The following is a 56,661-nucleotide window of genomic DNA, read 5'->3' as shown; positions in this document are numbered from 1 at the left end:
AACGACGATAGGCCTGCACACCGTCACCTTGCTTGCCTTGGCGTCCGAAGCGGCCAAAAGAGGGATTTTGGGAGAACGGACGCGTTCCGCTTATGCCAGGCTCAGAGAGAAAGTTGCGGCTTGGGCAAACAGCGACGCGGCGGCGTTGGAGGAAGTCCATATCCCCGACTTGCTAAGGAGCCGGATCATCGACACGATTGAGGTGCAGCCGAAAGATGATCGCCTGGCGATCAGGAACATGGCGAGCGCCTTGGCGCAGTCGCTCCGTGACGACGTGCTTCGCGGTTCGCTGGGAATTAGCCTTCGCAGATTGGAAGAGATAGACGGTCAACTCAAGACGTTCACTTGAAGGGGGCCGAGGGTTTGGGCCAATTAACAAGCCGATCCGCAAACCAGGCTCAGCTATCGCAGCACCAAGACTGAACAGGTTGCATGGCGAACGATGGCGCTCGCGTTGGAACCGATGAGGAAGCGCTCCATTCCTGGACGATGGGAGCACAAGACGATCGCGTCACTCCCCCAACTTTCTGCCTCGTTGAGGATCGTCTGATAGATCGGGCCGAAGCGAAGAACTGTCGATATGCGCTCTGGAGGCCGGTCGATATCAGCCGCGATGGCGGCCAGTTCATTCTCGAGAGCCCGGCGCGTCGCCTCGTCGAAATCTCGGGGGATGTAATCCAGAAACGTCACAGGCACCAGCGACTGAACATTCACGAGCCTTAAATCGGAATCAAAAGCTTTGCCGAGAGCCTCCGCGTAGCGGACGGCGTGGTTGCTCATCTGAGGTTCGGAGAGATCGAGAGGAACAAGTATTTTCGTGAACATTTCGCGCGTCCGGTTTGAGCATTGCCGAAGCCTGGTCGTCTCATCAACTCCTTTTAACACGGAGCCGAAGCCTGATGTTCCGACAGAACGCCCGCGTCGATATGCCTCCGCCTCAGCATCGCCACCCGAGGCGAGACCGTCTCACTTGACCTCCAGGACCACCATGGCCAAGTCGTCACTCAGTTGCGCACGACCGCAAAAGCTGCTGACGTCGCTCAGCAGCGCCTCGATAATTGCCTGAGGTTCGAGTAATCTGCTTGTTTCAAAGCTTTCGCAGAGGCGCTCCAGACCAAAAAACGCGCCGGATGCGTCTTGCGCCTCCGTCAAGCCATCCGTGTAAAAAAGAAGCTTGTCGCCCGGCGCAAGCATGAGGGTCTTCTCTTCAAAAGAAACAGTGCGCCGCGCTCCGAGAACAAGGCCGTCGGCATCCAGCGTTCGACACGCACGCTCTCCCTCGCGCAGCCACAGAGCGGGATTATGGCCTGCATCGGCGAATTTAAGCGTGCGCGTTTCTGGATCGAACCGACAGAAAAACATGGTTATGAATAGCTCAGAGCGCGTGAGGTCTTCATGCAGAAGACCGTTGAGGTCCTGCATGATCTCACTTGGACCAGCGTATGCGCTTTGCCGGCAACGCGCGCGCACCATGCTGCGGACCTCTGTCATGATCAACGCGGCTCCGACGCTATGTCCAGAGACATCGGCGATAACGAGGTCGATTCCGCCCGCATTCTCAAAATAGTCGAAATAATCCCCGCCAACGTGCGTGGCCGGCAGACAGACCCCGATCACTTCGGCGCGGGCTGCATGCAAGGGACCGCTTGGCAAGAGCGATAATTGGATCTGCTTGGCGATTTCGAGGTCGCGCCGATTTTGTTCGGCGCGCCGCCGCTCCGTTACGTCGGTCTGCACGCCAATATAGTGCGTAACTTCACCTTTTTCGTCGGGCACGGGAGAAAGGAGAAGTTCATTCCAGAAAGCCTCTCCATTCTTGCGGTAGTTTTGGAGCGTGACTTCACAACTCTGACCGGTCGCCAGGGCGTCTCTGATTTTGACGAGAGCGGCAGGATCGGTGCCGGGCCCCTGCAGCATATGCATGCCGCCTTTCAGCAGCTCTTCCTGGCTATATCCTGTAATGTTGGAAAGCGCCGGGTTCACGTAAATATTCGGGTTCCCGGGCGCTCGAGCGTCGGATATTACAATGCCGACATGCACGGACTCCATGGCGCGGTTTCGAACACGGAGTTCATCCTCGGCCTTTTTTCGCGCCGTTACGTCCCGATCCACCCCGCGCCATTTCACGAGGCGCCCTCTCCTATCAAAAATTGGCGCTCCGCTGGACTCCGTAAAGACGCGCCGCCCGGCCTGATTACGATAGCAGTTGACGACGCGATAGAAAGGTTGCGGCAAAGCCTTGGAAAGAAAACTCGCGCTGGCTTCGTCGGCGAACAAGTCCAGGTAGCGCTTTCCGATGATCTGCTGCGGCTCCAGACCAAGTATGTCTCGCACCGCGTCACTGCTATAAATATAGCGTCCGTCCGGGTCCTGCTCCCAGAGCCATTCCCCAACCATCTCCGCGACTTTACGAAAGCGCTCCTCGCTCAAAAGAAGCGCCTCCTTGTCCCGTCGCTGTTCAGTGACGTCCTGCTGAAGCGCCAGGTAGTGTATGATGTCTCCCCGGGGGTTGCGAATGGGCGTGATTATTTCAAACGCCCAATAGGTTTCTCCCCCCTTTTTCCGATCCTGGATCTCCCCTCGCCACTCTCCACCGCTTCTTATTGTCTCCCAGAGACGCTCATACTGCCGCTTTGGCGTATCGGGACTCTGCAGCATCCTGGGATTTTTGCCGATCACCTCCTCCTCGGCGTAGCCGGTCAACTGCACAAACCGGCTATTCACGTATTGAATCTTCCCCTCCGGGCTCGCGATCATGACAGCGACCGGGCTTTGCTCGACCGCGGCCGACAGCATCCATAGGCGTCCCTCGACCATCTTTGCGCGCGTGAGGTCATGCGTAACGCCGACAAAGAAGCGACGGCCCTCGAGCCAGACTTCGCCAACGGAGAGGTACATTGGAAAAACGGACCCATCCTTTCGCCGTCCTGAGACCTCACGACCCACGCCGATGATTTTCCGCTTCCCGGTCTGTCGATAGGCTGAGAGGTAACCATCGTGCTCCTCCCGGTATGGAGAAGGCATCAGAACGTTCACATTTGCCCCGAGCACCTCCGCGGCTTCAAAGCCAAACAACGCCTCTGCGCCTGCGCTGAAAAACAGAACCTTTCCACTTTCATCAATGAGAACCAAACCGTCGGCCATCGAATCGAATATGGCGCCGAGCTTTGTCTTCATATCGTCTAAAGCGGCCTTCTCCGTCGCCGAAACGTCTTCCGGTCGCAACTTCAATAGCATTCCCGCCTCGCCATTCGGGCCGAGGCGATAGATGGCGCATAAGGCGTCCACCTGCGTTTCATCCTTGCGCGTAATGCGAATGCCGATCCACTGGCGACTTGGCGCCAGTCGCCAGGCGAGCGAGCCATTCCCTTGGCTCGCGCGTGTTTTCGGCTTACCGGGAAAGGGACGCCCCAACAGCTCATCCCGGCGATAGCCAGTCATTCGTTCTGCTTGCTCGTTCACGGCTTGAACGCACCCGGCCGCGTCCATTAAGCAAGCCCCCTCGGTGCTGACGCCAAGGAGAAGATGAACAAGCGAGTGATCATCCACGAGCGAGCCTCCATCCGATCTACGCGTAAGCTCTCGTCTTCAGCCTATCGAAGGCCTCGGCAAAGGACTCGAGTTCAACAAGGAATAGGGCAAAAGGCGCGATCGTCGTCGGGGCCGCGCTGAGGACTTCCTCGCGCAGCCGAACATGCCGCAGGAAGCTCGAACGCAGGTCGGGAATTTCCAGAAGCGTCTCCAATTCATTTGCGCCAAAATGCAACACAATCGCAGCAATTCGAGCTGGGACCGCGCGGAGGCGTTCTTCGAGGGTCTGCTGCAGCTGTCCTTCCCACGCATCCCGCGCCGTGAGCTTTGCGAGAAGAACAGCGATCTGCGCGAGCCCCAGGCGCTCGACGATACGGTCGAAAACCTGCGTCGCCACGGCAATGTCTTTGCCTGCTCGTCGCGCAAGATCCACCATGAAGGGAAATTCGCGCATTCGGGCGCCAAAGATTTCGGTTTCGACGTCGCCGCTCTCATCCTTGCAAACCGCGGCTTCGACGACGCTTTGAAAGCCGACAAAGAATTCTTTCAAATAGTCTCGCCATTCCGCAACGACCTGCTCCTGCGGCCGAAGGATGTAACCGCGCTGAAGCGCCCAACGACACATATAGATCAATGTGTCTTCTAATTGTTGAAGACAAACATATTGACGCTCAGAGGTCATCCGATCGCTCAAGTCGCGTATCGCTCTGCGCCACCGCGCTCCCTCGAGGATCTCGTCAAACGTCAGGTAGATGCCCACTGCGTCCACAAGCACCCCAGGAGCGGCCGTTTCATCGAACAATAGGAAGCGCGCGCCCGACTGGTCGATAACCTTGTTACAAATCACCGTAACGGCAATCTCTCGTCCGAGTGGATGCGAGTGAATTTCCTTCTCCCACATCCGCCGCATCGACAGGGGAAAGTAGGCTAACAGGAAGGCGCTTGCCCAATTCTCATCGAGAAAATCGGGCGCCTCCAGAAGAGCGCGCTTCAGCGACAGTTTCGCATGCGCCATCAACAAAGCCAGTTCCGGCCTGGTAAGCCCCTTCTCCGCCCTCGCCTGAATCTCCTTGAGGCGTGGGATTCTCCCGTCCTGACGATCGAGTCGGCCCGCAGCTTCGAGCCTGTCGGCAAGATCCATATAGGAGGAGACATCTGCCGCAGAGCGTCGGCGCTCCAGCGACAGGCAAAGGCTTTGATGATCGCTGTCGTCGAGTACGTCGGAACAGACCTCGTCCGTTGTGTCCGCGAGGCGGCGATGCGCTTGGTTCGGCTCGGCGTCCGACGAGGCGCCTCCCGACGCCAAGACGATCTTGAGATTCACCTCGTGATCCGAGAGATCCACTCCCGCGGAATTGTCGATCGCGTCGCTGTTGATTTGGCCGCCCTTCAACGCAAATTCTACCCGCGCCTGCGGCGTGAACGCGAGATTTGCGCCTTCGCCCGCCACTTTCGCGCGTAGCTGATTAGCATCCACTCGAGCGCCGTCATTCGCCTTGTCGCCGACGCTCTCATCCGTCTCAAAACTTGCCTTCACATAGGTGCCAATCCCGCCCATCCACAAAAGGTCGACCGGGGCCGTCAGCAGGAGTCTGATCAAGGCCTCGCCATCGACAAGGCGATTTCTGGCCTGCAGGAGGGCTCGCGCTTCCGGACTGAGTTCGATGTCCTTGGCGTCGCGCCGATACACGCCGCCGCCCATGGAAATTTTGGTTCTGTCGTAATCATTCCAGCTGGAGCGCGGCGTTTCGTAGAGCCGGCGTCGCTCGGCGTATGAAATCAAAGGGTCCGGGTTGGGATCGATGAAGACATGCTCGCCGCTGAAGGCGCCCAGCAGCCGGATGTTGGTTGTTTCGAGCATTCCATTTCCGAAGACGTCTCCATCCATCGAACCTACGCCGACCACGGTGAAGGGCTGGTCGTCGATATTGCGGTTGAGTTCTCGAAAGTGGCGACGCACGCAGACCCAGGCCCCACGGGCGGTAATTCCGAGCCGCTTGTGGTGAAAACCGTTCGAGCCCCCCGTCGCAAAAGCGTCGCCGAGCCAGAATCCGCGCGCTAAGGAGATTTCGTTTGCAATATCGGACCAGGTCGCCGTCCCCTTGTCAGCTGCGACGACGAGATAGGGGTCCCAGTCGTCATAGACGACCATTCCAGCCGCTTGCCGATCGTTCCGATAATCCGTGTTGTCGGTCAAATCCAGGAGGGCGCTGATAAACTCTCGATAGGCGGCCTTTCCCGAAACCTCCCGTTCCGGACCATCGCCCACCGTGCGCTTCAAGACGAAGCCGCCCTTCGCGCCCTGCGGGACGATCAACGCGTTCTTGACCATCTGCGTTTGCATGAGATCGAGGATTTCCGTGCGGAAATCATGCGTCCGGTCCGACCAGCGAATCCCGCCGCGCGCGACTTTCGCCCCCCGCAAATGTATCCCCTCGAATGACGTCGAGTGGACGTAAATTTCCAGCGCAGGCTTTGGATGGGGCGCGCTGATCACGCCCAAACTGTCTATCTTCAACGCTATTGTTTTTTCCGTAATATAAAAGTTCGTCCGCAGCGTCGAGTCGATCAGATTGAAGACATCGCGCAGGATCCGGTCGTCCGTAACATTGACCACTTGATCGAAGGCGTCGACGAGGCTCTGCCGGATGTCAGCCAAAGCGTCCAGCGATCCTCTCATGGGCCCATCCGGCCGAAAACGCGCCTCGAAATAGGAAAGCAACAGCCTGGTGATGGCGCTTTGGCCAATCAGCGCTTCATAGAAGCGGGATCGGCCAATTCTGCCCTCGAGCTGAAGGTAATAGTTACAATAGGCGCGGAGAAGATCGACTTCCCGCCAGCCTGCTCCTGCACGCACGACGAGTTGATTTAAGGAGTCGTCCTCGGCGTCTCCGCGCAGAAGGGCGCCGAAGGCGGCGAGAATTGCTTTCTTGTATTCCCGCACTTTCTCATCGCCGGTCGGCTGGATGCGGAAACTTCGAATGTATCGGCGGCTTGCCCCGACCATGACGGTAAACTGGTTTTGATCCAGAACGGGAAGACCGAGGTTGCGCAGCAGCGGCATGAGTGCGTCAAGGGCGCGGGGCTTTGCGCTGAAGATTCGCAGATCAAACGATCGGCCCCCGTCTTCCTGCGGGGAAGCGGGAGTCAAGTCGCAGAGATCAGGCCGCGCCGATCCGTCGACAAGGCCCAACAAGACCAGATCCCTGGCGGCGCGCCGGGGAGGCGTAATGGCGGCGTAGCTGCTTGGGAAGCAAACATCCGACGGAACAAGGCGAGCGGTGAGACCGACTCTTTCAGCGGCTCTGGCGATGAATTTCTGCAGATAGATTTCCCGATTCATCGAGAGCGCTTTCCGCGGTCCGTTCAACGGGACGTTTCACTTCAGCGTCTTGTGCATTTCGAGAACGTTGCCGTCTTCGCTTGGGTGATACACCACCGAATCCATGATATTTTTTATAAAAAATATGCCTCTGCCGCGCTCGTTGAGCTGGTCGATCGCGGGCGTCGGCAGACTCGAGATGTCGAAACCCTGCCCATGATCGTAGACCCGTATCCGCAACTCCTTGTCTTCGATCGATAGACAGACCTTCACGGTTTTGTCCGGTCCCTCATCGCCTCCATATTCGATGGCGTTCGCGACGGCCTCCGTCAGGACGAGGTTGAGGTGATAGGCGAGCATATCGGGATCGTGGTCGTTCGTGTCCAACTCTTTGGCGATTTGCTCGGCGATATTTCCAATCAATCGCAGATAGCGCGTTTGATTTGGAACAACGATGTCGACGTTCATGTTGGTCTCGGACATGGCCGCATCGCTAAGTCACGCTGTGGCTGCTGATCGCCTCCTGGAGGCGCGGATAGATTTCGAAGACGCGGTTAAGTCTCGTCAGCTCGAACATCGAGCGCACACGAGGTTGCAGGCCCGAAAGAATGAACGATCCCGAACGCTGACTGGCGTTTTTATAGCCGGAGAGCAGCGCGCCGAGTCCAGAGCTGTCGATGAATTTGACGTCCGCCAGATCGACAACGAGACGACGACCGCCTTCTTCGAGCACTCGCAGGATGCGGTCCTTCAGCTCGCTCGAGTTATGAGCGTCGAGGCGCTCCTCCTTGACAGCGATGACGACTTGGCCACTGTGCGTCTGGGTTTCAAGTTTCATGGTTTCAGCCGAGGGAGCGGTTTTCCGAACGGTATTTGCTTAGCTAGTTCGGCCTTCGAAGAGGTCAATGCCGAACCCTTGCGGGCGCCGCCTGCGCTGATCCGCGCCAAAGACGCGCATTAGCGCGTCCCTGGGCCCTTGGTTGGCAAAAAATCTCGCATCGGGAATCGATCAGGGGTCAACTTTGCCGTATGATGGCCCGAATGGATGATCCCTCCCCGCCTCGCAGCATGAACTCGCCCGTTTTTCTCGATTGTGACGAAGTCAAACGAAGATTGGACGCTCGGCTCGGGCCCGTGCACGCCAGGCAGCGGCTCGGCATCGAAAGAGACCATGAGGCGCAAGCGTTCGGACAGGGTCTGACGCTGCTTCACATGGAGAACCTGCCGTTCTCGCATGCCGTAATCGAGGGCGTGCTCCGCCTTACGGGCATGTTTTGGGTGGGGCGTCACAATGCCGCCAGGGTTCGCGTCCTGACGCACGAAGTCGTCTCGGATCGTCTCCCTGCGTCGTTCGACGGGTACACGATTCTTCACCTGACGGATCTTCACTGCGACATGAACCCGCGCGCCATGGCCAATATCGCGCGGTTGATCGACGGTCTCGATTACGATCTCTGTGTCTGGACAGGCGACTACCGTGGTCAGACGTACGGCGATTATAAGCCCTGCCTTCAGGGTTTGCTTCGCCTCCGGGAGGCGATCACGACGGATGTCTATGCGGTGCTCGGGAACCATGACACAATATGCATGGCGCCCGACATGGAGCGGATGGGCGTGAGGGTGCTGCTCAACGAAAATGTGAGCATCGAACGTCGTGGCGCACGCGTTTATCTGGCGGGCGTCGACGACGCGCACTTCTACCGGGTGGACAACATCGAGAAGGCCGCCGCCGACCTTCCCGACGAAGATTTCTCGATCCTGTTGTCACACACGCCGGAGATCTACAGGCAGGCGGCGCATGCCGGATTCAGGCTGATGCTGTGCGGCCACACCCACGGTGGACAAATATGTCTGCCGGGTGGCATACCGCTGACGCTTGACGCAGCTATCCCCAGACGCCTCGGTCGCGGCGCATGGAAATTTGGCGCGATGACGGGCTACACGAGCGTCGGGGCGGGCTCCTCGATCGTGCCAGTGCGCTTCAACTGTCCGCCGGAAATTACCTTGCACCGTCTCCTGCGACGGAACGTTTCGCCATCTCAATAGGGGCGGTCCTTGATGTTGAGGGCGTAGAGCAGGCGTGAACCAGCGAGTTCCGCAACGAAAAACAGACCGACCACCGCCACAACGTCCGCGAAGGACAGGGTGATCGCCGGCGGGGCGAAAAGAGCAGGCAGCAGGGCTTCCGGAATCTGGTCCAGGCCCAGCATCTGGTCGCTCGGCGCCGCGCCTCGACGCCGCTTGATGAAGCTCGAGAGAAGATCTCCCAACATGGCGAGCGTGGCGATGAGCGCGCCATCGCCTCCGCTCAGACCAATCAATTCAGCGGCCGCTACCGTCGCCAGAAGACTCGTGGCCAAGCCGCGAAAGGTCTTCGAGGAGCCGAAGATCGAGCGGCCGTCGGAAAAACGCGAGTGGCCGTCGACGGGCCAGGCGAAACGCTCTCCGATCAACCGTTTCGCCAGAACTGGCGCGCCATTGGCGACGGCCAGCAGGAACAGCATTTGAGCGATGGCGGCGAAGTTCATGCGATCTTCCCGGACTGCTTGCTTCCGGCGCCCGACTGCTCTCGGCTCATGGCTTTCTGGGTCGGGCGATCCAGCTAGCCTGCGTCGGCTTCGTAAAGTCGAGCGCCCAGTTGAACCTGCTCAATATATTGACCCCTAGCACGAACGCCGTCTGCGGGCCGAGCGCCTCGCGCAGCGCGCCAAAATCATAAACAAGGGCGTGGACGTTGCGCAAAACGCGCCCGTCGCCGAGATCGAGCGTCTTGATTTTGTAAATTCGAGATACGGCTCCGCCGCCACTCGCCTCGCTCGCTTTGAACTTGCTCTCCACCGGCGCGAAAAGGCCCCTGTGCCGTTCGACGAATTGCTGGTCGACGGCTGAAATTTCCGCGCCTGTATCAAAGAGGCCGAGCGATTTGGCGGTCCCTGCGCGTATCGAAATTCCGACGAGCCGCTGGTCGGGGCCGAGCGGCTGAAAGAGAACCGGTCGTCCATCCATTTGAGGACCGAAGAAGACCATTTCGCGACGCTCGAAATCCAGCGTAAAGCGGGCGCCTTTGAAGAAGTCGAGCCCCAGCAGATCGTCGCCGTCGCTGGCGGCGCAGCGCGTGACATCGTATTTGGCTCTCGCGATGTTGTTTCCCTGCTCGGCCTTGAGCGCTACATTGGTCGCTTGCACATCCTCGCAACGCGTCACTTTTCCCAAGGCGCCAGTCGAGTCGCTTTGACCCAGGATCGGCAGGTCCTTATTCCACGGCGCAAGCTTGATGCGGCTCGTCGACGCGCCGGTGTCTAGCCGCATTGCGCCCATGACGTTGCCGAAGCGGACGGGGACATAGACGCGGCCGCCGCCATGGGCAGCCTGCGTGAGCGTGATTGTGACAGTCGATGAGCCTTCGCCGGCGCGCGCCGGCGGCGCGGCGGCGACAAGCAGAAGAAGGGCAAGACGTTTGAGGGCTGTCATCTTTGCTTGCAAGCTCCTGGTAGGCGCGCCGAGTGAGTCTGGCGGCCGAGGCGCCGCGTCGCAAGCTCGAAAGTCGCTGGAGTTACGCAAATATGGGGGCAGCCGTGATGAATGTCCAAGAGGGCCAACGCCGGCCGATGTGGCGGCCAATGTCGCCATCCGACCTTCCCGCCGTCTTTCGTATCGCCGATGCGTTGCATCCCGACGCGCGTGAGCGGCAGGCGGTCTTCGAGGAAAAGCTGCGCCTTTTCCCCGGCGGCTGCTTCGCTTTGGAGGACGACGGCGCCGTGCTCGGATACGCCATCTCTCACCCATGGCTGCGCGATGAGGTCCCGCCGTTGGACGCCTTTCTGGGCAAGCTCCCCGACGCGTCGGATTGTCTCTTTTTGCATGATGTCGCGATTGTCGCCCGCGCGAGGGGCTATGGCTCCGCAGCCGACTTAATCGAGCGTTTGACCGCGATCGCGCAACGCGCGCAACTGGGCGCCCTCGCTCTCGTGGCTTTATATGGGTCGGATAAATTATGGGGACGGCTAGGCTTTTGCGCGCGTCGGCCCGCTGGGCTTTGTCGCACATTGGCGAGCTATGGGGTCGCTGCGGTCTACATGATGAAACGGCTTTGATCGACCACGCGTCTAATGTTCAGTGCGACGCGGTTGTATCCGAACGCGTTGCAGCGCCGCTGATGAACAGGCAACCGAACAGCGCCAGGGCGCCCCACGCCGCCAAAAACGGGTGTCCCATCTCGAAAAGCGCCAAAAAGCCCATCGCCGCCGCCACAAGAATTGCAATGGCGTAGATTTGCTTCGTGCGCCGGGAAATGAAGCTTGGGGTAAATTCGTTTTGAGAACTGTTTACAATATAAGCCATCTCGCTCCCCTACGCGCCGCCAAGCTCGAGCGTGCTTTAGCAGGCTCCTGTTAACGCCTTACTTTCAAAATCGTTCCGCCGACGCGAAGAGCCGTCTCGGCGCAGTCAAGCGTCGTCGGTCGGGTTCCCCGTCGAGACGGCGGCTTTGAGATATTTTGAAGCCCTGAAACTCACGACCTTGCGTGGCTTCACAAGCGCAAAGTCGCCGGTCCGGGGATTGCGGCCTTTCCGCTCCTTTTTCTCGACAATCACGAATTTGCCGAAGTTGCACAGAGTGACGCTCTCGCCCTTGATTAAGGTCTCCGCGATTTCATCGAGGACCTGGTCTACGAGCGCGGCGGCCTGACGATGGGCCAGCCTGTCGCACGCCAGGAAAAGCGACCGCGCCAGTTCACGCCTTGTCACCGTATGGCGATCATCGCCTGGCTGCTCGGGATCGTCCGGGGCGGCCGGCAGGCGATCATACATCCGCTGCACATCATTCAGCATCCACGTCAACCCTATCTGAGCCCCATCCTTTTGAATGGCGCATACCAACGATTCTGCCTGCCCTGATGATAGGATAGCTCATAAAATTCAGGGTCGTCCTTATCCATTTTGCGTAAAGTATAGCTTACGCTGATAAGCCGCCCGATAGTTTGATATGCAACCATCCTTACGGATGGGCATGTTGCGCCTTTCTTAGGCGGAGCCGGGGGAAAGTTCGACAGACGGCAACACCCCGAACATGTCCCGGTAATGACCGGCAAATCGTCCGAGGTGATTGAATTCGTAGGCTTTAGCGACACGCCCGACGCCGCGGCCGGCGGGCCGCCGCCGCAGAATGGCGTGAACCTGCTGCAGACGGATCAGCCGCTTCAGCGCCGTGAAGCCGAGACCGAATTCGTCCTGCAAGGCGAGCTGAATGCTGCGACGCGAACATCGCAGCCGGACGGCCGCGTCATCCAGCGAAAGCCGGCGAAGACCGTCGTCGAAGGGCGTCTCCCAAAGCAGATTTTCGACCATGAGCGCAAGCTCGCGCCGGCGTTTTACGCTGGTTTGCGCCGCCGAGCGGTCGTCGCCGAGGATGTCGCGGATCAGGGCGGCGCTCGTCTCGACAACCGCCTCCGCCTCCAGCGCAGGCGGCCAGGCGCGCGTCCACGCCCCCTTTTCTCTGGCCCGCTCGAGCAGACCCCGCGCGCTGCGTGCGAGCGCGCGCCCCCTTTGCGTAACCGGAGAAAGCAGCGTCTCGAGGCCGAGCGGGCCCTCCATGCGCCGCCGCAGCGCTGGCAGCGCCTCTTCCGTGACGACGCATCGCGCGACCGCGGGACTGAAATACAGCGCAACGGCCGAGCCAGGCCGATTCGCCGCCACATCGAGTCGGCTGCCGCCATAAGCAATCGCCATGGCCTCGCCACTGACGCGGTTGCCCAGGACCCTGATCTCTTCGGCCCTCAGGAAGACGATCTTCAGCGCGCCGGGGCTGATGCGCCCGTCAATCCGGACCCCTCCGGCGCGCAGGCGTATTTCCTGAACCGAGACGCCGCGCGAGAGCGCCAGATAGGCGCGCGTCAGATCCAACGCGCCGGCGTGGAGGCGATAAATTCGCGGACGCCCCTCTTTCACGAGAGGCGCCGCCGCCGTCTCCCGATGCGCCACGGAGGTCGGCTCGACCGCTCTGTTCACTGCCCGAAATCCGCCTGAAGCTATATCTTGGCCATGGTAGTCGGGAACAAGCGTTAGCGCAACAATAAGCGCCGCGCCGCAACGCTGGGTTTTGGCGTCCGGGCGCGCCAGATGGCTTCTGAGCCCCTCGAACCGGGAGGATGGCCATGCCTCGGCCTCGGGTTTGGCGGAACGCCTTTCTGACGCTCATCGGGATCGCACTCGCCTTCGCCGCCTGGACCAACCGCTACGAGCCGGCGGCGTCGCCCTATCTCCACCGCAACCGCTTCACGGGGGCGGAGTGCCACCGCGGACTGGAGTGCTGGACGCCGCGTCCCGCGCGCATTTGGGTCGAGCCCGGCAAATAGCCGAAGCCTGCGCGCTCAAGAGGAGGAGAGAAGGCGCGCCAGGCCCTCCAGAACGCCTCGCTGGCCCTTGACGACCTTTTCCAAGGCCTCCGCGAGACCGAACCACGCCGCCCGGTCGACCTCGGGGATGTCGATCAGCCGCCCGCTCTTTAGCGGCCATTCGATCTGGCACGCGTTGCTGCGCAGTTGCGACGGATCGACGTCGCCCTCCAGGGCGAAGGCCAGCACGCGCTTGCCGCTCGGCTGTTTGAACTCCCCCAGCGCCGTCAATTCGCCGGCGACGGAAAAGCCCGTCTCCTCGACGAATTCGCGCCTTGCCGCCGCCTCCGCGGCCTCCCCCTCGCCGATCTCCCCTTTCGGGATGGACCAGGCGCCCGAGTCCTTGCGCGCCCAGAAGGGTCCGCCGGGATGCACGAGCAGAACTTCGGGTCCGCCGGCGGCGCGGCGATAGAGCAGGACGCCGGCGCTTCGTTTCGCCATCGCTGGAGCTTCCTTGTTTCTGATGCGTCCCCGTCGGACTGCGGCCGCAATTCTTTCCGCAAAGTGACATCGGGGGGTAGCGGCGCATTGAAAGGCGAACGAATGGCGCAAGCGCGCGTGATTTTCCTGCTCGGTTCTCTCGTATTCTCGGCGGGCGTGCCGGCGACGGCCCTCTGCGGTCCACTGGATCGCGGACCCATCGCCGATTTCCTCACGATTTTTCGCCAGCAGTCGATCCCCAAGCAACTCGTCGTCTGGCGCCATCCAGACTTTAAGGCGGGCACGGTCGTGGTCTCGACCAAAGAGCGGCGGCTTTACTACGTGCTCGGCGGCGGGCGGGCGATCGAATATGGCGTCGGCGTCGGCCGCGAGGGCTTCACCTGGTCGGGCGTAAAGACGGTCTCGCGCAAGCGCGAATGGCCCGATTGGCGGCCGCCGGCGCCCATGCTGAAGCGGCGCCCCGATCTGCCCCGCCACATGGCCGGCGGCATTGAGAATCCGCTCGGCGCCCGGGCGCTTTATCTCGGCTCCAGCGATTATCGCATCCATGGCTCAAACGAGCCGGACACCATCGGCGCCGCCGTCTCGTCCGGCTGCATCCGTATGACCAACAATGACGTCATCGACCTTTATTCGAGGGTCAAGGTCGGAACAAAGGTCGTCGTGCTCAAATAAGGCTCGAACTCTTAGCGGGTTCGCGTGACGTCCGTTTCCGCCGCTTTCTGGCGCGCCGCCTCGATCCGCAGTCGCGCCTGCATCGCCGCGTCGCGGCGGCGGAAGCGGACGTCGATTTCCGTCCCAGCCGGCGTGACGGCGAGCAGCGTGCGCAACTGTGCGGGCGACGCGATCGTCCGGCCGTCGACGGCGCCGATGACGTCGCCTTTGGCGAGCCCCGCGATGGCCGCGGGCGACGCGGGTTCGACGGCGACGATCTCGGCGCCGGGACGGCCGCCCGCCGGCGCGCGGATCGACACGCCGATCTGGCCGCGGCGCACTTCGCCGGTCTCGACAAGCTGGGTCATGATCCGGCGCGCCATCTCGATGGGAATGGCGAAGCCGATGCCGTGGCTCGCGCCGGACTTGGACAGGATCGCCGTATTGAGTCCGACGAGCCGCCCGTCGAGCGTCACCAGCGCGCCGCCGGAATTGCCCGGATTGATGGAGGCGTCCGTCTGGATGAAATCCTCATAGCCTTCGATGCCGAGGCCGGTGCGGCCCATCGCGGAAACAATGCCGGAGGTGACGGTCTGGCCAAGGCCGAAGGGGTTGCCGACCGCGAGAACGAAATCCCCGACCTCCAGGGCGCGGCTGTCTCCGATCGGCACGGCGGTGAGATTGTCCGCCTTGATCCGCAACACCGCAACGTCTGTCGCTTTGTCGCGCCCGACGAGCTGCGCGCGGAAGCGGCGGTCGTCTTTCGTCGTGACCTCGATCACTGAGGCGCCCCGAACCACGTGTTCGTTGGTGAGAATGAGGCCGCGGTCCGCGTCGACGATAACGCCAGAGCCGGCCGAAGTGGTCTCCCGTTTCAGACGCGTGTTGGGGATGTCGAAAAACTCCTCCAGCACCGGATCGACGACGGTCGGAACCTCGACGGATTCGATCCGCTTCGTAGCGATATTGACCACCCCAGGGGTCACCGCGCGCACGACGGCGGCGACGGAGGCCTTCTGGCTCGGCGGCAGGGCCCCGGCGGAGACGGGCGCGGAACAGATCAGCAGGAACAAGGAAAAGAGGCGCAGAATCATGGGCGTCAGGCTTTCGGGGCGCCTTGGCCAAAAGATGGCGCCCGTCGACGCGGGGCGTCTGAGTTTGCGCATGGTTAGAAATCCGTTCCGGCTCCAGAGAAGCAAAGCGAAAGAGTGTGCAAAAACCGTCACCAGGCGCCCCCTGTTCGCAACTCGCGGCGGGAAGGAAAGCTTTGGGACGCGCGATCGAGGTAGGCGGGCGCGCATGCGGGTTCAAGGACCAAGGCTGGCGGGAAAAATCATCACTCACCCGTCTGTGCTGCTAACAGTTTGTATTATTACGGATTTCTTGGCGCGGGAGTTGCTTCTCCAACGCAACGGCCACAAAATTTGCCGAGGCGTTCGAAGAGAAAGGAGACCGGCACATGGCGTCCCGCGCGTTCCGTTTGCAGATGCAGGGCTACGGGCTCACCACAGCCAATATTTTCTATCGCTTGCCCGATCATCCAAACATCATTCAGTCCTACATCTGGCAGGAGTACGATCTCCATCCGCTTTTTCCGGAGCTGAAGAAGTTCCTCGATTTCTGGGCGCGCAGCCTCGACGGGCCGCTGCACGGCGTGACAGTGGCGCACGCGCAATTAATCCGGCCCGCGGAGATGCGGCTGATCAACGGCGAGTTTAGCCTGCATTGATTCGCAGATAGGGTTGAGCAGCGGTTAAATGCGGCGTTCCACGGCCTGTCCCGCAGCGGGACCGGCGGGACGGGACCAAGACAAATGCGGCACGAATCAGGGACGGACAAAATGCCGCGTCGATTCGTTAAGAAAAGCCTAGCTTCCCGCGCTGGCGGAAGCGACGCCTCTGCGCCAGAATGCCTCGCCATTTTTGGCCCAGGGAAGGACAAGAATGAAAAAGGAAACGATCAACGGGGCGACCCTCGCCGTCGCCGCGGTCTCCATCGCGCTCGCCGGCGCGGCGCCGGCGGCGAAAGCCGAGACGACAGCCGCGCGCGTGCACTGCCTCGGCGCCAATGGCTGTCAGGGCAAGAGCGACTGTCACACGCCGAAAAACGCCTGCAAGGGCAAGAACGCCTGCAAGGGACAGGGCTGGCTCTACAAGGAATCGGCGCAGGCCTGCGCCGACGCCGGCGGCAAGGTCATGGATTAGCGATTTTGCAGAAATACGGAGCGGCCGTGAAAGGGCCGCTCCGTAGCTTTCCTATCCCGCCGCCGCTCCGCACGCGGGTCCTTAAAAATCGTGCGGTGCGCCGGACCCGACGCCGCCCCCGCCAACGGCGATCGTCTCGCGCGTGCGTTCACCCTCCGCGCGAAAAACGCTTTACCGGCAGAGCGCGCGATAGCGTTGGCAATTGCCGCGGCCGACTTCGCCGAGCTCGTCTTTATACAGGCAGGCGCGCCTGAGCTCTCGACAGTCCGGTCCGTAGCCCCAGCGGCCCCTGCCATAATCGCCGCCACGCGCCTGGAAGACGGTCGCGCCAATCCCTGTGTCGATCGGAGTCGTCGCGGCGGCAGGCAACGTGAAAACGGCGGCGAGACACGCCGCAAGGATGTAAGCACGCATCGGTTCCTCCATGTTCCCCCGCCCCGAAGGCTTCGGGCGAGGCAAGGACCGCTTGCCTGCGCCAAAGATGTTAGGTCTTCGCCCAAGTGGTCGAATTCAGCGACGCGCCCTGAACTGGCGCTGACAAGCTTTGGAGAGCGCGCCCATGTGCTGCTTCAGGCACTTCTCGACCGCGATGGCGTCGGGCTCGGCGGCGGCGCAGAGCCTGTGGGAGTCACGTTCGCAGGCCGCCCTCTGCTTGGCCGTGCCTTGCGCGATCGCCGGCGTGATCGCCGCAAGGCCGACCACGGTCGAAACGACGAGGAAGAGCTTACCCATGACGACTCTCCAAGAGACGGGCGCGGCCGCGTCGGGGCCGCGCGACGAATCGCAACTGGATCGGCGTGGGAGGAGATCAAGCGCAGCGGCGAGCCCCTGAAAAGGTTCAGGCCGGCGCGAGCAACAGGCTCGTCTCGCTCCGCTCGATGCCCTCGATCTGACGCACCTTGGACAGAACGCTGTCGAACTCTGTCAGGCTCGCCGTCTCGATTTCGGCAATGAGGTCGAAGGCGCCGTTGGTGCTGTGCAGGGCGTGAATCTGCGGCAGGCCGCGAAGCGCCTGAACCACGCGGCGCGTGTTCTTGCCGGAGACCTCGATCATCATGATGGCGCGAATCCGGTCGCTTTCAGCGCCGGTCTTCACGCGCACCGTGAAGCCGAGGATCACTTGCGACTCGATCAACCGGTTGAGCCTGTTCTGCACCGTGCCGCGCGAGACGCCGAGCCGCTTCGCCAGGTCGGAAAGCGACGCCCGCGCGTCGGTTCTGAGGGCGGAGATCAGCTGATGGTCGAGATCGTCCATGGCGCCGGCTCTGTCATATCGGCAGAAAAATAGCGCAATTCGTCCAAAAAACTACCGTTTTTCCGACAGCTTTGCGATTTCAGTCAGCGGCGCGCAGCCCTAGATTGCTGAGAGGTCAACAAGCTGGGAAGCGGGAAATGGTTGCCTTTCTGAGCGCGCGAGACGTCGCCCAAGCCGTCAATCGACTGGGGGCGAAGGCGTTTTGGCCGCGCCTCGTCGATTATCTGCGCGAGGATTTCAAAGCCTGGAGCGCCTTCGACAAGTCGCCGCGCTTCGCCAGCCATTCGCCGGGCGGCGTCATTGAACTCATGCCCGCCGGCGACAGCCGGACCTTCGCCTTCAAATATGTCAACGGCCATCCGGGGAATACGCAGCTCTGCCTGCAAACCGTCGTCGCCTTCGGCGCGCTCGCCGACGTCGCGACGGGTTATCCGATCTTCCTGTCCGACATGACCCTGGCGACCGCGCTGCGCACGGCTGCGACGTCCGCGCTCGCCGCCAGCCATCTGGCGCGCCCCGAGAGCCGCACGATGGCGCTCATCGGTCTGGGCGCGCAATCCGAGTTTCAGGCTCATGCGTTTCACGCCATTCTCGGCGTCGATCGCCTGCGCATATTCGACATCGACCCGGAAGCCTTCGAAAAATTCGAGCGCAACATGGCGGGCTCCGGCGTCGCCCTTACGCGTTGCGACAGCGCGCGTGACGCCGCGCGCGGCGCTGACATCGTGACGACCGTCACCGCCGACAAAAGGCGCGCGACGATCCTGACCGCGGACATGGTCGCGCCGGGCGCGCACGTCAATGGGGTCGGCGGCGACTGTCCCGGCAAGACGGAACTCGCGCGCGACCTGCTGCTGCGCAGCGAGATCTTCGTCGAATATGCGCCGCAGACCCGCATCGAGGGCGACATACAGCAGCTGCCCCCCGATCATCCGGTGACGGAGCTTCATGACGTCCTCGCCGGGCGCAGGAGCGGCCGCACCTCGCCGGACGCGATCACGATCTTCGACAGCGTCGGCTTTGCGATCGAGGATTTCTCCGTGCTGCGCCTCCTGCGCGACCTCGCGCGCGAAACCGGCGTCGGAAGCGAAATCGAGCTGATCGCCGCGCCGGTCAACCCGAAAGATCTCTTCTCACTTCTGCGGCCGGAATCGGCGCCGGCCGTTCGCCGCGAAGCCGCACGGCAGGGACACTGAGCTTAGAGGGGCAGTAAACAAAATGAACCTCCACATCAAAACGCTCGAAAATGACGCGCGGCGGCGGCGCGCGGCCCATGCGTCGATCTTGATGTGCGCGCCGCATCACTTCGGCGTCGATTACATTATCAATCCGTGGATGGAGAACCAGATCGGCCGCACGGACGTCTCGCGCGCGCGCGACCAGTGGGACAATCTGCGCCGCCATCTCTCCGGTTGCGCCAATCTCGCCTTCGTGACCGCGGAATCTGGTCTGCCGGACATGGTCTTCACGGCCAACGCCGGACTCGTGCTGGACGGCGTCGCGGTCGTATCGCGTTTCCACGCCAAGGAGCGTCGGCCGGAGGAAGGCCTGTTCCGTCAATGGTTCGACCGCCAGGGCTTCGAGATTGCGGCCTGGCCCGAGGATGTGGCTTTCGAAGGCGCCGGCGATGCGCTGCCGGACCGCGCCCGGCGGCTGATCTGGTGCGGCCATGGGTGGCGCTCAAGCGATCTGGCGCCGCGCCTGATCGAGACGATCTTCGACTGGCGCACAGTCGGCCTTAAGCTCGTCGACCCGCGCTTCTACCATCTCGACACCTGCTTCTGCCCGTTGCCGGACGGATCGCTGATGTATTATCCCGCGGCCTTCGACGAGGCGTCGCTCGCCGCCATCCGCGCCGTCGCGCCAGCTGAAAAGCGCATCGAAGTAAGCGAGACGGACGCGCTTGGCTTCGCCTGCAACGCGGTCGAGGTCAGTGGGCGGATCTTCTTGAACGCCTGCTCGGACGCGCTCAAGACGCGCCTAGCGGCGGCGGGATTTGCTCCGATCGTGACGCCGCTTTCGGAGTTTCTGAAAGCCGGCGGCGCAGCCAAATGCCTCACGCTCGAGCTGAACGGCGGCGCACTGTCCTGAGCATAGCCTCCCGAGCGCCGAACCGCCCGCCGCCCCGCGTCTTGCGGCGGCGGGCGTATCCTTGCTCATATGCCGACGTGAGATTGACGCGCCGCTTTCCAGAAACCGTCCAGACACGACGGGGAAAAGATCGGGCGGTTTAGTGGCGGTTTCCCACGGAAGCCATCTGGCTTGCGTCGACACGACCTTACCGAGAGAGCGCCTTGCCGACCGAATCGCGCATCGAGGCGGCGAACGAAGAGATGGCCGCCATTGCCGACGTCGACGCCCCGCCCAGCGATCGACGTGAGCGGCTGCGTGCGATATGGCAGCCAATCATCCAGGGCCTTGTCGATCTTTCCGAGCCGCCGTCGGCCCGGGACGGAGCAGACCCCACTTACGTCGGCTTCACATCGGATACGCATCGGCAGGTGTTCTTGGAAAAGGCGACGTCGTCGAACGGACTGGTCTATCGCAAGTTCGTCGTGCGCCGATCCGAGCCTCGCGGACCGCTCGCCCAGCGCGCGCCTTTGGACCATAAGAAAATTTAAATCCACTCGGTGTTACCGTACGGATGGTTTGATGCGGCCGGCGCGATGAGCCGGGGCATGAGGCATGACGCCGCCAGACCAAATGCCGACATGACGTCGCTTCCTCCCAAGAAAGGAACCGCCACGCCGTTCGTTCGGATGCGGGCGCTACGCCTTTTTCAACATTTCGCCGTTGCCACGGAAGCCGCCATGCGACTCGTCCTCGATGATATGAAACTCGGCGCCAAGACGTTGATCCCTCTTGCCGTCGTCACAGCCTTGTTTACGATCGTTCTCGGCCTCGGCGTCTACCGCGGCCATCAAACGAACGGCGACTACGGCGCTCTGGTCGAGCAGTCGAACGTCGCTTTGCTCAAGGTCATGCGCGCCAATCGCCTTGCGGTCGGCATTGCCTATGCGGCGCATGTCATGCTCGATTTTCATGCGAATGACCCCGCTTCGCTCGCCGCACAGGACTCCTTCCGCACTTCCCCTGCAGTGGCGCAATCGCTCCTCAAGGAAGCGGCCGGCCTCCTGCCGCACTATTCGAAGGAGCTTCAGGCTTTCGCCGAGAAGATCCGAACGATCGCAGAAGACGCGAAGCGCGCCAATGCGCTTGGCCTCGACGCTTCCGGCGTCGATACGGGCGCGGGCCCGAAGCCCGCGGAGCTCGAGCAAAAGGCCAAGTCGGCGAAGGCCCTGGAACCCATCGACGCCAAGGTGCAAAAACTCTCCGCCGACATGGCGGCCTTCGCCGATCTTCGCTTTGCGGAGATGGCGCAGACGAGCATGGATCTGCGCACGAGCGCCGACAACACCATCCTGCTCACCGTCACCGCCTTTGTCGTCGCGGTTGGCGCAGGCCTCGTCGTTTCGCGGTGGCTGACCAGAACGGCGATCGTCCTGCCGATTCTCGAGCTTTCCGCGCAGATGAAACAGATCGCCGACAATAATCTCGCGGTTTCGGTCGCCGGGCTGGAGCGCGCCGACGAAGTCGGCGACATGGCGCGCGCGCTGCAAGACTTCAAGAAAAAAGGCCTCGAACAGAAGGCGGCGGAAGATCGTGCGGCGGAGGAGCGCAAGCACATCGAAGCGGAATACCGCGGGAAGGAGGAAAGCAGCTTGCGCAAGGAGCGTGACGCCGTCGCGCACTCGATCGGCCACGGCCTCGAGCGCCTGTCGGCGAAGGATCTGACCCATCGCATCAACGACAATCTGCCCGACGCTTATCACCGGCTTCAGAAGGATTTCAACGCCGCGCTGACCCAGCTTGAAGGCGCGATCGGGCATGTCGCCGGCGGCGCCAATCTCATCGGCACCGCGACGATGGAAATCGCCAGCGCCGCCGACGATCTCTCGCGCCGAACGGAACAGCAGGCCGCGAGCCTCGAAGAAACAGTGGCGGCGATCTCTGAAATCGCCACGACGGTCGCGAAGACGGCGAGCGGCGCAAAACACGCGAGCGAAGTCGTCTCCGCGACGAAGTCGGACGCCCAGAAGAGCGGCGTCGTCGTGCAGCAGGCCGTGGAGGCGATCAACCGCATCGAGAAGTCCTCGAACAATATCGCCCAAATCATCGGCGTTATCGACGAGATCGCCTTCCAGACCAATCTGCTCGCACTCAACGCCGGGGTCGAGGCGGCGCGCGCCGGCGAGGCCGGCAAGGGCTTCGCGGTCGTCGCCTCCGAAGTGCGCGCCCTGGCGCAGCGCAGCGCCGAGGCGGCGAAGGAGATCAAGGGTCTGATTTCCGCCTCGACTGACGAGGTCGGCGAAGGCGTGACGCTGGTCGTCGAAGCCGGCAAGGCGCTCGCCCGCATCGTCGAGGCGGTCGCGGAAATCGACGGCATCGTTGCGGGAATCGCCGTCGGCGCGAGCGAACAATCGACCTCGCTGCAGCAGATCAACGCCGCGATTTCCCAGATGGATCAGGACGTCCAGAAAAACGCCGCGATGGTCGAGGAGACGACGGCCGCGACGCATAACCTCAAGCGCGAAACCGAGGCGCTGATCGCCTCCATCTCCAGCTTCCAACTCTCTGACGCGACCACAGCGGCCGGGCCGCGGCAACGACAGGCGCCCCGCCCCCGTCGCCCGCTGAAAGCGTTGGCCGGCGGCGAGGCGACGGCGCGAAAATTGGAGGTCGAAGGCGACTGGATGGAATTTTGAGCCCAAGGGTTGCGTGAGCCGCTGTTTGATCAGCCAAGCTCACGCGCCAGAAGCTTGGCGGGCAGGAAGATCGCCGCCGCCCATTTTCTTCGAGGGCGCCTTCCGCTATTGGTCGGCCTCAGGGCAGACAAAGCGCGACGCCCCGGCGGTCCCTGCCGGGGCGGTCGTCATTCCAAAGGGCGGTCAAAAGTGCAGTCCTCCGAAGAGAAGCACATCGAGGGGGGCCCGCGCTGGCTCGTCTCATGGCGCGCGACGCCGCTTTACGCGCGCATCCTCGCTGGCGTTGTTCTCGGCGTTGTGGCGGGCGTCGCGCTCGGAGACAACGCGGCGGCGCTCGCCATACCGGCGAAACTCGTTCTGCGCATTCTGGGCGCCCTCGCGCCGCCCCTCATCCTCTTCGCCATTGTGCAGGCGCTGATGAGCGCCCCGCTCGGGGGCCGGCAATCCCTTCGGCTGGTCGCACTGCTACTGACGAACACGCTCGTCGCCATCTGCATCGGCCTTGGCGTGGCCAATCTCCTTCGACCCGGCGAGTGGGTGAAGGTCGGGCCGCCGCCGGAACTGTCGAAGGCCGCCGCCGCCACGACGGACCCGCTCGCGCAGTTCCTCGACAGCGTGCCGCGCAGCGTCGCCGGCCCTTTCGCGGATGACGGCAAGGTCCTCGGCGTCATTCTGCTGGCGGTCGCCTTTGGCGTCGCCCTGAGGCGGGTGCGGCGCCATCCGATTCGCACGGTCGAGGATCTGGTCCATGTCGGGCTGACGAGCTTCGTCGTCATTTTGGAGGCGATTGTGGAGGTCGTGCCGATCGCGGTGTTCGGCGTCGTCGCCAGCATTGTCGGCGTGAAAGGCTTCGGCGACTTCGCGGCGCTGGGCGGCTTCGTCATCGCCGTCATCCTCGCGCTGCTGCTGCAGTCTAGCTATTACATGCTGCGCGTGCGATTCGAGTCCTGGGTGCGTCCAGGGGAGCTGCTGCGCGGCGTTCGCGACGCCCTGGTGATGGCCTTTTCGACCGCAAGCTCCACCGCCACGATGCCCGTCACCTATCGCTGCCTGCGCAATAATGTGAAATTGCGGGAGCAATCAGCCAGTCTCGGCGCGCTGGTCGGAGCCAATTTCAACAATGACGGCACCGCCCTTTACGAGGCCATGTCCGCGCTCTTCGTCGCGCAGCTTCTCGGCTTGCAACTGACGCTCGGCCAACAATTCGCCGTCGTCCTGACCTCCATCGTCGCCTCGGTCGGCGCGGCGGGCATTCCGGAGGCGGGCCTCGTCACCATGACTTTGGTCTTCAAATCAGTTGGCCTGCCGACCGAATATATCGCCATGCTGCTGACCGTGGACTGGTTCCTCGATCGCTGTCGAACCGCAATCAATGTCATGGGCGACGTCACCGTGAGCTGTCTGCTGGACGGCCGGACCCGCGAGCGCGAGGAAAATCCCAAGGAACTCGCCGGCGTTTGACGCCTTTGGGCGCTCAGGGCTTGCCGCCGTCGGCGGGGCGGGTTCAGCGCTGAAGCCCGGCGACCTCGCGATTGGCGAAATCGAGCCGCGAGGCGAGCGTTCGCACCACGAATCGATGGAAGGCGTGGGCGAGCGCCGGCTCCTCGCGCTCCATGCGCGCAATCGCCTCTTGCGAGAAACGATAGACGACGGTCGGCTCGTCGACGAGGACCGAGGCGCCGCGCGGCATGTCCCGATAAAGCCCCATCTCGCCGAGCATGGTGTGGCCAACCATGCTGCGCAGGCGCACGTCCTGTCCGTCGGGCGCGGTGAAGAGGATGGTGACGCGGCCCGAGGACAGCAGGAAGAGACTCTCCCCCGACTCGCCCTGCCTGAACACGAAGTCGCCGGGCTGCAGCTCGAGCACGGCGAAATACGACTTTAATTGCTCGAACAGGGCGTCAGAGCCGAGCTCCGCCTTCAGCCATTCCTGCGTCGAGCGCCGGCCTTCTTCGATCGCCGCCGAATTGGCGAGCAGCCGGTCCTCGCACCATTCCAGCGCCGCGTCGAGGTTGGGAAAGACGTGGCAGATGGCGTCGCCTTCCGCGGCGATCAAGCCGCCCTTCGAAAGCGAGCGCGCGACATTTTGCGGCAGATCGGCGAAGACGAGGTCGAAGCCCTCCCGCTCGGCGAAATGACGCAGCTTATGAAGCGTCATGACCGCCGAATAATCGATCCCCAGCACCTGCCGGAAATCGAGGATGAGGCTGCGGCACGCCGCTTCTTCGCGCCGCAGCGCCTCCTTGATATGCATGAGAAGGTTATGCGCGCTGCCGAAGAAGATGAAGCCATGCAGCCACATGATCTGAATGCCCGCGCCCTGACGGCGCAGCGCCTCGGCGTGATAATTGGGTCGGTCGACGCGGCTCGCGAAATTGCTGCGATCCATGCCGTGCTTGACGAGGCGGATGCGGCTCGTATTGACGGCGAACGTGATGCAGGCGGCGACGACGCCGACGCCGACGCCGGCCACGAAATCGAACCAGGCGATGGTGAGGAAGATCGCGACGAGTTGCACATAATCCGCGCGCTGCATGGCGCGCCAACCGCGGATCAGCCATTCATCGAGCATGCTGACGCCGAGCTGCAGCAGAAGCCCCGCCAGGATCGGCACGGGCACGAAGCCGAGTGGGCCCGGGCCGAGCGCGAGAGGGAAAAGGCAGAGCAGCCCGGCGAGCGCGCCGCCGCCACGGGAGCGGGCGCCCGTCTTGAAGCCGAAAAGCGTGCGGCTGACCGAAAGGGTCGTCGCCGCGCCGCCGCTCACGGCCGCAACCATATTGGCGGCCCCGTTGACCTTGAGTTCGTAGTCGAGATCGACCTCGGCTTGGCTCTCGACCTCGAGCGCCATGATGCTGAGCAGCAACGTCGCCACGACCACGGTGATCAGCGCGACATAGTCGCCCGAATAGCGCAGGATTTCCCGCCACTCGACCTGCCCGATCGCGGTGGCGAGCCATGACGCGGGCAGCGACACGGAAGACGACGCCGGCAAGTCCAGCAGCCAGCCTGCCGCGCGCGCCTCGCCCGCGGGGACGCCGGCGAGGAAAAGCCCGAGCGGGAGGACCATTGTCCCGAGAACCAGAAAGGCCGGAAAGGCGAGCGGATTCCGGGAGCGTTGCGCCTTGGCCAGCGCGGCCGCAAAAAGGACGCCGCAGGCGAGTTGCGCGACATGCCGCCCGGCGGCGACGTCGGAAAGAAGTTTGAGCGAAAGCGGCTCGTGCGCCAGGATGCGAATCGCGCCGCTCGTCAGAAACCAGCCGGAAGCGGCCATGAAGCCGCCGATCACCGGATAGGGAAGGAAGCGGATCCATCGCCCGAGTTTCAGCACGCCGAAAAGAAAAGACGTGACGCCGACGATCGCCGAGCCGAGGACGACCGCGGCAAGCGCGGTCGGACCGGCCTGGTCGGCGTGGCCCTGCCGAAAAAGATTATTTGCGATGAGCCCGGCCATGGAGGCCAGCACGGCGATCGCCTTCGAGTCCGGCGCGGCGACGGCGAAGGGCAGCCCGCTCAAGGCCGCAAAGACGATCGCGCCCAGCCCTGCGCCAATGAGGCCGGAGCCGATGCCAATCGGCAGATAATCGGCGAGCGGCCCGGAAAAGATCAGCGCCGAGTAACTCAAGGACGTGGCGATGATCACCACCGGCGCCACCAGGCCGGAGACGAGGTCGTTCGGCGTCATGCGCACAAAGCCCGCGAAGGGGCGCAGGCGGCTCGATGCGGGAGGCGGGCGGACAGGCCGGTTCATTCCCCCTGTCTAGTCGATTCACGCACAGGCGTCGCTGATGGATTCGCGGAGCCCGGCTCAACGCCGGCATGACCCATGGAGAGAGGGGCGGCCGCCGCCAACGCGTCATGGCCGGGCTTGTCCCGGCCATCCACATCCCGCGCGCGCCCGGCGATGGACCAATGCGCCGCCGTCAGGCCTCCTCCATCGCCTCCAGTTCGCTGATCAGCCCGTCGATCATGTCCAAACCGATGTTCCAGAAGGCCGGATCGCGGGCGTCGAGGCCGAAGGGCTGGAGCAACTCATTGTAGGGTTTCGCCCCGCCAGCTTCGAGCAGCGCGAAATAGCGCTCGGCGAAGCCTTCATGCGCCTGGCTGTAGACCCCATAGAGCGAATTCACCAGGCAGTCGCCGAAGGCGTAGGCGTAGACATAGAACGGCGAATGAATGAAGTGGGGGATATACGCCCAGAACGTTTCATACCCCTGCCCGAGCCGGATCGACGGGCCAAGGCTGTCGCCCTGCACGCTCATCCAGATGTCGCAGATCTGGTCGGCGGTGAGCTCGCCGTTGCGGCGCTCGGCGTGGACCTTGCGCTCGAAGGCGTAGAAAGCCATCTGGCGCACGACCGTATTGATCATGTCCTCGACCTTCGAGGCGAGCAACGCCCGGCGCTGGACCTTATCCGGCGCCTGCGCAAGCAGCGCGCGGAAGGTCAGCATCTCCCCGAAAACCGACGCGGTTTCGGCGAGCGTCAGCGGCGTCGGCGCCATCAGCGCGCCCTGCCGCGCGGCGAGCACCTGATGGACGCCATGTCCCAGCTCATGCGCGAGGGTCATCACGTCGCGCGTCTTGCCCTGATAATTGAGCAGCACGTACGGGTGGGCGGAGGGCACGGTCGGATGCGAGAAGGCGCCCGGCGCCTTGCCGGGACGAACCGGCGCGTCGATCCAGCGCTTGTCGAAGAAATCGCCCGCGATCTCCGCCATGCGCGGCGCGAAGCCCTGATAGGCGGACAGCACAATGCCCCGCGCCTCCTCCCAGGAATAGCGCTTGGACGGCGTTTCGGGCAGCGGCGCGCTGCGGTCCCAGTAATCGAGCGCGTCCTTGCCGAACCATTTGGCTTTCAATTTGTAATAGCGGTGCGAGAGGCGCGGATGGGCGTCGGCGACGGCCTTGGCCAGCGCCTCGACCACCTCGCGTTCGACGCGGTTCGAGAGATGCCGCGAATCGGCGACGTCCTGAAATCCGCGCCAGCGGTCGGAGATTTCCTTGTCCTTGGCGAGCGTGTTGGTGATGAGCGAAAAAGTCCGAAGATTGGCCTTGAGCGTGACGCCGATCGCCTGCGCCGCCTCGCGGCGCTTCTCTTCCTTCGAATCCTGCATCAGATTGAGGACCGGCTCGATCGCAAGGTCCTGCCCGCCGACCTTGAAGCGCAGCGAAGCGATCGTCTCGTCGAAGAGACGGTTCCACGCGGCGGCGCCGGAAATATATTTCTCGTGGAACAGCTCCTCGAGCTTGTCGTCGAGTTCGTAGGGCTTTTCCTTGCGGATATCTTCGAGCCAGGGCTTCCAGCGCGAGAGCGGCGCGGTCGACGCCGCCGCCATCAGCGCCGCGTCGTCGAGCCGATTGAGCTCGAGCTGGAAGAAGAGCAGTTGCGCCGAGGCGTTGGTGACCTTCTCCTGCACGTCGCCGTAGAATTTCGCCCGCGCCGGATCGGTGGTGTCGCCGCTGTAGAGCAGCCCGGCGTAGGACATCAGCCGGCCGAGAAGATCCTGCAAGGCCTCATAGCGCGCGACGGCCTCGCCGATTTTTGCGCTGGCGTCCGGCATGCCGGCGAGCCCCGCGAGCTTGCCGCGATAATCGGCGCCAAAGCGCGCAACGTCCTCCGCCATGCGGGCGAGATCCGCCTTCAGCCGGTCGGAAGCAGTCCCTTCGTAAAGGTCGGCGAGATTCCATTCGGGGAGGGTTTCGGCGTGGCCCGCCGCAGCTTCGGCCGGCGAATGGGCAATGAGAAATAAGCGCATGGCGAAGACCATTCGAGTTGCGGACGCCGCTTGCGGCGGTCGCCTTTCATATGGGCAAAGCCCAAGGGCGATCAACCCGACGAGCGGTGCGCCAAGGCGGCCGCCGGTAAAGCTAAAGCTTAAAATTTTACAGGCGCCGAAAAGGCTTGCGTTTCATATTGAGGCAAAATTTCCGCTCCGATTAACGCGGCTTTTACCCTGCCTGGGGAACCATGAGGGCCTCACATCCAACCCGGGCGGCTTCGCCGGACCGGGCCCCGGGAGCGCCATGACCCCCACGATACTGATTGCCGACGACGATCCGGTGCAACGCCGCCTGCTCGAAACCATGGTGAGGCGATTCGGCTACCACGCCGAAACCGTGGACGGCGGCGAAGAGGCGCTGGCGCGGCTGACGCGGCCGGGCGTCGCGCCGATTGCGCTGCTCATTCTCGATCTCGTGATGCCGGACCTCGACGGCATGGGCGTCTTGACCCGCATGCGCGACCGAAAGATCGGGACGCCCGTCATCGTGCAGACCGCGCATGGCTCGATCGAGGCGGTCATCTCCGCCATGCGCGCCGGCGCCCATGATTTCGTGGTGAAGCCGGTCGGCGCCGAACGGCTGCAAATTTCAATCAAAAACGCTCTGTCCGCCGACGCCCTCGCGGGCGAAGTGCGCCGGATCAACCGCCGCGCCCAGGGCCATCTCACCTTCAAGGATCTGGTCTCCCGCAGCCCCGACATGGCGCGCGTCATTCGGCTCGGCGAGCGTGCGGCGCATTCCAGCATTCCGGTTCTGATCGAGGGCGAGTCGGGCGTCGGCAAGGAACTCGTCGCGCGCGCCATACAGGGAGGCTCCGACCGCAAGGGCAAATCCTTCGTCACGGTGAATTGCGGCGCGCTGCCCGCCAATCTCGTCGAATCGATTCTCTTCGGCCACGAGAAAGGCGCCTTCACCGGCGCCACTGAAAAACACACGGGCAAATTTCTCGAGGCCAACGGCGGCACGCTGTTTCTCGACGAAATCGGCGAACTGCCGCTCGACATTCAGGTGAAGCTCCTGCGCGCCCTGCAGGAAGGCGAAATCGACCCCGTGGGCGCGCGCCGCCCGGTGCGGGTCGACATCCGCCTGATCTCGGCGACAAATCAAAATCTCATCGAGCTCGTGAAGCGCGGCCAGTTCCGCGAGGACCTTTTCTACCGGCTCAACGTCTTCCCGATCAGCATTCCGCCGCTGCGCAACCGCCGCGAGGACATCCCCGATCTCGCGCGCCGCTTCGCTGCGCGCTTCGCCGCCGAGGAGGGCCGCAATATCCGCGGCCTGACCGCGGAGGCGCTGTCGCTTCTGACGAGCTACCCCTGGCCCGGCAATGTGCGTCAGCTCGAAAACGCCGTGTTCCGCGCCGTCGTTCTGGCCGACGGGGACGAACTCACCGTCGCCGAATTTCCGCAGATCGCCGCCCATGTCGACGGCTTCGACGTGCGCGTGCCGGCCGCGCCGGCGTTCGCCGCCGTCGCCGAGCCGCCGCGCGAACGCGAGATCGTTCGCGTCGAGACGCGCGACCCGCATGTTCTGCCGCTGCTCTCCAGCAATGGCGAAATGCGCAAGCTCGACGAATTGGAGAAGGAGACAATCCGCTTCGCCCTCACCCATTATCGCGGGCAAATGTCGGAGATCGCGCGCCGCCTCGGCATCGGCCGCTCGACGCTTTATCGCAAGATGAAGGAGTATGGGCTCGACGAGGGGCCGCTCGAGGCCGAGGCGTCGGATACGATGGTGGCGTAGCGGGCCAATTTATGCGAGCCTTTCCGCGCGAGGGAGAGGCGCATGACGCTCTACGACATCGAAGTCCGGACCATCGACGGCGAAAGGCAATCCCTGAAGGATTTCGAAGGGAAGGCCCTGCTCGTCGTGAATGTGGCGAGCAAATGCGGCTTCACGCCGCAATATAAGGGGCTCGAGGCGCTTTATCGGAAATTCGCTGACCGGGGATTCGCCGTTCTGGGTTTTCCCTGCAACCAGTTCGGCGCGCAGGAGCCGGGCCCGGAGAGCGAGATCGCGGCCTTCTGCACGACGGCCTATGACGTGAGCTTTCCCATGTTCGCCAAGATCGAGGTCAACGGCGATGGGACGCATCCGCTCTACAAGCTTCTCAAGCATGAAGCCCCCGGCCTCCTCGGCTCGGAGGCGATCAAATGGAACTTCACCAAATTTCTGGTCGATCGCAGCGGCAAGGTCGTGAAGCGCTATGCGCCCACCGACACGCCGCAATCGATCGAGAAGGACATAGAGGCCGCGCTGTGACGGCGACGATCAGCGTAACAGCGACGCGCGACGGCGATCCGCTCGCCTTCGACGTCACGGTGTCCGAGGGCGGGAGCGAGACCCGCCACGACGTGACGCTGTCTCAGGCGGATTATGTGCGGCTTGCCTGCGGCGCCACGCCGGAGCGGGTGATCGAGGCGGCTTTCCGTTTCCTGCTCGATCGCGAGCCCAAGGAGTCGATCCTGCGGCGTTTCGATCTGAGCGTAATCTCGCGCTATTTTCCTGAATTCGTGGAGAAGCTGCCTTATTACCTCAGCTGATCAGAAGGCGGCGCGCAGCCTCAGGCCGAAGACGTTGACAGGTCCGCGCGCGCTGTTGTGGCCGGGATTTATCAAAAGCTGATAGTCGAAAGTCGCGTCGAGATTCTTGCCGAATCCGAGCTTGTAATAGGTCTCGAGATTCTTTTCGCCGCCGTAGGTCAAAGCGCCGTCGCCGATATAAACGCTCAAGCCCCCGAGTCCGAAATAGCGCACGCGGTCGCCATGCAGGCCGCTGAACGCGACCGCCGCCCCGATCTCGTCGTCGTCGCGGCCCCACAGCGCGCCCGCGCCGACGAGGCCGAAGGCGACGCTGCGGTCGATGTCGGTGTAATCGACAGTCTCATAGCGTCCGTCCGCCATGCTGGCGCGCAGGAAGAAGCCGAGATGCGGCATGAGCTGCTGCTTGACGTTGACGCCGCCGCCCGTCTTCACCCCGCGGCGCCGCACCGACTCGACGCTGGGCGGAAATTCGCCGGTGGCGTAGGCGAAGCGAATGGCCTCGTCGACCCTGTTCAGGTAGCCGTTGTCGCCATAGACCAGGAATTTGATTGCGCCCGGCTGTCCGAGAAGCTCGTATCGCGCCTCGAATTCGGCGACGCCCATGAATTGCCGAAACAGAACCGGCTCGATGTCGAAACCGTTAGGGACCGTCGAGAGCTGAAAGACGCCGCCTCGGGCGGTCCACCAGTTCTGCTTCCATTCGACCGCGAGACCATTCGTGTAGCCCCACGCGTCGGCCGCGTAATCGAAGGCGCCCATGGTGTTGAAGGCGAAATTCAAAAAGCCCGTCGTCGGATCGTGCGCATAGACATTGTCGTCGAAGACGTCGCCGACCGCGAATTTGCCGAGCGTGACGATGATCCGATCCTTATCGACCCGCCCAGAGATCTGATTTTGCGTCGACTCCAGCACCTCGCTCCGCGAGCCTTCGTCAGAAGCCCGCTCGGTCTCCGAGCCGTCGAGGCCGAAGATCTGTCGCAGGAAGTACCGCTGGAAGCGCATATAGGGAGCCGCCCGGCCGACCTTGGCCACGGCGCCATTCACATAGGAGGCGGCGCCGACGGAATTCGCCAGCCCATAGCCCGCGTCGACCTCGGGATTGAGATAGACCGCGCCTCCGGGCCAAAGCCTGAGACCCATGAACAGATTGGACGTTGAACCGACATTCGCCTCGCCACGCGAGGGGAAGCTGTTCGGGCCGTCATAGGCGGCGGGAAACTTCGGATAGGCCTGCCCGACATTGGTCGTCTGTCCGTGGACGCTGTAAAGCTCTTCCTTCACGTCTTCGTCGGAATGGCCTTTGCCGTGATCGGCTCCGTTGTGATTGCCATCGCGCTGGCCATAGACGATCGCGCCGGGGATTCTGTCCTCCTCTCCAAAATGATAATTCAAGCCGAAGCGCAGAATCTGGTTTTCATTATTGACCCGCGATGCGTAAACGAAACCGCCGCCGCCGTCGAAAACCTGCGTATTCAGCGCCTGGCTCAGAAAGAGATATTCAGCCCGCGCGGACCACTCTCCGGAAAGGGCGTATTCGAGACCGGCGCCAATGGCGTATTTCATCCGCGACGACTGCGACCAGCCCGCAGCAAGGTCGGACCCCCCGATCGAAAGCGTCGTCGGCCCGCGCGCGCCGCCCGACGCGACGCCTGCAGTGAGATAGAGGAGCGTTCGCTCGAAGGCGACGCCCGCGCGGCCACGAATGCTCGCAAAGAAATTGGCGCTTGGACCGGCGTTGAGCGAGAAGAACGGCGGATAAGGAGAGGCCGAGGAGGTTGGATAAGTTCCGATGGGGGCGCGGCGGCCCTCGAGCAGGCTGAAATCCGTCTCGAAACCCCAGACCCAGGGACCGCTCCGCCAATTATAGCCCGCCTGCGCCCCGACGGTGACGCCGGGCCGGGCGAAGGACGGCGGATAGAGATCGTAGCCGGGCCCAGCGATCCCGCTTACCGCCTGCAGACGCTCGCCGCCGTGGAGCGGCAGGCCGGCGCCGAGACTGGCTCCAATGTAAAGCCCGGCCCAGTTGAAAGACGGCGATGGATCGGCGGCGCAGGCTGGAGCCGACACGCCGAGCGCGCCGGAGAAAATCGCGACGCACGGCCAGGCGGACAACGGAGAAGCGGCAAACCGTCGCACGATCTTCATACTCGGTGGTCTAACGCAGAAACCAGCGCGCTGAAACCATTTCCTGGCAAATCCGGCTCCTCGGCGAGCTTAAAGAGCGTCACTGTGTAATGCATGTGACAGACGCCCATCCGCCCTGATCCCGCAATTGGCATGCTTCTTGTGTGGAGCCTAGGCAGCGTGTCGCCGCAGCGCCCGGAAAGAGAGGCGCGCGGCAAAGAGAGGAGCGTTGATCCGTGGACCTTCGCGTGGCGCAATTCGATGAAATGGGCGGCTCGAACGGCGCGATCCGCACCCCCTATCTCAAGCTCGCGCAGTGGCTCTCCGGCACGCCCGCGGAGCTTCTGGCCTCGCGCCGCGAACAAGCCGAACTGCTCTTTCGCCGCATCGGCATTACCTTCGCCGTTTACGGCGCGCAGGAGGCGACCGAACGCCTCATCCCCTTCGATATTCTGCCGCGCATCATCGCGCGCAGCGAATGGTCGGCGCTGGAGCGTGGGCTCAAGCAGCGCGTCACCGCTCTCAACATGTTCCTCAAAGACATTTACGGCGCGGGCGAGATCCTCAAGGCCGGCAAGGTCCCGAGCGAACTCGTCTACCGCAATCCCGGTTACTGCCCCGAGATGGCCGGCCGGCGCGCGCCGCATGACGTCTTTGTCCATATCGCCGGCGTCGACATCGTGCGCACCGACGATCACGGCTTCTATGTGCTCGAAGACAACGCCCGCACCCCTTCCGGCGTCTCCTACATGCTGGAGAACCGCGAGGTGATGATGCGGCTCTTCCCCGATCTCTTCGCGATGCATCGCGTGGCGCCGATCGAGGACTACCCCGACGAATTGCTGGCCACCTTGCGCTCCGTCGCGCCGCCGCGCGCCACGAGCGAGCCGACCATCGCATTGATGACGCCGGGCCAGTATAATTCCGCCTATTACGAGCATTCCTTCCTGGCCGACAAACTGGGCGTCGAGCTCGTCGAGGGCCGCGACCTCTTCGTCAAGGATGACGTCGTCTATATGCGCACGACCGAAGGTCCGCGTCGCGTCGACGTGATCTATCGCCGCATCGACGACGACTTCCTCGACCCTCTGACCTTCCGCCCGGATTCGGCGCTCGGGGTCGCGGGGCTCATCGGCGCCTATCACGCAGGCAATGTGACGCTCGCCAATGCAGTCGGGACCGGGGTCGCCGACGACAAGGCGATGTATACGTATATGCCCGACGTCATCCGCTTCTATCTGGGCGAAGAGCCGCTGCTTCAGAACGTCCCCACCTGGCGCTGCCGCGAGCGCGAGGCGCTCTCTTATGTGCTCGACCATCTGGACGAATTGGTCGTGAAGGAGGTAAACGGCTCGGGCGGCTACGGCATGCTGGTCGGTCCGCACGCGTCGCGCGCCCAGATCGAGGAGTTCCGCGACAAGCTGAAAGCGCATCCGGATAATTTCATCGCGCAACCGACGCTCGCGCTCTCCACCTGCCCCATTTCCGTCGCGCAGGGGATCGCGCCGCGACACGTCGATCTGCGGCCCTTCGTGCTCTCCGGCGCGAATGGCGTGCGCGTCGTGCCGGGCGGCCTCACCCGGGTCGCCATGACCGAGAAATCTCTTGTCGTGAATTCGAGCCAGGGCGGCGGCACCAAGGACACATGGGTGATCGACGATGCGATCTTGGGGGCCGCGTGATGCTGGACGGGCTGCACGCATTCGAGGATTTTGACCGGCGCAGCCACGGCGAGGCGAGCGACGCCGCGCGCCGGCTCCCCGCGCCGCTGGCGACGATCAGAAATGACATCAGGCGCGAGCGCGCCCAGACGGAACGCCCCATGCTTTCAAGCACAGCCGATAATCTCTACTGGCTCGCGCGCTACATGGAGCGCGCCGATTTCCTCGCCCGCGCCATCGAAGCCTCTCGCCGCCTCGCCGCTCTGCCGAAGACCTATGGCGGCGCCGACACCGAATGGGAAAGCGTGCTGATCTCTGCGGGCGCGGCGGACGCTTTCGAAGCGGCCGGCAAGCCAGCCAACGAGGCCAATGTCATCGAATTCCTCACTTTCTCCCGCGATAATCCCGGCTCGATCCGCAATTGCATCGAATTCGCGCGCACCAACGCCCGCGCCGTGCGAACCGCGCTGACCGTTGAAATGTGGGAGGCGATCAACGGCGCCTATCTCGAAATGAAGGCGATGGAGGCGCGCCGCGGCGCCTATTCCTCCGATGAACTCGGCCGCTTCCTGGAGTTCGTCAAGCAGACGTCGCTCACCTATGACGGCGGCGCCTATCGCACCATGCTGCGCAACGACGCCTATTGGTTCTCGCGCGTCGGCCTCTTCATCGAACGCGCCGACAACACCGGCCGCCTCCTCGACGTCAAATATCACGTGCTCTTGCCGGAGAAGGAAGTCGTCGGCGGCTCGCTCGATTACTTCCAGTGGTCTGCGATCCTGCGCGCCGTCTCCGCGCATACCGCCTACCACTGGGTCTATCGCACCAGCATGAAGCCCTGGCTCGTCGCTGATCTACTGATCCTTCGCCCGGAGATGCCGCGCTCGCTCATCTCCTGCTACGAGAGCATCGTGCGCAATCTCGACAGTCTCGCACGCGCGCATGGGCGCCAGGGCGCTGCGCAGCGTCAGGCGCGCGGCATGTATGGCAAGCTCGAGACGCTCACAATGGAAAGCGTCTTCCAGGGCGGGTTGCATGAATTCGTGCAGGGCTTCATCGGCGAGAACAACCGTCTCGGCGCGTTGATTACCGAGCAGTATCTCTTTTAAGTTGCGTCGGCGGCCGGCGCCGCCGCAGCCGACATATCCAGCGACAACGGAGTTCCATTGCGTATCCGCATCCGGCACGAGACGACCTACCGCTATCTCGAGCCCGCAAAATCGGCGATCCAACACTTGCGGCTGACGCCTCGCAATTTCGACAGTCAGCACATCAAGGAATGGCGTATCGACGTCGACCGGGATTGCCGGCTCATTTGCGGAGAGGACGCCTTCGGCAATGTCGTGCATCGTTTCACCGCCGAGGGACCGCTCGACTCGATCACCACCATGGTCGAAGGAGACATCACCACTTTCGACACGGCGGGCGTCTCCTCGGGTGGGCTGGAGCGGTTTCCGCCAGCGCTCTATCTGCGCGAGACGCCGCTGACCGCGGCCAGTCCCGAGATCGCGAACTTCGCCCGGGAGACGACCGTGGGCGAAAGCGGCCGATTGTCGCAGCTCCATGCGCTGCTTTCGGCGATCCACGAAAAAATGACCTTCGACGCCGACGCGACCCACGCCGCCACCACCGCGGCGGAAGCCTTCGCCGCGGGGAAGGGCGTCTGCCAGGATTTCGCGCATCTGTTCATCGCCTGCGCGCGCGCGATCGGCGCGCCGGCGCGTTATGTCAGCGGCTATTATCTCCGGACGGACAGCGACGAGCAGGTCGCGGGCCACGCCTGGGCGGAATCCTTCGTGGACGATCTCGGCTGGGTCGGCTTCGACCCCGCTCACAGCGTTTCCCCCAGCGAACGGCATGTGCGTCTGGCGGTTGCGCTCGACTATCTGAGCGCCGAGCCGATCCGCGGCGCCCGCGCCGGCGGCGCGGGCGAGACGATCGAGGTAAAGGTCCGCGTGGCCCCGACCTGGACCCAGAGCCAAAGCCAGTCTCAGTAGGGCCCCGCCTCAGGCGGCCGCCCGATCGGCCTCGGCGTCGACTCGGACGACCGGAGTCGGCGCCGCCTCGGCCCAGCGCAGGCCAGCCTCATCGTAGCGCAACCCTGCGGCGCCCTGCCGCTGCAGCGCCTCGACGACGCGCGGCCAGACGCCCCGTTTTTCCCAGCGATGATATCGCGTATAGGTTGTGTACCATTTCCCGAACTCGACTGGCAGGTCGCGCCAGGGCGACCCTGTGCGCGCGATCCAGAACACGCCTTCCAGAAACAGTCGGTTATCGCGCCCGTGACAGCCAGGATCCCCCTCTTTTCCCGGGAGAATGGGCGCGACCGCGCTCCAAAGTTCGTCCGTTAGAATCCTGTCGATCACCCCAGCCTCCGTCAATGTCAGACCAGCCCCCTGGTCCGGAAAACCATGCGTCCTGCGGGACGCCAGCGTCCTCGCGGACCTCTGCGGCGCCCGCACCGCAAATCACAGCGAAACTTATGCTACCGTAGGTTGTATTCTTGTCAACATAAGCTTTGCCGTAAATTTTTGGTTAACGCAAAGGCGGCCGCGTCGCAAAGCGCCCGATGAAGATCGGGTCCAGCGCGTCCTCAGCCCGCTTGCGACTCGCGCCGGGCTGTGGCACAAGGCCGGTGTCCGCGCGCCCCTGGCCGCAGGCCCCAAAGACCCAGCGCTGCAGTAGCTCAGTGGTAGAGCACTCCCTTGGTAAGGGAGAGGTCGAGAGTTCAATCCTCTCTTGCAGCACCATTCTCTTAGAAGGCCTGGATTAGCGCCCTCGGCTCGCCGGGTGGCGGGGCTCGCGATTTGCTGCGCCATCCACGACGCCGACGCGCAGACGCCCCCTCGCCGCTGGACGACAGGCGCGCGCCGGTGGCGAGCTTCGCGTGCGAGCCTCTTCATGACGGCGACTTCTCCCTCTCGTCCGCCGCCCCGACGCGTCGGGCTCGGGAGCGCAAAGAGCCGCTGCTCATCCCCATTTCTTGAGGTATATCGTCGGTTCCCGGAGAGGTCTTTAAACCATGAGCCCGTTGGTCGTCAGCCTGATCGCCCTGTTCTGCATTTTCGCCTCCGCCGTCGGCGGAATGATTGCAAAGGAATTCTTGCCTGAGCACTTCCTCAGCGAAGAATCGAAAACGATCATCAAGGCGGCGCGAAGCGTCGTCATCGGCCTCGCCGCATTGACCCTTGGCCTCCTCATCGCCACGGCGAAAGGCTCGTTCGACGGCAAAGAGCTGCAACTCAAGGAGGGCACGGCGAAAATGATCGTCCTGAACCGCTTGCTCCTCAAATATGGAAACAAATCCGACGCCGCCCGCAATGCGCTCCGACAGGTTGCGATCGCCGGCATAAGCATCATTGAAGAGACGTCCAAAGGACGTCCGGTCAAAGAAGCGAAAGGCGAGGGCATCGATGACCTCACCGTCAAACTGATGGAGCTGCCTGAGCAGAACGCGGCTCAGACATGGTTGAAGAACGCCGCGCTGTCTCTTGGCAACGAAGTAGCGATCTCGCGCTGGAAAATCTACCAGAGCACCTCCAGCACAATTTCCCCTCTTTTTTTGGCGGTCTTGGTCTTCTGGCTGATGACCATCTTTTTCAGCCTCGGTCTGATCGCCCCGGCGAACGCCGCGGTGCTGTCCGCGCTGTTCATGGCGGCGCTCTCAATGACCGGCGCGATCCTTCTCACACTCGAGTTGGATCAGCCCTACGACGGCATGATTCAAATGTCCGTCGAGCCGCTGAAGATGGCTCTCCAGCAGTTTCGCTGAAACCATTCCGTCGATTGCGACTGAAAAAGCCGGCCCGGACAGCCGGCGGCGTCCCTGACGCTCGGCCGCCGACGCCGCTCTGTCCGCCGGATCAGCCTGAAGCTGCGGGATCGCCGGCGCACGAACCAGTCAGTCGCAGGGGCGGCGCCAGCAGTGGCCCGCACATAGCAAAGGGGGACGCGAGCGGCCCCAGCTTGGCGAGCGGCGTCCCGCATGAGTTTCGCATGGTCCCTCTCGAAACAATAATAAGTAGCAGCAGACCCTTATTATAAAGCGCAACCGCGGTTTGGTTGCATGGCGCCGCCGGGTCGGCGCTCGTGGGATTCTCCTTGCTGCCGGGCGTAGCCTGCGCGGAGTTTCAGAGCGGCGCCTCGTCGGACCGTCGTCCGCCGGTGCGCAAATCCCGTGCAGGCGTCTGAATTTGCATCTTATCGTGACTGCAAAAACGCCAAGTCGTTCGTCGCTCTTGCAGGCAGGCGCCGCGAAACGCCGTGAAACCGCAGGGTCGCCAGCGTCGGCGAGATTGGCGCGATCTTTGCACGATTGTTGACCACGCCACGACGCGCGTCGACGACCCAAGGGCGGGTCACAATCAGCAACGCCGCTGTTCCGAAAAGCTTGCGCAGAAATGCGCCGCTTTCGGACAGCGGCTTTTTTTTGTGCTCTCGGCCCGGCAGCCCGGCGCCGCAAGCAGGATTGGCAGGCTGACGATGAAACTGAAACGAAAGCTCATGGCGTCGTTCCCGCACGCCTATTATTGGAAGACGGGAGTCGCCGCCCTCGCTTTCACGCTGGCTTCTTATGGCGCAAACGCGGGAGAAGCTGCAAAGAAGCCGGCTGCGGCAAAGCTCGCTCCCGCGCCCGCCGCCGCCCCGCCGGCGCCGCCGCCCGCGCCGATGGGCGTTTTCGGCGCCGATATGCCGGCGCCAGGTCGATTCACACTTGCGGCCTCAGCCGGCTTCGCGAATTTCTCCGGCCAGCGGATCGGCTCGCAGGGCGTGTCCTCCGCCTTCGTCGCCGCAACCACGCCTTATCTCTTCAACCCGACGCAGACGCTTCGGCTCGTGCCGCAGAACATCGCGGTCGCCGTCCAGCAGCTCGGAATGGCTTACGGCGTCGCCAAGGACTTCGCCATCGTGATCACCGCCAATATGGTCGAGCGCAATCTCGACATGCTCACCTTCAAAGGGCTTACCCGCAGCATCAATCCTCTCGGCATGAGCTACACGGGAACGGCAGGCTTCGGCGATCTGATGGCGGCGGGCATATATCGCCTGTATCAAGACGACGTCCATCGCATCCAGATCAATCTCGGCATGTCCTTCCCCACGGGGAGCAACCGCCAGATCTTTACGCTCCTGCAGCCGGACGCAAGCTATGTCACGAGCCGCGCCTTCTATGGGCTGCAGCCCGGGACCGGGACATATGACATCATGCCCGGCGTGGTTTACGCGGGTCATCTGGACGCATGGTCCTGGGGGCTCTCTTATCGCGGCCGCCTCCCGCTCGGCGCAAATCCAGAAGGCTATCGCTGGGGCGATTACCATGAGTTCAACGCCTGGGGCGGCTATAATCTGCTGCCGGGCCTGACGACGACAATCCGCGCGCAGGCCTCTCTGATGGGGACGATCCGCGGCCTCGACTGGCAGATCCGCGGGCGCGCGCCCGCAGCCAACCCAAATTTCTACGGCGGGCAGCGCGTCGAAATATTCGGCGGCGCGACAATCGGCGGAAAGATTGTCGGTCTTGACAATATGTCGCTCGCCGTGGAGGCGGGGCTCCCGGTCTACCAGAATTTGAACGGGCCGCAGATCATGAAGGACTGGCAGGCCGCCGTGTCAGTGCGCCTCAAGATCTAGTTGGTTCGCTTCGCCGCCGCCGCGCGCCGAACCGCTCGATAAGGAACCCGACAATGTCTTTCGACACAGCTCGGCGTCGCGCCCGCGCGACGCTCCGTGAACGCAAAGCTTCTTGCTCGGACTATGTTCAGGCGGCCGTGCTCGCGGCGGTGATCTGCCTGGGAAGCGTCGCCGTCGTCAAAATCGTCGACGCGCTCTTGGACAAGCTGCATCGCTGACGTAAAGGAGACCGCTTGATCTTGCGGGCCAAGATGGATCAGTCCTTGCAACGCCATACGCCCAGAGACGCAGGGCGCAAACCTTGAAGATTGTTATCGTCGATGAAAGTCCGATCCGCGCCGCGATCCTTGAAGAAGGCTTGCGCGAAGCCGGATTCGTCGAGGTCGAGCGGATCGCCGAGACCCACAATCTGCTCAAGCGCGTTTACGCCATCGATCCGGACGTCATTCTCATCGATCTCGAGAATCCGTCCCGCGACGAACTCGAGCAGATGTTTCAGGTGAGCCGCGCTGTCCGGCGGCCCGTCGCCATGTTCGTCGATCAATCCGACGCCGCCTCCATTCAAGCTTCGGTGGACGCCGGCGTCTCCGCCTATATCGTCGGTGGGCTGAAGAAAGAGCGGATCAAGTCGATTCTCGATCTGTGCGTGTCGCGGTTCAACGCCTTCGCCAAGCTGCAAAGCGAGCTGGAGCGCGCAAAGTCGGATTTGCAGGAACGCAAGACGATCGACCGCGCCAAGGGCATTCTCATGAAGACGAAAAATCTCTCTGAGGAGGAGGCGTATCGCCTGCTCCGCGGCGTCGCCATGCGCGAAAGCAAAAAGATCGCCGACATTGCGCAGTCGGTGATTACGGCCTCGGAGTTGCTGAAATGACGTCGTGCAGGCCGCTCAAGATCGGATTCATGCCGCTCGTCGACGCGGCCAGCCTCTTCATTGCCGTGGACAAGGGCTTTGCGGCGGCGGAAGGCCTCGACATCGAGCTTGTGCGGGAAGTCTCCTGGTCCAACATCCGCGATCGTCTTGCCGTCGGCCATTACGACGCCGCGCATCTCCTCGCCCCAATGGCGATCGCCGCCACGCTCGGCCTCAACCAAGTCAAGGCCCCGCTCGTGGCGCCGTTTAATCTTGCGATGAACGGCAACGCCATAACTGTTTCGCGTCATCTCCACGCCCGCCTCGTCGAGGCGGCGAACGGCGATCTCGCGGACCCGTCCGTCAGCGCCCGCGCGTTGCATACGATCATTTACGAAGACGAACGGCGCGGCGCCGAGCCTTTAACCTTCGGCATGACGTTTCCTTTTTCCCTGCATAATTATCAGTTGCGCTACTGGATGGCGGAGGCGGGAGTAAATCCGGATGAGGATTTGCGTCTTGTCGTGTTGCCGCCCCCGTTCATGGCTGAAAGCCTCGCTAAGGGACAACTCGACGGTTTTTGCGTCGGCGCTCCCTGGAATGCCGTCGCGGCCGAGGCTGGGGTTGGCGTGATCCTTCATCCGGCCTGCGACATTTTTCATCCGGCCCCGGAAAAAACGCTGGCGCTCCGCGAGAGCATGGCCAACAGCGATCCATCTGTCGTCGTGGCGCTCATCAACGCCTGTCTCAATGCGACGGACTTTATCCATGCGCCGGAAAATCGCGCGGAGGTCGCGTCGGTCCTCGCCCGCCCCGACCGGGTTGGCGTCGAGGCGCGCACCATCCGCGCCATTCTCGATACGAGCTTGAACGTGACAGTTGAACGGGGCGCAAGAAGTAATCTCATCTTCGGCGACCGCGTCGTCGGCCGTCCTGAGCCCTATCAGGCGGCGTGGCTTTATGGGCAGATGGCGCGATGGGGACAGGCGCGCTTGTCACGCGAGGCCTTGGGGATTTCGAAGGACGTCTTCGACCCGGCTTTCTTCGACAAAGCCGCCGGCGTCAAGGCTGCAACGGCGCCCTCCCCCATCACGGCCTTCGCGGGCCCCGCCTTCACCGGCGACGCGCTCGAGACATATATCGCCGCCTTTGCAATAAGCTCGAGAAGCTGATGACCTTTTTCACATCGTTTGGCCTGAAGATTTGGCGCCTGACGCTCAACCCCTCGGCGCCTGCTACGATATTGCGCCGAGTCTGATCCGATTTCCTCACCACGATCGCCGACCGCGACCTGGCGCCCGTGTTGCATTTAAGAGTTGGAAACGCGCCGCGCGTGGCGCGCCTGGCCCGCCGAAGGGCTTATGCAGCAACGCCGCTGTGTCGAAAACGTCCGAGTCTCTCGGGCCTTTTCGCACAGCGGCTTTTTTATTGCGCCACGTGGCGCGGCGAGTCGACGACCGAGGGAAAATAATGTCGAAAAAATCAGACGCCTTCACTTCCAGCTTCGATCGCCGGCGCCTGCTGAAGGGCGTGGCGGCGACGGCCGCGGCTACGATCGCGCCGCGGGGCGTATTTGCTGAAACGGCGGGCCCCGAGACGACAAAAGCGATCCTCGGCTACATCGCGCTCACCGACGCGGCGCCTCTGATCGTCGCGAAGGAAAAGGGTCTCTTTGCAAAATACGGCATGCCCGACGTCGAGGTCGTTAAACAGGCGTCGTGGGGCGCGACGCGCGACAATCTTGTCCTCGGCGGCGCGGCCAATGGCGTCGACGGCGCCCATATTCTGACGCCCATGCCCTATCTGATCGCGACAGGCAAGGTGACGCAGAATAATGCGCCGACGCCCATGTATATCCTTGCGCGCCTCAATCTCGACTGCCAGGGGATTTCCGTCTCAAACGACTACAAGGACGCGAAAGCGACCGTTAAGGCGGATGCGCTGAAAGCCGCCTTCGCGCGTAAAAAGTCCGAGGGGAAGGAGATCAAGGTCGCGATGACCTTCCCTGGCGGCACGCATGATCTGTGGCTGCGCTACTGGCTCGCGGCCGCCGGCATTGACCCCGACAAGGACGTTTCGACCATCGTCGTTCCACCGCCGCAGATGGTTGCGAATATGAAGGTCGGCAATATGGACGCCTTTTGCGTCGGCGAGCCCTGGAACGAGCAGCTCGTCAATCAGGGCGTTGGATATACTGCGTGCACGACCGGTGAAATCTGGCGGAAGCATCCCGAGAAAGCGCTCGGCATGCGCGCCGAATGGGTCGACAAGAATCCGAAGGCCGCAAGAGCCCTGGTCGCCACGGTGATCGAGGCCCAACAATGGTGCGACAAGGACGACCATAAGGCGGAAGTCGCGGAGATCGTTGGACGCCGCCAATGGTTCAACGCGCCAGTCTCCGACATTGTCGGTCGCCTCAAAGGCGATATTAATTACGGCGCCGGCCGCACTGAAAAAGGCACGAAATACGGGATGAAATTCTGGCGGGACAACGCCTCCTATCCCTTCAAGAGCCACGACGCCTGGTTCATCGCCGAGGAGATTCGCTGGGGCAAGCTCGACCCCAAGACCGATATCAAGGGCCTCGTCGCCAAGGTCAATCGCGAGGACCTCTGGCGCGAGGCGGCGAAAACCGCCGGCGTCGCCAGCAAGGATATTCCGACGTCGACGTCGCGGGGCAAGGAAACCTTCTTCGATGGGAAGGTTTTCGACCCCGACAGGCCGTTCGACTATCTCAAGAGCCAATCCATCAAGCGCGCCGAAGTCTAAGAGAGAAGAGAGAGAGCAGCATGACGATGCCCGTCACGCGCGATGAGCGCACGACCGACTTTTATGACGCGGAGATCGAGGAAGCCTTCCGCCGCCGGCGCACGCCGTTGCTAATCAAATATAAGGGAGCGATCAAGGCCTTCTTCGCCGCCGTCCTGCCCCCGCTCATCACGCTTGCGCTGCTTCTTCTCGCCTGGCAGCTCTTGTGCGCCAAGCCGACGTCGGCGCTTCCCTCTCCGGCGCGGATCTGGAGCGAGGCGGGAGATCTCATCCTGCATCCCTTCTACGAGGCTGGCTCGCAGGATATGGGGCTCGGCTGGCGTGTGTTGACGTCCTTGCGCCGCGTCGCCGTGGGTTTCGGCCTTGCGAGCGTTGCAGGCGTTCTGCTCGGCGCCTTCGTCGGGCAATCGCAGTGGGCGACTCGGGGCCTCGATCCGATCTTTCAGATCTTGCGCACCGTGCCGCCGCTCGCCTGGTTGCCGATCTCCCTCGCCGCTTTCCGCGACAGCCAGCCTTCAGCGATCTTCGTCATCTTCATTACCTCGATCTGGCCCATCGTCATCAATACCGCGGTCGGCATCAGGAACATTCCTAAGGACTATCGCAATGTCGCGGCGGTGCTGCGCCTCAACCATATCGAGTTCTTCTGGAAGATCATGATTCCCTCCGCTGCGCCCTACATCTTCACCGGCCTGCGTATCGGCGTCGGTCTCTCCTGGCTCGCCATCGTCGCAGCGGAAATGCTCACGGGCGGCGTCGGCATCGGCTTCTTCATCTGGGACGCCTGGAACTCGTCGCGCCTGCCCGACATTTTCGTCGCGCTCGTCTACATCGGCCTCACCGGCTTCATCCTGGATCGGCTCGTCGCGCTCATCGGCTATCTGGCGACGCGCGGCGCCGCGACGAATTAAGGAGCGAAATAATGCCCGGCTACCTCAAGATTGAAGGCGTCGACAAGGTTTTCAACGGTGGCGCGAAAGTCCTCGGAAATGTCTCGCTGCGCGTCGAAAAAAGCGAGTTCATTTCCATTATCGGTCACTCCGGTTGCGGCAAGTCCACCTTGCTCAATATCGTCGCTGGATTGATTCCCGCGACGAGCGGCGTGGTCCTGCTCGAGGAACAGGAAGTCAATGCGCCGGGCCCCGACCGCGCTGTCGTCTTTCAAAACCACTCGCTGCTGCCGTGGCTCACGGCCTATGAAAATGTCCGCCTCGCCGTCGACAAGGTTTTTGGCGGCGCGTCCAGCCGCGCCGAGCGCCATGAATGGACCCTCCATAATCTGGAGCTCGTGCGGATGGCGCAGGCCAAGGACAAACGGCCAGGCGAAATCTCGGGCGGGATGAAGCAGCGCGTGGGCATTGCGCGCGCGCTGGCGATGCAGCCGAAAGTCCTGCTTCTCGACGAGCCCTTCGGCGCGCTCGACGCTTTGACCCGCGCGCATTTGCAGGACCAGGTCATGGCCCTTCAGGAGCGTCTCGGCAATACGGTCATGATGGTGACGCACGACGTCGATGAAGCGGTTCTTCTTTCCGATCGCATCGTGATGATGACCAACGGACCGCAGGCGACCATCGGCGAGGTGCTCGACGTCTCCCTGCCCCGCCCGCGCGACCGCATCGCTCTGGCGACGGACCCCGTCTATCTCGACTGCCGCCAGCGCGTGCTGCAGTTCCTCTATGAGCGTCACCGCTATGTGGAAGCGGCGTAAGGAGAGCGCAGCATGGATCGCGAGAAACTCCTCATCATTGGCGGCGGCATGGCCGCGACGCGGCTGATCGAAGAGACGGCGGCGGCCGCGCCCGGCCGCTACAGTATGACCGTGATCGGAGAGGAGCCCCGTCTCGCCTATAATCGCGTGCTGCTCTCTTCCGTGCTCGCCGGCGAGGCTGAGCTCGCCGATATCGAACTGAGACCTGCGCAATGGTGGCGCGCGGAAGGCGTCGAATTTCTCTCCGGACGTCGGGCGGTCGACATCGACCGCGCCGGGCGCGTGGTTGCGCTCGACGACGGCGCGCGGCTTCCCTATTCCAAACTCGTGCTGGCGACCGGATCGCGCGCCCTCCGCTTGAACATAGAGGGCGCTGCGCTTCCCGGCGTTCATACGTTTCGCGACGTCGCCGACGTCGACGCGCTCTCTCGACTCGGCGCCGAAGGCAAAAACGTTCTGGTCATTGGCGGCGGCCTTCTCGGCCTCGAAGCCGCTTATGGCCTGGTCAGACGCGGCGCAAATGTGACTCTCGCCCATGTCATGGACCGACTGATGGAACGCCAGCTCGACGCCGAAGGCGGCGCGCTCTTGAAGCGCCTCGTCGAAGCAACGGGCGTCCGCGTCCGGCTCGTCGCCGATACGGCGCGCGTCGGCGGAGACGGCCGCGTGCAGTGGGCCGCGTTCGCCGATGGTTCATTGCTCGAAGTCGACGCCGTCGTCTTCGCTGTCGGCATTCGCGCAAACGCCGAACTCGCCAACAAGTCGGGCCTCGCCGTCCAGCGTGGCGTCGTGGTGGATGATGGGCTCGCAAGCAGCGATCCGAACATCTCGGCCATCGGCGAATGCGCCGAACATCGCGGCGTCTGTTACGGGCTCGTCGAACCTGCCTATGAGCAGGCGCATATTCTCGCGGCCCGCCTCGCCGGACGTGCGGCGCAATATGAGGGAAGCACTGTTTCGACGAATTTGAAGGTCTCGGGCGTGCGGGTCTTTTCCGCCGGCGATTATCTCGCGCACAGCGGGGCGGATATTTTGTACTGCAAGGATCCGCGCATGGGCGTTTACAGAAAGCTCGTTGTTCAGGACGACAGGCTCACGGGGGCGATTCTCATCGGCGATACGAGCGGCGCCCGCGATTGCCTGGCGTTCATCCGCTCTGGAGAACGCGTGGCGGACTTGCATGAATTGCTGTTCGGCGCGCCGCGCCTCGATAAGGCGGCCTGACATGACGGCGGATTTCACGCTTGACCAAAAGCGCTATCTCGAAGGCTTCGCCGCCGGCTTCTCGGCGCGCGGCGGTCGCGGCGCGCCGGCGGCGCCGGCCAAGCCGGTCGGACCGGACGCAGCGCATCTCGAAGCGCAGGACCGCGTCGTCGCCGCCGGCGGAAAGCTCTGCGATCAGGAAAAATGGAAGCGCGAGGAACATCCGTTCGACGCCTATCCGCGCCTCGTCGCGCAGGCGCGCGACAACGCGCCGCCGAAGCCCGCCGACAATTTTCGTTGGCGTTACTACGGGCTTTTCTATGTGGCGCCGGCCCAGGACGCCTATATGTGCCGGCTGCGCATTCCCAACGGCCTTCTCACCCATTGGCAGCTGACGGGGCTCGCCGATCTCGCTGAAACCCATGGCGGCGGCTATCTGCATGTCACCACGCGCGCAAACATTCAGATTCGCGAGATCGCGCCAGAAGACGCCGTAAACGTAATCGAGACCGTGCAGGATCTCGGGTTATGGTCGAAGGGTTCGGGCGCCGACAATATTCGTAACGTCACCGGAACCCCGACGGCAGGCGTCGATCCGCAGGAGCTGATCGACACGCGTCCCTATGCGCGCGCCATGCACCATCATATTCTCAATGACCGCTCGCTTTCTGGTCTGCCGCGCAAGTTCAACATCGCTTTCGACGGGGCGGGCAAGATTGGCGCGCTGGAGGATACGAACGACGTCGGCTTTCAGGCCGTAGAGATTGTCGAGGGCCAGGGCTCGCCGCCCCGCGTCTATTTCCGGCTCGCGCTCGGCGGCATTACCGGCCACAAGGATTTCGCGCGCGACACTGGCGTGATCGTTCCGCCTGACGAGGCGATCGAGGTCGCAGACGCAATTCTTCGCGTCTTCATCGACCACGGCGACCGAACCAATCGCGTCAAAGCGCGGCTGAAATATCTGCTGGACGCCTGGGGCTTCGAAAGGTTCCTTGCGGCCGTGGAGGAGAAACTCGGGCGCAAGCTCCTGCGCGTCCCCGCGGGCGCCGCGCTTGCGCGTCCCCGGCAGGATCGCGGCGCCCATATCGGCGCGCATCGGCAAAAGCAGCCAGGTTTGAACTGGCTCGGCGTCTCCCTGCCTCTCGGCCGCCTGACGCCGGCGCAAGCGCGCGGTCTCGCAAATGTGGCGGCGCAGTACGGCGACGGCGGTCTGCGGCTCACTGTCTGGCAGAATGTCTTGTTGACAGGCGTCGCCGACGACAAGCTTGCGCAGGCCGAGGCGGCCATCGAGGCGCTTGGAGTTTCGACGCGCGCCTCGCCCCTTCGCACGGGTCTCGTCGCCTGCACCGGAAATTCAGGCTGCCGCTTCGCCGCCGCAGACACGAAACGCCACGCCCTGGAAATCGCCGATTATTGCGAGAGCGCGGCGCCCCTCGATACGCCGGTGAACATCCACGTGACCGGCTGCCATCACTCTTGCGCGCAGCATTACATCGGCGACATCGGACTCATCGGCGCGCGCGTGCCGATCAACGACGAGGGCGACACGGGCGAGGGATATCACATCCTCGTGGGCGGCGGCTTCGCCGAGGACGCCGCCATCGCGCGAGAGCTTTATCGTGACGTCCGGGCGGAGGACGCGCCGCGCGTCGTGGCCGGCGTACTCCGCGCCTATCGCAACAATCGCGCGAGCGACTCCGAGGATTTCGCCGGCTTTGCGCGCCGCCTCGAAACAGAGACGATCCGCCGTCTCGCCGACGCAGAAAAGACCGCCCCATGAATCACATTGCGCCCCCCGCCGATCTCATTCCCGAAAGCGCGCCCTTCTCGCCTGAGCAGCGCGCCTGGCTCAACGGCTTTTTCGCCGGTTTCGCTGCGCCCGACGGCGCCGCCGTCACGCCTCTCAGCCCGGCAGGCAATGCGGCGATCATGGCCGCCGCCGACGGCGACGACGCCGAGACGCCCTGGCGCGATCCAGCGCTCTCTCTCGACGAACGCATGCGGCTCGCCGAGGGGCGGCCCTTGCGGCGGCGCATGATGGCGGCCATGGCGCAGCAGGACTGCGGCCAGTGCGGCTATAATTGCGAAGCCTACGCCGAGGCCGTCGTCTCGCGAAAGGAGACCCGACTCAATCTCTGCGCTCCGGGCGGCAAGGCGACTGCGCGGATGCTGAAAGGGCTGTCGGACGAATTGCAAGCCGCGCCCGCAGGGCCCGTGGCCGCCGCCATCGCGGCGGACGAGGCGTTGTCCCGCGCCCCCGGCCGCGCGCGCGAGGCGCCCGTTCACGCGACTTTCCTGACGCGACGGCGATTGAACAAGGAGGGGTCCAAGAAGGAGACCTGGCACGTCGAATTCGACATTTCCGAGAGCGGGCTCGATTACGCCGCGGGCGACAGTTTCGGCGTTTTCGCGAAAAACGATCTTGGCCTCGTCGATCAGATCATCGCCATGCTCGGCGCCTCGCATATGACGCCCGTGCGCGGCAAGACTTTACGCGAAGCGCTGCAAGGCGACGTGTCGCTCTCGCCCGCGCCCGACGCCCTGTTCGACCTCATTTCCTTCGTCACCGGCGGGGCCGCCCGCGAAAAGGCGCGGCGTCTGGCGCAGGGCGACGACCCCGACGGCGACGCCGCGTCGCTCGACGTGCTCGCGGCGCTTCAGAAGTTTTCCGGCGCGAGGCCGCATGCCGAGGCCTTCGTCGAAGCGCTCGAGCCGCTGCAGCCGCGCCTTTATTCCATCTCTTCGTCTCCAAAGGCGGCGCCGGGGCGCCTGTCCCTCACCGTCGACGCCGTGCGTTATGTCGTCGGCAAGCGCAAGCGGCTGGGCGTCGCCTCCACCTTTCTCGCTGAACGCGTCGCGCCGGGCGAGACGCTGCCGGTCTATGTTCAGGCGGCGCACGGCTTCGCGCTCCCGGGGGACGCGTCGAAACCAATCATCATGGTGGGGCCGGGCACGGGCGTCGCGCCTTTTCGCGCCTTTTTGCAGGAACGCGCCGCGACCGGCGCGAGGGGCCGAAACTGGCTCTTCTTCGGCCATCAGCGCGCGGCTCACGATTTCTTCTACGCCGAGGAATTCGACGCCATGAAGGCCACGGGGCTGCTCACGCGCCTGTCTCTCGCCTGGTCGCGTGACGGCGAAGAAAAGTTCTACGTGCAGGATCGCATGCGCCAGGCCGGCCGCGAGCTCTGGGCCTGGCTCGCCGAAGGCGCGCATTTCTACGTCTGCGGCGACGCGCAACGCATGGCCAAGGACGTCGAGCGCGCGCTTGTCGATATCGTCGCCGAATATGGCGCGCGCAGCGTCGACGAGGCGATTGCTTTTGTCGCGGGTCTCAAGAAAGCTGGCCGTTATCAGCAGGACGTCTATTAAGGTATGGCGATGCTCGACGTTATTTCGAAGTCCGGCGCCGTTGCGGCGGTTGGCGCCGCGGCGGCGCCAGCGACGGCGACGAGGACGACATGCCCCTATTGTGGGGTGGGATGCGGCGTACTGGCTTCGGTCGATAAAACGGGCGTCGCCCGCGTCGCCGGCGATCCGTCTCACCCCTCGAATTTCGGGCGTCTTTGCTCGAAAGGCTCGGCGCTCGGCGAGACGCTCGGCCTCGAAGGCCGATTGCTGCATCCCCTGCGCCGCAGCCAAGGGGACGGTTTCGAACGCTTGTCGTGGGACGCCGCGCTCGACGCCGTCGCGGCGGGATTCAAGCGCATCGTCGATCGCCACGGACCGGACGCCGTCGCCTTTTATCTTTCCGGGCAGCTTCTCACCGAAGATTATTACGTCGCCAACAAGCTGATGAAGGGCTTCATCGGCTCGGCGAACGTCGACACCAATTCGCGCCTCTGCATGGCCTCCGCTGTGGCGGGACACAAGCGGGCTTTCGGGGCCGATGCGGTGCCGGGGTGTTACGAGGATCTCGACGCCGCCGATCTCATCGTGCTCGTCGGCTCGAACGCGGCCTGGTGCCATCCCGTCCTGTTCCAGCGCATCATGCGGAACCGGGAGGCGCGTGGCGCGCAGCTCGTCGTAATCGACACGCGCCGCACCGCAACGGCGGAGAGCGCCGATCTCTTTCTGCGGATCATGCCCGGTTCCGATCAGGCGCTGTTTTCGGGCCTCCTCGTCCATCTTGCGGAAAGCGGCGTCATCGACTCGGACCATATCGAGCGACGCACAACGGGGTTCGAGGCCGCGCTTGCGCAGGCGCGCCGCATCGCGCCGTCGATCGCCGCCGCCGCGGTGAGCGCCGGCCTGCCCGAAACCGAGGTTGCGGCGTTTTTCGATATGTTCGCGCGAACGGCGCGCGTCGTCACCGCCTTTTCCCAGGGTGTGAATCAGTCGGCCCAGGGAACCGACAAGGTCAACGCCATCATTAATTGTCATCTCGCGACGGGACGCATCGGAAAGCTCGGCTCCTCGCCCTTTTCGCTCACGGGCCAGCCCAACGCCATGGGCGGACGAGAGGTTGGCGGTCTCGCCAACAGCCTTGCCGCGCACATGGGATTCGAGCCGGAGAGCGTCGATCGCGTGCGACGTTTCTGGAACGCGCCGCGGATCGCCGAGCGGGAGGGCCTCAAGGCCGTCGCCATGTTCGAGGCTGTCGCGCGGGGCGACATCAAGGCGCTCTGGATCGTGGGCTCCAATCCGGCCGCTTCGCTCCCCGACGCGGACGCCGCCCGCGGGGCCCTGCAAAAACTCGAACTTCTCGTCGTGTCGGACAATGTGCGGTCGAACGACACCATCAACAGCGGCGCGCATCTTCTGCTCCCCGCACAGGCCTGGGGCGAAAAGAACGGGACGGTGACCAATTCGGAACGCCGGATTTCGCGGCAGCGCGCCTTTCTTTCGCCGCCGGGAGAGACGCGCCCGGATTGGGCGATCTTCAGCGACGTCGCCCGCCGGATGGGCTTTCCCGGCTTCGATTTCCGCTCGGCGGCCTGCGTCTTTCGCGAGCATGCGGCGCTCTCAGCCTTCGAGAACGCAGGAAAGCGCGACTTCGATCTGGGCGGTCTCGCCGAACTGAGCGACGACGCTTACGACGCGTTGGAGCCCACCCAGTGGCCGATCCGCCCCGGCGAAAGCGCCGGACGCTCGCGGTTGTTCGGCGAGGGCGCCTTCAACACGCCGGACGGGCGGGCGCGTTTCGTCGCGCCCGAGAAGCCGACGCTCGCCTCGGCTCTGACCGCCGACTATCCGCTGCGGCTCAATACTGGCCGCGTGCGCGATCAATGGCACAGCATGACGCGAACGGGAACAAGCCCGCGTCTCGCGCGCCACGCTCCCGAGCCTTTCGTGGAAATCAATCCGAAGGACGCGAAGGCCGCGGGCGTCGAACAGAATGGCTTCGCGCGCGTGGTCACCGCGCACGGGTCTTGCGTCTTGCGCGCGATCGTCACGGAGCGTCAGCCGACGGGACACTTGTTCGCGCCGATCCATTGGACCGACGAGACTTCGGCGCAGGCGCGGGTCGGCGCGCTCGTCCCGCCGTGCGTCGATCCGATTTCCGGCCAGCCGGAATCGAAGGCTGCGCCGGCGGCGATCGCGCCTTGCGCCTTTGCCCGCCAGGGCGTGCTGCTGGCCCGGCGGCCCCTGGCGCTGCCTCGAGGCATGTGGTGGGCGCGTCTCGCCGTGGCGGGCGGCTTTGCCTACCGGATCGCCAGCGACGCGCAAGCGTCCTTCTGGCTGGACTTCTTGCGCCGCAACGGCTCAGAGGACGTCGTTGAATTTTTTGACGAGGCTCAGGGGTTGTTGCGGGCCGCCGCTTTCCGCGCCGACCGCGCCGAGCTGTTCCTCGCGCTCGGGCGTTCGCCGCCACCTGTCGATGCGGGTCTGGATCTCTCCGCGCTCGATAAGCTCAGCGCCTCCCAGCGGCTTGAGCTCCTCTCAGGCGCGACGGCGCCGAGGGACGGCGAGAGCAGCCCTGTGGTCTGCGCCTGCTTCGGCGTCAGCGAGCGCAAAATCGACGCCGTTATTGCGTCTGGATGCACGGACGCGGCCGAGGTGGGTCGCCTGTTGCGCGCCGGAACCAATTGCGGCTCCTGCCTGCCTGAAATCAGGCGCATGATCGCCAAGCGTCGAGGCTGAAGCCCAATCGCGCAGGCGCCTGCGCGCCTTGCCGCACGCGGTCGGCAGAGGATAGACTTTGCGCCCCTCAACAGACAAAGGCGCGATCATGTCCCTCCGTCTCGCCGTTACCGGCCTTACCGGCCAGGTCGTCAGCGCCCTGATCGAGCGCGCGGCGAAGGACATCGAGATCACCGCGCTCGGGCGGCCACAGCTCGACCTTGGACTTCGCAACGCGGTGCTCGCCGGCCTGCGTCACGCGCGCTGCGATGCGATTGTGAACGCCGCCGCTTATACGGCCGTGGACAGGGCAGAGAGCGAGGCTGATCTCGCTATGCGGGTGAATGGCGAAGGCGCCGGGCATGTGGCCGAAGCGGCGGCGGAGCTGAATGTCCCCCTCCTGCATTTGTCGACAGATTACGTCTTCGACGGGATGCTGCCGCGTCCCTACCGGGAGGACGATCCCACCGGACCGACCTGCGCCTATGGACGCTCCAAGCTCGCCGGCGAGCACAACATCGCCGCGACCCATCCGAACCATGTCATTTTGCGCACCGCCTGGGTCTACAGCCCCTTCGGCGCCAATTTTGTGAAAACAATGCTGCGGCTTGGGGAGACGCGCGCGGAAGTCAGCGTCGTCGCTGATCAACTCGGTAATCCGACGAGCGCCATCGACATCGCCGACGCCATTTTCGTCATGGCGCGTCGTCTCGTCGAGGACCCGTCGCCGAGCTTGCGCGGGGTCTTCCACGTGACGGGGCAAGGCGACGCCAGTTGGGCGGATGTCGCGGAGGCGACCTTCGCCGCCGCAGAAAAGTTCGGACGCAAGCCCGTCCGCGTCCAGCGCATCTCCACCGCCGACTACCCCACCGCTGCGCGGCGGCCGGCGAATTCGCGGCTCGACAATGAAAAACTGGCAATCCGCTACGGGTTGCGGCTGCCGCCCTGGCGGCAATCGCTCGAGAGCTGTGTTGCGCGTGTTCTGATGGACAAAACCGGATCGCGCGCGGTTTGATGGGGATATGCCACGCTTTGAAAAAGGCGGTTGACGCGCCCCTGCGCTCGCGAAGCCCCGCCCTTCGGGGCAAGGGGCGTTTGGCGTTCGAGGTGGATTTTTTGTCTTGGATGCGGGGGCAGGATTTGAACCTGCGACCTTCAGGTTATGAGCCTGACGAGCTACCGGGCTGCTCCACCCCGCGCCGAGACGCTAAAAAGCGCCGCTTTTGGGCGGCGCTATGTGTGTGATCGGAAGAGGAAGGTTGATGTGTTTGGCAGGCCTGGCGACGACCTACTCTCCCAGGTCTTGAGACATAGTACCATTGGCGCTGAAGCGTTTGACGGCCGAGTTCGGGATGGGATCGGGTCTGATCGCTTCGCCGAAGGCCACCAGGCCGGCGAAACACATCGAAGCAAATGGTCGTTCTATTTTGGATGGGCGTTGATAAATGAGAGCGATCAAGCTCAATCGAGCTATTAGTACCGGTAAGCTACGCGCGTCGCCGCGCTTCCACACCCGGCCTATCAACGTGGTCGTCTTCCACGGCTCTCGAGGGAGAACTCGTTTTGAGGTGGGTTTCCCGCTTAGATGCATTCAGCGGTTATCCCGTCCATACATAGCTACCCTGCACTGCGGCTGGCGCCACAACAGGTCCACCAGAGGTATGTTCATCCCGGTCCTCTCGTACTAGGGACAAATCCTCTCAATTCTCCTACACCCACGGCAGATAGGGACCGAACTGTCTCACGACGTTCTGAACCCAGCTCACGTACCACTTTAATCGGCGAACAGCCGAACCCTTGGGACCTTCTCCAGCCCCAGGATGTGATGAGCCGACATCGAGGTGCCAAACAACCCCGTCGATATGGACTCTTGGGGGTTATCAGCCTGTTATCCCCGGCGTACCTTTTATCCGTTGAGCGATGGCCCTTCCACGAGGGACCACCGGATCACTATGACCGACTTTCGTCTCTGCTCGACTTGTCTGTCTCGCAGTCAGGCAGGCTTATGCCATTGCACTCGACGAGCGATTTCCGACCGCTCTGAGCCCACCATCGCGCGCCTCCGTTACTCTTTGGGAGGCGACCGCCCCAGTCAAACTGCCTACCATGCATTGTCCCGGCCCCGGATGACGGAGCGCGGTTAGACATCCATGACGATAAGGGTGGTATTTCAAGGGTGGCTCCACACGAGCTGGCGCCCATGCTTCAAAGCCTACCACCTATCCTACACATGCCGACACGAATGCCAATGCAAAGTTACAGTAAAGGTGCACGGGGTCTTTCCGTCTGACCGCAGGAACCCCGCATCTTCACGGGGAATTCAATTTCACTGAGCTGACGTTGGAGACAGCGGGGAAGTCATTACGCCATTCGTGCAGGTCGGAACTTACCCGACAAGGAATTTCGCTACCTTAGGACCGTTATATTTACGGCCGCCGTTTACCGGGGCTTCAATTCAAGGCTTGCACCTCTCCTCTTAACCTTCCGGCACCGGGCAGGCGTCAGACCCTATACGTCATCTTGCGATTTCGCAGAGCCCTGTGTTTTTGTTAAACAGTTGCCACCCCCTGGTCTGTGCCCCTCCGATCTGGTTGCCCAAACCGAAGGCCTCCTTATCCCGAAGTTACGGAGGTAAATTGCCGAGTTCCTTCAACGTCATTCTCTCAAGCGCCTTGGTATGCTCTACCAGTCCACCTGTGTCGGTTTCGGGTACGGTCTGATGTGGAGGCTATTTCCTGGCGCCGCTAGGCCGCCCGAACAATCCAGTAAGTTCGAACGACTTCCGCAACGCGTCACCATCCACTGGCTCACGAATATTAACGTGATTCCCATCGACTACGCCTTTCGGCCTCGCCTTAGGGACCGGCTAACCCTGCGAAGATTAACTTTACGCAGGAACCCTTGGACTTTCGGCGACACTGTCTTTCACAGTGTTTCTCGTTACTCATGTCAGCATTCGCACTTCCGATACCTCCAGAGCGCCTCACGGCTACTCCTTCAACGGCTTACGGAACGCTCCGCTACCGCTCATCCTTGCGGATGAACCCAAAGCTTCGGCTCGTGGCTTGAGCCCCGTTACATCTTCGGCGCGAGAACCCTTATTTAGACCAGTGAGCTGTTACGCTTTCTTTAAAGGATGGCTGCTTCTAAGCCAACCTCCTGGTTGTTTTGGGATTCTTACATCCTTTCCCACTTAGCCACGAATTGGGGGCCTTAGCTGTTGGTCTGGGTTGTTTCCCTCTCCACGATGGACGTTAGCACCCACCGTGTGTCTCCCGCATAGTTCTTCCAGGTATTCGGAGTTTGGTTGGGTTTGGTAAGTCTGTGGGACCCCCTAGCCCATCCAGTGCTCTACCCCCTGGAGAATACATGCGAGGCGCTACCTAAATAGCTTTCGCGGAGAACCAGCTATTTCCGAGTTTGGTTGGCCTTTCACCCCTAACCACAAGTCATCCGAGTCTATTTCAACAGACACCGGTTCGGTCCTCCAGTGCGTGTTACCGCACCTTCAACCTGCTCATGGCTAGATCACTCGGTTTCGGGTCTAAAGCAACGAACTGAACGCCCTGTTCAGACTCGCTTTCGCTGCGCCTACGCCTACCGGCTTAAGCTTGCTCGTTACTTTAAGTCGCTGACCCATTATACAAAAGGTACGCCGTCACCCTTGCGGGCTCCGACTGTTTGTAGGTATCCGGTTTCAGGGACTGTTTCACTCCCCTCGTCGGGGTGCTTTTCACCTTTCCCTCACGGTACTTGTTCACTATCG

The 56,661-nt window shown here is 63.1% G+C and carries 50 protein-coding genes, 2 tRNA genes and 2 rRNA genes (2 of these 54 only partly in view); 32 read left to right on the top strand and 22 right to left on the bottom strand.

Translation table 11 applies throughout. The annotated features are described in order from the left end of the window. A protein-coding gene (locus tag RVU70_RS09650) for a hypothetical protein (RefSeq protein ID WP_363345673.1) crosses the window boundary here: on the top strand, positions 1 to 349 show its 3' portion. The gene continues 11 nt to the left of window position 1, outside the view; only the last 349 of its 360 coding nucleotides appear in the window; its start codon lies beyond the left edge, outside the window; its stop codon occupies positions 347 to 349. A 53-nt stretch (positions 350 to 402) separates the two neighbouring features. On the opposite strand, the gene RVU70_RS09645 is transcribed toward RVU70_RS09650, so the two are convergent. The 5 genes from RVU70_RS09645 to RVU70_RS09625 all read right to left on the bottom strand — a co-directional run bounded on the left by RVU70_RS09645 (position 403) and on the right by RVU70_RS09625 (position 7,691). After that, positions 403 to 825, bottom strand: a complete 423-nt coding sequence (locus tag RVU70_RS09645; protein ID WP_363345671.1) for a universal stress protein — start codon at positions 823 to 825, stop codon at positions 403 to 405. 141 nt (positions 826 to 966) lie between these two features. Beyond that, positions 967 to 3,549 carry a PAS domain S-box protein gene (locus tag RVU70_RS09640; protein ID WP_363345669.1) on the bottom strand — a complete coding sequence of 861 codons (2,583 nt, stop codon included), beginning with the start codon at positions 3,547 to 3,549 and terminating at the stop codon, positions 967 to 969. Positions 3,550 to 3,568: 19 nt separating this feature from the next. Further along, positions 3,569 to 6,874 carry an NAD-glutamate dehydrogenase domain-containing protein gene (locus RVU70_RS09635; RefSeq protein ID WP_363345667.1) on the bottom strand — a complete coding sequence of 1,102 codons (3,306 nt, stop codon included), beginning with the start codon at positions 6,872 to 6,874 and terminating at the stop codon, positions 3,569 to 3,571. Between the two features lie 36 nt (positions 6,875 to 6,910). Further along, positions 6,911 to 7,321, bottom strand: a complete 411-nt coding sequence (locus RVU70_RS09630) for an ATP-binding protein (protein WP_363345665.1) — start codon at positions 7,319 to 7,321, stop codon at positions 6,911 to 6,913. A gap of 25 nt (positions 7,322 to 7,346) precedes the next feature. Then, positions 7,347 to 7,691 carry an STAS domain-containing protein gene (locus RVU70_RS09625; RefSeq protein WP_363345663.1) on the bottom strand — a complete coding sequence of 115 codons (345 nt, stop codon included), beginning with the start codon at positions 7,689 to 7,691 and terminating at the stop codon, positions 7,347 to 7,349. Positions 7,692 to 7,894: 203 nt separating this feature from the next. On the opposite strand from RVU70_RS09625, the gene RVU70_RS09620 reads away from it, so the two are divergent. Further along, a complete protein-coding gene (locus RVU70_RS09620) occupies positions 7,895 to 8,899 on the top strand; it encodes a metallophosphoesterase (protein WP_363345661.1) in 1,005 nt (334 codons plus the stop codon). Here the strand turns inward: RVU70_RS09620 and RVU70_RS09615 are convergent. Then, positions 8,893 to 9,381, bottom strand: coding sequence for a CDP-archaeol synthase (locus RVU70_RS09615; RefSeq protein WP_363345659.1), 489 nt, complete (start codon positions 9,379 to 9,381; stop codon positions 8,893 to 8,895). The two genes, RVU70_RS09620 and RVU70_RS09615, sit on opposite strands and share 7 nt — an antisense overlap. Positions 9,382 to 9,427: 46 nt before the next feature. Beyond that, positions 9,428 to 10,324 carry an aspartyl protease family protein gene (locus tag RVU70_RS09610; RefSeq protein WP_363345657.1) on the bottom strand — a complete coding sequence of 299 codons (897 nt, stop codon included), beginning with the start codon at positions 10,322 to 10,324 and terminating at the stop codon, positions 9,428 to 9,430. Between the two features lie 149 nt (positions 10,325 to 10,473). Between RVU70_RS09610 and RVU70_RS09605 the strand changes: the two genes are divergently transcribed. Beyond that, positions 10,474 to 10,947, top strand: coding sequence for a GNAT family N-acetyltransferase (locus RVU70_RS09605; RefSeq protein WP_363345655.1), 474 nt, complete (start codon positions 10,474 to 10,476; stop codon positions 10,945 to 10,947). A gap of 19 nt (positions 10,948 to 10,966) precedes the next feature. On the opposite strand, the gene RVU70_RS09600 is transcribed toward RVU70_RS09605, so the two are convergent. From RVU70_RS09600 to RVU70_RS09590, 3 genes are all read right to left on the bottom strand, one after another. Next, positions 10,967 to 11,194, bottom strand: coding sequence for a hypothetical protein (locus RVU70_RS09600; RefSeq protein ID WP_363345653.1), 228 nt, complete (start codon positions 11,192 to 11,194; stop codon positions 10,967 to 10,969). A gap of 105 nt (positions 11,195 to 11,299) precedes the next feature. Next, positions 11,300 to 11,683, bottom strand: a complete 384-nt coding sequence (locus RVU70_RS09595; RefSeq protein ID WP_363345651.1) for an HU family DNA-binding protein — start codon at positions 11,681 to 11,683, stop codon at positions 11,300 to 11,302. 192 nt (positions 11,684 to 11,875) lie between these two features. Beyond that, a complete protein-coding gene (locus RVU70_RS09590; protein ID WP_363345649.1) occupies positions 11,876 to 12,859 on the bottom strand; it encodes a helix-turn-helix domain-containing protein in 984 nt (327 codons plus the stop codon). A 146-nt stretch (positions 12,860 to 13,005) separates the two neighbouring features. Here RVU70_RS09590 and RVU70_RS09585 point away from each other — a divergent pair, with 146 nt between their 5' ends. Further along, positions 13,006 to 13,206 carry a hypothetical protein gene (locus tag RVU70_RS09585; protein WP_363345647.1) on the top strand — a complete coding sequence of 67 codons (201 nt, stop codon included), beginning with the start codon at positions 13,006 to 13,008 and terminating at the stop codon, positions 13,204 to 13,206. A 15-nt stretch (positions 13,207 to 13,221) separates the two neighbouring features. Here the strand turns inward: RVU70_RS09585 and RVU70_RS09580 are convergent, their stop codons facing one another. Further along, a complete protein-coding gene (locus RVU70_RS09580) occupies positions 13,222 to 13,686 on the bottom strand; it encodes an NUDIX domain-containing protein (protein ID WP_363345645.1) in 465 nt (154 codons plus the stop codon). Positions 13,687 to 13,788: 102 nt separating this feature from the next. Between RVU70_RS09580 and RVU70_RS09575 the strand changes: the two genes are divergently transcribed. Beyond that, positions 13,789 to 14,361 carry a L,D-transpeptidase gene (locus RVU70_RS09575; protein ID WP_363345643.1) on the top strand — a complete coding sequence of 191 codons (573 nt, stop codon included), beginning with the start codon at positions 13,789 to 13,791 and terminating at the stop codon, positions 14,359 to 14,361. Positions 14,362 to 14,372: 11 nt separating this feature from the next. Here the strand turns inward: RVU70_RS09575 and RVU70_RS09570 are convergent, their stop codons facing one another. Further along, a complete protein-coding gene (locus RVU70_RS09570; protein ID WP_363345641.1) occupies positions 14,373 to 15,434 on the bottom strand; it encodes a trypsin-like peptidase domain-containing protein in 1,062 nt (353 codons plus the stop codon). 365 nt (positions 15,435 to 15,799) lie between these two features. On the opposite strand from RVU70_RS09570, the gene RVU70_RS09565 reads away from it, so the two are divergent. Both RVU70_RS09565 and RVU70_RS09560 read left to right on the top strand, forming a co-directional pair. After that, positions 15,800 to 16,069 carry an usg protein gene (locus tag RVU70_RS09565; protein ID WP_363345639.1) on the top strand — a complete coding sequence of 90 codons (270 nt, stop codon included), beginning with the start codon at positions 15,800 to 15,802 and terminating at the stop codon, positions 16,067 to 16,069. Between the two features lie 214 nt (positions 16,070 to 16,283). Beyond that, entirely contained in the window at positions 16,284 to 16,544 is a 261-nt protein-coding gene (locus tag RVU70_RS09560) for a hypothetical protein (protein ID WP_363345637.1), read from the top strand. 171 nt (positions 16,545 to 16,715) lie between these two features. Here the strand turns inward: RVU70_RS09560 and RVU70_RS09555 are convergent, their stop codons facing one another. From RVU70_RS09555 to RVU70_RS09545, 3 genes are all read right to left on the bottom strand, one after another. Further along, positions 16,716 to 16,958: a hypothetical protein gene (locus RVU70_RS09555; protein WP_363345635.1), complete on the bottom strand. Its 243-nt coding sequence runs from the start codon at positions 16,956 to 16,958 to the stop codon at positions 16,716 to 16,718. Positions 16,959 to 17,054: 96 nt separating this feature from the next. Beyond that, positions 17,055 to 17,276: a hypothetical protein gene (locus tag RVU70_RS09550; RefSeq protein WP_363345634.1), complete on the bottom strand. Its 222-nt coding sequence runs from the start codon at positions 17,274 to 17,276 to the stop codon at positions 17,055 to 17,057. A 106-nt stretch (positions 17,277 to 17,382) separates the two neighbouring features. Beyond that, positions 17,383 to 17,799: an Lrp/AsnC family transcriptional regulator gene (locus RVU70_RS09545; protein ID WP_363345632.1), complete on the bottom strand. Its 417-nt coding sequence runs from the start codon at positions 17,797 to 17,799 to the stop codon at positions 17,383 to 17,385. A gap of 137 nt (positions 17,800 to 17,936) precedes the next feature. Here RVU70_RS09545 and RVU70_RS09540 point away from each other — a divergent pair, with 137 nt between their 5' ends. The 5 genes from RVU70_RS09540 (at position 17,937) to RVU70_RS09520 (ending at position 24,026) form a co-directional block, all read left to right on the top strand. After that, a complete protein-coding gene (locus RVU70_RS09540) occupies positions 17,937 to 18,995 on the top strand; it encodes an ornithine cyclodeaminase (RefSeq protein WP_363345630.1) in 1,059 nt (352 codons plus the stop codon). Between the two features lie 22 nt (positions 18,996 to 19,017). Beyond that, positions 19,018 to 19,890 carry an arginine deiminase-related protein gene (locus RVU70_RS09535; RefSeq protein WP_363345628.1) on the top strand — a complete coding sequence of 291 codons (873 nt, stop codon included), beginning with the start codon at positions 19,018 to 19,020 and terminating at the stop codon, positions 19,888 to 19,890. Between the two features lie 203 nt (positions 19,891 to 20,093). Beyond that, positions 20,094 to 20,420, top strand: coding sequence for a hypothetical protein (locus RVU70_RS09530; RefSeq protein WP_363345626.1), 327 nt, complete (start codon positions 20,094 to 20,096; stop codon positions 20,418 to 20,420). Between the two features lie 189 nt (positions 20,421 to 20,609). Continuing rightward, complete coding sequence (locus tag RVU70_RS09525) at positions 20,610 to 22,565, top strand: methyl-accepting chemotaxis protein (RefSeq protein ID WP_363345624.1); 1,956 nt, start codon at positions 20,610 to 20,612, stop codon at positions 22,563 to 22,565. A 189-nt stretch (positions 22,566 to 22,754) separates the two neighbouring features. Further along, a complete protein-coding gene (locus tag RVU70_RS09520) occupies positions 22,755 to 24,026 on the top strand; it encodes a dicarboxylate/amino acid:cation symporter (RefSeq protein WP_363345622.1) in 1,272 nt (423 codons plus the stop codon). Between the two features lie 43 nt (positions 24,027 to 24,069). On the opposite strand, the gene RVU70_RS09515 is transcribed toward RVU70_RS09520, so the two are convergent. Both RVU70_RS09515 and RVU70_RS09510 read right to left on the bottom strand, forming a co-directional pair. Further along, positions 24,070 to 26,313, bottom strand: coding sequence for a SulP family inorganic anion transporter (locus tag RVU70_RS09515; protein ID WP_363345620.1), 2,244 nt, complete (start codon positions 26,311 to 26,313; stop codon positions 24,070 to 24,072). Between the two features lie 172 nt (positions 26,314 to 26,485). Beyond that, positions 26,486 to 28,318: a M3 family oligoendopeptidase gene (locus RVU70_RS09510; protein ID WP_363345618.1), complete on the bottom strand. Its 1,833-nt coding sequence runs from the start codon at positions 28,316 to 28,318 to the stop codon at positions 26,486 to 26,488. 268 nt (positions 28,319 to 28,586) lie between these two features. Between RVU70_RS09510 and RVU70_RS09505 the strand changes: the two genes are divergently transcribed. The 3 genes from RVU70_RS09505 to RVU70_RS09495 are packed head-to-tail and all read left to right on the top strand — an operon-like array spanning position 28,587 to position 30,886. Then, complete coding sequence (locus RVU70_RS09505; protein WP_363345616.1) at positions 28,587 to 30,086, top strand: sigma-54 dependent transcriptional regulator; 1,500 nt, start codon at positions 28,587 to 28,589, stop codon at positions 30,084 to 30,086. A 42-nt stretch (positions 30,087 to 30,128) separates the two neighbouring features. Then, complete coding sequence (locus RVU70_RS09500) at positions 30,129 to 30,605, top strand: glutathione peroxidase (RefSeq protein WP_363345614.1); 477 nt, start codon at positions 30,129 to 30,131, stop codon at positions 30,603 to 30,605. Then, complete coding sequence (locus RVU70_RS09495; RefSeq protein ID WP_363345612.1) at positions 30,602 to 30,886, top strand: hypothetical protein; 285 nt, start codon at positions 30,602 to 30,604, stop codon at positions 30,884 to 30,886. The genes RVU70_RS09500 and RVU70_RS09495 overlap by 4 nt, the downstream gene beginning before the upstream one ends. Here RVU70_RS09495 and RVU70_RS09490 read toward each other — a convergent pair whose 3' ends face one another. Then, complete coding sequence (locus tag RVU70_RS09490; protein ID WP_363345610.1) at positions 30,887 to 33,031, bottom strand: carbohydrate porin; 2,145 nt, start codon at positions 33,029 to 33,031, stop codon at positions 30,887 to 30,889. It lies immediately after the preceding gene. A gap of 215 nt (positions 33,032 to 33,246) precedes the next feature. Between RVU70_RS09490 and RVU70_RS09485 the strand changes: the two genes are divergently transcribed. From RVU70_RS09485 to RVU70_RS09475, 3 genes are all read left to right on the top strand, one after another. Further along, positions 33,247 to 34,692 carry a circularly permuted type 2 ATP-grasp protein gene (locus RVU70_RS09485; protein WP_363345608.1) on the top strand — a complete coding sequence of 482 codons (1,446 nt, stop codon included), beginning with the start codon at positions 33,247 to 33,249 and terminating at the stop codon, positions 34,690 to 34,692. Positions 34,693 to 34,832: 140 nt separating this feature from the next. Continuing rightward, positions 34,833 to 35,780, top strand: a complete 948-nt coding sequence (locus RVU70_RS09480) for an alpha-E domain-containing protein (RefSeq protein WP_363351286.1) — start codon at positions 34,833 to 34,835, stop codon at positions 35,778 to 35,780. Positions 35,781 to 35,837: 57 nt separating this feature from the next. Further along, positions 35,838 to 36,668 (top strand): transglutaminase family protein, encoded by an 831-nt coding sequence (locus RVU70_RS09475; RefSeq protein WP_363345606.1) that lies wholly within the window; start codon positions 35,838 to 35,840, stop codon positions 36,666 to 36,668. 9 nt (positions 36,669 to 36,677) lie between these two features. Here RVU70_RS09475 and RVU70_RS09470 read toward each other — a convergent pair whose 3' ends face one another. Further along, complete coding sequence (locus RVU70_RS09470) at positions 36,678 to 37,037, bottom strand: transposase (RefSeq protein ID WP_363345604.1); 360 nt, start codon at positions 37,035 to 37,037, stop codon at positions 36,678 to 36,680. Positions 37,038 to 37,346: 309 nt separating this feature from the next. Between RVU70_RS09470 and RVU70_RS09465 the strand changes: the two genes are divergently transcribed. From RVU70_RS09465 to rfbD, 14 genes are all read left to right on the top strand, one after another. After that, a tRNA-Thr gene (locus RVU70_RS09465) sits at positions 37,347 to 37,421 on the top strand. A gap of 281 nt (positions 37,422 to 37,702) precedes the next feature. Continuing rightward, complete coding sequence (locus RVU70_RS09460; RefSeq protein WP_363345602.1) at positions 37,703 to 38,443, top strand: hypothetical protein; 741 nt, start codon at positions 37,703 to 37,705, stop codon at positions 38,441 to 38,443. A 710-nt stretch (positions 38,444 to 39,153) separates the two neighbouring features. Continuing rightward, positions 39,154 to 40,302, top strand: a complete 1,149-nt coding sequence (locus tag RVU70_RS09455) for an alpha-amylase (RefSeq protein ID WP_363345600.1) — start codon at positions 39,154 to 39,156, stop codon at positions 40,300 to 40,302. Between the two features lie 53 nt (positions 40,303 to 40,355). Continuing rightward, positions 40,356 to 40,520: a hypothetical protein gene (locus RVU70_RS09450; RefSeq protein WP_363345598.1), complete on the top strand. Its 165-nt coding sequence runs from the start codon at positions 40,356 to 40,358 to the stop codon at positions 40,518 to 40,520. A gap of 83 nt (positions 40,521 to 40,603) precedes the next feature. Beyond that, the gene (locus RVU70_RS09445) at positions 40,604 to 41,176 is read left to right on the top strand and encodes an ANTAR domain-containing protein (RefSeq protein ID WP_363345596.1); all 573 of its coding nucleotides are present in this window, start codon (positions 40,604 to 40,606) and stop codon (positions 41,174 to 41,176) included. After that, entirely contained in the window at positions 41,173 to 42,327 is a 1,155-nt protein-coding gene (locus RVU70_RS09440; protein ID WP_363345594.1) for a CmpA/NrtA family ABC transporter substrate-binding protein, read from the top strand. The genes RVU70_RS09445 and RVU70_RS09440 overlap by 4 nt, the downstream gene beginning before the upstream one ends. A gap of 298 nt (positions 42,328 to 42,625) precedes the next feature. Further along, positions 42,626 to 43,924, top strand: a complete 1,299-nt coding sequence (locus RVU70_RS09435; protein ID WP_363345592.1) for a CmpA/NrtA family ABC transporter substrate-binding protein — start codon at positions 42,626 to 42,628, stop codon at positions 43,922 to 43,924. A gap of 20 nt (positions 43,925 to 43,944) precedes the next feature. Continuing rightward, the gene (gene ntrB, locus RVU70_RS09430; protein WP_363345590.1) at positions 43,945 to 44,835 is read left to right on the top strand and encodes a nitrate ABC transporter permease; all 891 of its coding nucleotides are present in this window, start codon (positions 43,945 to 43,947) and stop codon (positions 44,833 to 44,835) included. Positions 44,836 to 44,846: 11 nt separating this feature from the next. Continuing rightward, the gene (locus tag RVU70_RS09425; RefSeq protein WP_363345588.1) at positions 44,847 to 45,632 is read left to right on the top strand and encodes an ABC transporter ATP-binding protein; all 786 of its coding nucleotides are present in this window, start codon (positions 44,847 to 44,849) and stop codon (positions 45,630 to 45,632) included. Positions 45,633 to 45,644: 12 nt separating this feature from the next. Further along, the gene (locus RVU70_RS09420) at positions 45,645 to 46,856 is read left to right on the top strand and encodes an FAD-dependent oxidoreductase (RefSeq protein ID WP_363345586.1); all 1,212 of its coding nucleotides are present in this window, start codon (positions 45,645 to 45,647) and stop codon (positions 46,854 to 46,856) included. 1 nt (position 46,857) lies between these two features. Beyond that, positions 46,858 to 48,615 carry a NirA family protein gene (locus RVU70_RS09415; RefSeq protein ID WP_363345584.1) on the top strand — a complete coding sequence of 586 codons (1,758 nt, stop codon included), beginning with the start codon at positions 46,858 to 46,860 and terminating at the stop codon, positions 48,613 to 48,615. Next, a complete protein-coding gene (locus RVU70_RS09410; RefSeq protein WP_363345582.1) occupies positions 48,612 to 50,204 on the top strand; it encodes a sulfite reductase subunit alpha in 1,593 nt (530 codons plus the stop codon). The genes RVU70_RS09415 and RVU70_RS09410 overlap by 4 nt, the downstream gene beginning before the upstream one ends. Positions 50,205 to 50,213: 9 nt before the next feature. Then, positions 50,214 to 52,916 carry a nitrate reductase gene (locus tag RVU70_RS09405; RefSeq protein ID WP_363345580.1) on the top strand — a complete coding sequence of 901 codons (2,703 nt, stop codon included), beginning with the start codon at positions 50,214 to 50,216 and terminating at the stop codon, positions 52,914 to 52,916. Between the two features lie 88 nt (positions 52,917 to 53,004). Continuing rightward, the gene (rfbD, locus tag RVU70_RS09400) at positions 53,005 to 53,910 is read left to right on the top strand and encodes a dTDP-4-dehydrorhamnose reductase (RefSeq protein ID WP_363345578.1); all 906 of its coding nucleotides are present in this window, start codon (positions 53,005 to 53,007) and stop codon (positions 53,908 to 53,910) included. A gap of 107 nt (positions 53,911 to 54,017) precedes the next feature. Here rfbD and RVU70_RS09395 read toward each other — a convergent pair. The 3 genes from RVU70_RS09395 to RVU70_RS09385 all read right to left on the bottom strand — a co-directional run. Continuing rightward, positions 54,018 to 54,094: transfer RNA gene (locus tag RVU70_RS09395), tRNA-Met, on the bottom strand. A gap of 76 nt (positions 54,095 to 54,170) precedes the next feature. Further along, a 5S ribosomal RNA gene (gene rrf, locus RVU70_RS09390) occupies positions 54,171 to 54,286 on the bottom strand. A gap of 60 nt (positions 54,287 to 54,346) precedes the next feature. Then, positions 54,347 to 56,661 (bottom strand): 23S ribosomal RNA (locus RVU70_RS09385); it runs 625 nt beyond the window's last position.

Origin of the sequence: Methylocystis echinoides (assembly GCF_040687965.1) — a bacterium.
GTDB lineage: Bacteria > Pseudomonadota > Alphaproteobacteria > Rhizobiales > Beijerinckiaceae > Methylocystis > Methylocystis echinoides_A.
The sequence above is the reverse complement of the archived record's forward strand: the minus strand, read 5'-3'. Positions and strand labels throughout refer to the sequence as shown.

Bases quoted from the DNA above. Each gene is read 5' to 3' on its own strand.
- RVU70_RS09510 (WP_363345618.1), bottom strand. From the start codon at position 28,318: ATGCGCTTATTTCTCATTGCCCATTCGCCGGCCGAAGCTGCGGCGGGC.
- RVU70_RS09545 (WP_363345632.1), bottom strand. From the start codon at position 17,799: ATGGACGATCTCGACCATCAGCTGATCTCCGCCCTCAGAACCGACGCG.
- RVU70_RS09425 (WP_363345588.1), top strand. From the start codon at position 44,847: ATGCCCGGCTACCTCAAGATTGAAGGCGTCGACAAGGTTTTCAACGGT.
- RVU70_RS09480 (WP_363351286.1), top strand. From the start codon at position 34,833: ATGCTTTCAAGCACAGCCGATAATCTCTACTGGCTCGCGCGCTACATG.
- RVU70_RS09535 (WP_363345628.1), top strand. From the start codon at position 19,018: ATGAACCTCCACATCAAAACGCTCGAAAATGACGCGCGGCGGCGGCGC.
- RVU70_RS09600 (WP_363345653.1), bottom strand. From the start codon at position 11,194: ATGGCTTATATTGTAAACAGTTCTCAAAACGAATTTACCCCAAGCTTC.
- RVU70_RS09410 (WP_363345582.1), top strand. From the start codon at position 48,612: ATGAATCACATTGCGCCCCCCGCCGATCTCATTCCCGAAAGCGCGCCC.
- RVU70_RS09645 (WP_363345671.1), bottom strand. From the start codon at position 825: ATGTTCACGAAAATACTTGTTCCTCTCGATCTCTCCGAACCTCAGATG.
- RVU70_RS09405 (WP_363345580.1), top strand. From the start codon at position 50,214: ATGCTCGACGTTATTTCGAAGTCCGGCGCCGTTGCGGCGGTTGGCGCC.
- RVU70_RS09630 (WP_363345665.1), bottom strand. From the start codon at position 7,321: ATGAACGTCGACATCGTTGTTCCAAATCAAACGCGCTATCTGCGATTG.
- RVU70_RS09610 (WP_363345657.1), bottom strand. From the start codon at position 10,324: ATGACAGCCCTCAAACGTCTTGCCCTTCTTCTGCTTGTCGCCGCCGCG.
- RVU70_RS09560 (WP_363345637.1), top strand. From the start codon at position 16,284: ATGAAAAAGGAAACGATCAACGGGGCGACCCTCGCCGTCGCCGCGGTC.
- RVU70_RS09580 (WP_363345645.1), bottom strand. From the start codon at position 13,686: ATGGCGAAACGAAGCGCCGGCGTCCTGCTCTATCGCCGCGCCGCCGGC.
- RVU70_RS09605 (WP_363345655.1), top strand. From the start codon at position 10,474: ATGTCGCCATCCGACCTTCCCGCCGTCTTTCGTATCGCCGATGCGTTG.
- RVU70_RS09490 (WP_363345610.1), bottom strand. From the start codon at position 33,031: ATGAAGATCGTGCGACGGTTTGCCGCTTCTCCGTTGTCCGCCTGGCCG.
- RVU70_RS09625 (WP_363345663.1), bottom strand. From the start codon at position 7,691: ATGAAACTTGAAACCCAGACGCACAGTGGCCAAGTCGTCATCGCTGTC.
- RVU70_RS09455 (WP_363345600.1), top strand. From the start codon at position 39,154: ATGAAACTGAAACGAAAGCTCATGGCGTCGTTCCCGCACGCCTATTAT.
- RVU70_RS09515 (WP_363345620.1), bottom strand. From the start codon at position 26,313: ATGAACCGGCCTGTCCGCCCGCCTCCCGCATCGAGCCGCCTGCGCCCC.
- RVU70_RS09420 (WP_363345586.1), top strand. From the start codon at position 45,645: ATGGATCGCGAGAAACTCCTCATCATTGGCGGCGGCATGGCCGCGACG.
- RVU70_RS09505 (WP_363345616.1), top strand. From the start codon at position 28,587: ATGACCCCCACGATACTGATTGCCGACGACGATCCGGTGCAACGCCGC.
- RVU70_RS09585 (WP_363345647.1), top strand. From the start codon at position 13,006: ATGCCTCGGCCTCGGGTTTGGCGGAACGCCTTTCTGACGCTCATCGGG.
- RVU70_RS09450 (WP_363345598.1), top strand. From the start codon at position 40,356: ATGTCTTTCGACACAGCTCGGCGTCGCGCCCGCGCGACGCTCCGTGAA.
- RVU70_RS09415 (WP_363345584.1), top strand. From the start codon at position 46,858: ATGACGGCGGATTTCACGCTTGACCAAAAGCGCTATCTCGAAGGCTTC.
- RVU70_RS09540 (WP_363345630.1), top strand. From the start codon at position 17,937: ATGGTTGCCTTTCTGAGCGCGCGAGACGTCGCCCAAGCCGTCAATCGA.
- RVU70_RS09555 (WP_363345635.1), bottom strand. From the start codon at position 16,958: ATGCGTGCTTACATCCTTGCGGCGTGTCTCGCCGCCGTTTTCACGTTG.
- RVU70_RS09565 (WP_363345639.1), top strand. From the start codon at position 15,800: ATGGCGTCCCGCGCGTTCCGTTTGCAGATGCAGGGCTACGGGCTCACC.
- RVU70_RS09500 (WP_363345614.1), top strand. From the start codon at position 30,129: ATGACGCTCTACGACATCGAAGTCCGGACCATCGACGGCGAAAGGCAA.
- RVU70_RS09615 (WP_363345659.1), bottom strand. From the start codon at position 9,381: ATGAACTTCGCCGCCATCGCTCAAATGCTGTTCCTGCTGGCCGTCGCC.
- RVU70_RS09575 (WP_363345643.1), top strand. From the start codon at position 13,789: ATGGCGCAAGCGCGCGTGATTTTCCTGCTCGGTTCTCTCGTATTCTCG.
- RVU70_RS09595 (WP_363345651.1), bottom strand. From the start codon at position 11,683: ATGCTGAATGATGTGCAGCGGATGTATGATCGCCTGCCGGCCGCCCCG.
- RVU70_RS09435 (WP_363345592.1), top strand. From the start codon at position 42,626: ATGTCGAAAAAATCAGACGCCTTCACTTCCAGCTTCGATCGCCGGCGC.
- RVU70_RS09570 (WP_363345641.1), bottom strand. From the start codon at position 15,434: ATGATTCTGCGCCTCTTTTCCTTGTTCCTGCTGATCTGTTCCGCGCCC.
- ntrB (WP_363345590.1), top strand. From the start codon at position 43,945: ATGACGATGCCCGTCACGCGCGATGAGCGCACGACCGACTTTTATGAC.
- RVU70_RS09440 (WP_363345594.1), top strand. From the start codon at position 41,173: ATGACGTCGTGCAGGCCGCTCAAGATCGGATTCATGCCGCTCGTCGAC.
- rfbD (WP_363345578.1), top strand. From the start codon at position 53,005: ATGTCCCTCCGTCTCGCCGTTACCGGCCTTACCGGCCAGGTCGTCAGC.
- RVU70_RS09635 (WP_363345667.1), bottom strand. From the start codon at position 6,874: ATGAATCGGGAAATCTATCTGCAGAAATTCATCGCCAGAGCCGCTGAA.
- RVU70_RS09525 (WP_363345624.1), top strand. From the start codon at position 20,610: ATGCGACTCGTCCTCGATGATATGAAACTCGGCGCCAAGACGTTGATC.
- RVU70_RS09550 (WP_363345634.1), bottom strand. From the start codon at position 17,276: ATGGGTAAGCTCTTCCTCGTCGTTTCGACCGTGGTCGGCCTTGCGGCG.
- RVU70_RS09620 (WP_363345661.1), top strand. From the start codon at position 7,895: ATGGATGATCCCTCCCCGCCTCGCAGCATGAACTCGCCCGTTTTTCTC.